Here is a 50,342-nt window from a genome sequence, read left to right on the forward strand (position 1 = left end):
GGATTGTTTTGAAGAAACCGGGAAGAGATCGCATTTGTTCGGCGGTAAGTTTCATTCTTGGTACTCCTGTCACATAGTGTTGGGGAAGGGAGAAAGCGGATAACAACGAACGGCTGTTGCGCTGGAGAAGCTGCACGAAGACAAGCTTTGATGTCTGTCGCGTATTACTGTAACCATTTCGAATTCGTTGGTATCCTTTGGTCTTGCCGATTAATTGCCAGTTTGCAGCGTGATAGATCGTGCCGATGAAGCGCGAAGGGTCGACAAAGGTTTCCATCATCAGGAGGGGAAAGCCGAATCGGTCTTGCCAGTCTTGTTGGATTCTTCGCCGACACAGGGAGAGAACCTTTGACGCAAGATTTTTGTAATGGCAGGTGGGCAGTATCAAAAATCGTGAATTATTTGCCACCAGATGCAGCCGATCATACTGCAGACGATGGCCCCAGCCGATCCAGCGATCACGGGCGCCGCACTTCAAAGCTGCCGCAGAAAAGCTCAGGAGGCCAAGCCATTCATTGTTGCAGGTGACGATATACCAGATTGTATTGCCGATTTTCGGCAAAGCGCCAAGATAATGATGCTGTTGCATCAATTCTTGGAATTTGGGTTCTTCTGAAGGTTCTACCGGACGGACGATAACCTGGGATAAGTTCAACATGGCCCTCTCTCATATGATACATATTTCGGGGATTGTAGCTGACTTGAGAAAGGTTGTCCAGATTTAATCGTAAGTAGTTTGAATTTTATTGAGAAGAGGATTGGATAAATTCACCCTGGGGTGGACCCATTACTTTTCAATCCTACTGTCTCTGACTGAAAATATTGCGCTAGATTTACAGCCATTGCCATATGCAAATACCAGATAACTGAACTTTGATCAAAGTAGATAACAGCTGTCAAGTTGACTACGTGGCAGCACACCGCACTCCCTGCCCCCCACAACATAGGTTCTAATTTTTTCTTTTCATCATAGTAATTGCGCAATTTAAATAGGCTGGATCCGACAAAACTGAAAATTGAAACTTGTAACGTAACTAAGAAAATTAATGAAATTAATCCGCCGGAAATTCCTATGGATATATAGTAGTTCGTAACATCTACATAACCAAACTTAGTTACTGTTGCCGCCCAATTTTTAGTATCTTCCATGGGCATACCCACAAGCCACCATTTACTAAAGTTCTCCACGAACTTATCAATAAGATTTGCCCGATGCCAACCGTCACCTCCAATATAGCCACTTATTCTATCAAAAAGAAACCACACCGGAGCTTTCATTACAAGATGCATTGCTATTAATGATAATGCCAGCCCCCTTCGAACCCACTTCATATTATCTCGAAACTTCCAACATGCCCAAGCAGCAATCGCAACGACAGTTGTCATAAGTGGCCCACTTGAATGTGAGGAAATAACAATAGCCAGACTTGCTACCGTTCCAATGAGAGCCCACCATCGACAAGAGCGCTGAAAAAGAAATCCAATAAAGATAGGGAGGAAAGTTGCCCCCATTGTACCCGCAGTGATAGCGTGCCGAAAACTACCCTGACATCTAAAAAAACCTTCTCGCCAGATCGGAGTTTCAGGAACACCTCCCATTACTGAAAACATGTTTGAGCCTGTGACACCCTCTATAGCCATGAAAACGGCAAACGGTACCATCACCAAAACAACTCTCTTCATGAAATATTGATAATCATCAGGAGTTGGAATCAGTACCCTAAATGAAAAGTAAACCAAGTATGCATCCACGGTTAAACCAAGTGTATACATGTCGAGGTAACTATTGCGTAACAAATAGATCAAAGGATTAGAAATAAAAAGCAAAATAAACCAATGGTCTGGAGAAGTCCAGGAAAAGGAAGACCATTCACTCCGAACTATTATACGAATTGCTGTGAAAACTTCGACAAAACGAATGGCAGTAAAGCTTATACCTGAAAACTGAAACTCTTGTCCTTGCGTAATAAAGAATACAGCAGAAACGATTGCCAGAGAAACAAACCGGCGAGGTAAAAATAAAACTAAACAGCAAAATATTAGTGTAAGCGAAGCACCGATAGTAGTCATATTATATATATATTACTTTAAACTTTGAAATCATTTTTTTTCAGCAATTCTTCAATATACTTACGTGAAGATGAAAAAAACAATATCATAACCCCACTGCATATTATTCCAAATAAAGGAGCTAAAAAAATTACAACTGCTGTATTTAGTTTGTAAAATCCAAACAATCCTGGTAGTCCTGAAAAAGTCAATAGTAAAACAGTTATTAATACAGGTCGCATGCTGTATCTCAATGGTACTGAATTTCTATAAGCCAATCGATAAAATGAAACAGAACATGCTGCAACTTCACTAATAACACCAGTTGCTGCAATCATCCATATAGGTTGGTGCAATATTGCCAACACCAGAGATATTGGCAAAGTTATACCTCTAACTAAATTGGAGTACATTTGAGTTATAGAGTCAGCCTTTGCTAATGCAGCAATCGTTGGAGCAAATCTAATGGATCTTATGGCATATGCGGCAGTTAACCAAGCTAGAATAGCTCCATTACCTTCGAACTTTACTCCAAACACTATTTTCATAATTGCTTCAGCACCAAGTATCGAACTCACTCCATAAAAAATGGTGAAGATGCATACGATCTCAAGTGTGACCTTATACTTTTGGCGGAATAAATTCAGATCATTTTGAACTTTCGCCATCACAGGAAGCATAATAGCAGGGAATATTCGACCAAAAATAAAAGTCGGTACGGTTGCTATACTAAATGTGGCTGCAAAAGAGGCTAAATCTTCCATTGAATAATAAGATGCTATTATAAATTGATCACCCTGAAAAACAAGAAAAAGCAGAAATCCATTAACCACTAATGGCCATGAAAACTGAATAATTCTTCTACAAAAAATATGATTTATTCCTAGTTTGTAGGGCCTTGTGGCAATCAAATGAGATATAACTGTCGAACCTATAGCTTTAGAAAATAAAATTATTAATACCACATTATAATTTGGTATCAAAATAGCAAGCGGCCAAGCGGCCAAAGAAGTAACAAGCTGTGGCCCAGCCGAAGCTATAGTAGATTGCATGTATCTAAATTTTCTTTCTAATCTAGATAAATCAAGGTGTTCTAACCCCTTAATTATTGGTAAAAATGCCAATAATTGGTAAGATAAAATACTGCCTTTAACATCAAATAGCGTAACGAGTGGGCCAGCCGCCAAGAAAACAATGATTGCGCTTAAAATACTAGCAATCAACTGAATTGCGTGCGCACTCGCCATGAAGTGTGGATTATCACCTTCAAGGTCCTGTACAATCAAGCGACTTATAGACATTTTGCTCGAGAATTCAAGAATTGTAAGCGCCATAGCGAAAGTAGCTGCAATTCCAAAATCTTCCTTTGTGAGTAAGCGGGCGAAGATCATGTTTTTCAAAAATGATGATCCATACACGACAGCTTCACCGATACTCAACACAAAGGTTCCCCGTAAAATATCTCTTTTTTGATTCATAATTACTTTTTCTGGAGCGAAAAGATGGGATACCATCGTGAGGTAAGATCTAAGATCTCGACCTGAAATTGATGGTTGGAAAAACACAATGCATTATATTGCTGTGTCTTTCTATTTTTGGATTGGCTTGATTTGGCTTGCAAGCCGTTGTGCCATTTGTTTAATTATAGATAAGTAATTAAAACATTTCGATAAGCAGCGACTAGCGATTGCCCTGCCGCCGCCCAAGATATGGATGGAATAGATGCCAGCCCAGCATCACGTAGCTGTGAAATTTTATCTCGTTGATTGCAAAGGGTGTTGATGTGTTCAGTGATTGCTTCAACATCTCCAACCTTATGTACCATTGCATTTTTCATTTGTTGACACAAATCAGTGCAAGCATCTGAGACAAGTGGTACGCAGCCGCTTGCCATCGCTTCTTTACAAACAAGCCCAAATCCTTCCTCGATACTGGGCTTAATAAACATGTCGCATTCTCGCATAAGTTGGGGAATATCATTACGGTGCCCTAGAACTTTAACACTTGGATTCGCCAACATAGGCTCTAGTTTCTTTTAGTATGTTGGTATAAAGCTGCCAGCTATTAAAACGTGCCATTTTTACTTGATTTTGAGTTGAACCATGCTTTTAAGCAAAATGGAGCCACTTACGGACCGCCAATACACCAGCGAAAAAAACCGTTTTATTCCGCCTGTAATGCTTCAGAATCCACTACCAGGAGCTTTTGAGAGAATATCTCGTCTAAATTAAGCATATTATCAGAATTTCAGAATTCATTTACAATACTACGGTATAACTTAACGAGTCTCTTCCCGGCGGCGGCCCATGTTATTTCATGCACTGTACGTAAAGATGCTGTGCGAAGTTCTTCCAATAACGAACGATCTTTATACAACATTGTAATATGTTGTGTAAGTTGTTGCAAATCTCCAACAGGATGAACTAAAGCATTTTCCATATGTTTGCATATTGCTCCAGAGCCCTCCGAAACCAATAGAACGCACCCACTCCCTCGAGCTTCCGAGGTAACGAGAGCGCTCCCCTCCTCAATCGAAGGTAAAATCAAAAGATCGCTTTTTCGCATCAGACTAGAAACATCTTTTCTATGTCCCAACACAAAGACACTGGGGTGCGCAAGAAAAGGAGCAAGTTTTTCTGCATATCCTGGGATAAACTCTCCTGCAATTAAAAAAGTTCCTTCATTACTAGCCGGTGAGTTTATCCATGCTTCAAGCGCATAGTGTAAACCTTTTCTCGGTGCACACCCCCCAACAAAGATCATAGTTAACCCTTGACTTATGTTCCTTGAATTTTCACTCGAGTAAAAAGTTTTATCATCAAAACCATATTGATGGCGAACAAGCTTTTCTTTTGAAACACCTTGGTCAAGAAAGGTGCTTGCTACAAAATCAGATGGGCATAGAAGGCGATCAGCCAATTCGTATTCAGATTCTTCTCTATCAAGGATTTCTTTATTAAAGGTGTGCTCATGACCTTTAGGCATTTCAATTCCTAACTTTTCACATTCTTTTTTAACAATCTCATATGCGAATCGAGTGTGCGCATTACATCGTTCCAATGCAACAGGTATGCCGAGGCTTTTGGCGACACGGATAGTTTGCAAGGAGCCTAATGGCCATGCATGAATGATATCAATCTTTCCTACAAGTTTTGGTAATTGTCTTGCCACTATCCAATCATGAAATTTGCAAGTCCTTAAAGTACCCAATAGGCGGTTCGGTATTCTGATTTTTCCGCGAGAAAGCGTGGTCTTAACATTTATTGGCCAAACAAAAGGTCGCACTAAATCCCCAGCAAAAACAATTATATTTGCCCCTGCTGCCGCAGCACTATCTATCTCATGCCACGCGGTTGTGCAGATTCTATCCTTCCCAAGACGATGAGGAAAACTATGCAACACACTCAGTGGCTTATTATTACTCTCATTCATTACCAATTCGTTCCAATTTCAAGTAAACACGATTTAACGAAAAGCCTCAGAAACAGTAGCAAGAAAAAACTCTCAAGAACATGTTTTCTAGAGCATTTTTTGGTGCCAAAGCTCTAGGGTCAGCAAACAAAATATTTCCTTGGACCAGTCTGCTCCTTGTTGATGTTCATCCAATAATTTATTCAATTGATTTGTAGAAAAATAGCGTTTTATTGCTGCATTATCACTCAAAACTGTATCGTAAACAAAATCTCGTAGTTCATTCCGAAGCCAACTGTTATAAGGCACTGGAAAGCCAGTTTTTTTTCTGTTAAGAATTTCACTCGGCACCGAATCCTTTAGCGCCGCCTTGAGAATTCGTTTCAAGGACCACCCTCTAACTTTATATTCCGTTGGTAGAGATGCGGCCATCTCCAGCACACGAAAATCCAGGAGCGGCACGCGAAGTTCTACAGATGTGGCCATGGTCATTTTATCAGCCTTTACCAGCAGATCGTCTGGAAGCCATGTCTTTGTATCCACATATAGCATACAATTCAGTAGATTGCAGTTTAATGTTTTTTTAAACAATTTTTGGGTTGGTTCTCTTGAATTATAATTATCTGCCAAAGCCGAATAGTTCTTGTTGTACAATGATTTTTTAATCTTATTAAACGATGAATATGGTGTACTTGTTCTACTGAAATAGTATTCAGCCAGTGAGGGTTTAATAAGATCAACATAACGCGCAAAACGTTCGTTACCAACCTTTCCTAATAATTTAAAGCCAGCACGTAAAAAGCCATTTGTTGTTCCAAAGATCGATTTCAACCTCTCTAGAAGCATCAGGTTTCTGTAATTCGGATATCCACCAAAAGCTTCATCTCCCCCTTCTCCAGACAGCAATACTTTGACCGAACACTCCCTGGCAAGTTTCGACACATAATACAAAGCAATCGCTGGTGGCTCACAAACAGGTTCCTCCATGTGCCATACATACTCCGGTAGAAAACTCATAAAATCATCGGCAGTCATGGATATTTCGTGATGTTCTGTACCATATAGCCTAGCAGCTGTCCTGGCATATGGCCTTTCATCTGCAAATTTTTCGTTTTCAAAACCGATAGTGAATGAGTGTATAGGCTTATCAGTCTGTTCAACCGCATAACGCAATATCCCTGTCGAATCTACCCCACCACTTAACAACACACCCACAGGTACATCACTAATCATGTGGTCCTTGACGGTCCGTCGAAGCAACTTACGCAAGGTTATTTTAGCGTCCTCAAAGGTTAAATTGGAAGGATTTGAGTCAAAATCTAAGTCCCAGTATTGTTCAGTTAGTATTCGGCCATCCTGTACAGTCAAATAGTGACCAGGGTCGAGCTTATATATCCCGGCCAAAAGTGTCTCATATCCCGGCAGATAATGGTAGGTTAAAAATCTATCAATTGCCTTAAGGTTTACTGATCGTACAACACTTTCATCGACCAGCATAGACTTGATCTCAGATGCAAATAAGAAGGATGTTGATGTGCAGGTGAAATACAGCGGCTTGATACCTACCCGATCCCGCGCAATAAAAAGAATCTGCTTTCGTTCGTCCCACAAAGCAAAAGCGAACATGCCCTGAAACTTGTTGACACATTTAACGCTTATCTCTTCATAAAGGTGCACAATCACTTCAGTATCTGTATTGGTTTTGAACTTGTGACCTAAAGCCTCCAGCTCCCTTCGTATTTCCCTATAGTTATATATCTCCCCATTATAGACGACCCACACAGTGTCATCTTCGTTGGACATCGGCTGGGCCCCAGTATTGAGGTCTATAATACTCAGTCTTCTATGTCCTAAACCGATTGGACCAGCACAATACTCACCACTTCCATCCGGCCCACGATGTATGATCTTGTCCATCATCTTGCGGATAAGATATGGATCCACCGAATTTTCTCGATCAAAGTTTAATTTTCCACAAATGCCGCACATAGAATCAACTGTTCCCGTATTAGTCCCTAGAGATTATTCACGAAGCCTACGCTTATTTTTGTTGCTTGAGAAAGTATTTAGTAAAAGAGTATACCGCGTTTATCTGGGATTAGTAAAATGTTGAATAGTCCATGTCATCTCAGATGAGTAGGCCTGTCGTTTTAAGGTAATACCATGCTTGTATGCTGTTGCTTGACACCAGACATGAGACTATTACGTCCAGATCGTTTTTATGCCCAGCATTTTTTTCAATTGTTCCTTTCGAAGATATTTAATCAGCTTTTTATCCGATACTTGAGGAGTTTTGCTAAAATAACCTCCCAAAAACCCGCTCAAAAGTGCTAACGACATAATAATATATGGCTTTTGAAAAATCCTTTTACTACATTTAGCGAACATGAAGAGGGGATGATAACCTGTAATATAATTTGCCATCCCATTCTTATACCAATTCTTCCATGTGCCATCTGCGGAGCCGGTTGGTTTATGCTGTGTTAACATTAAATCGTTAAATCGCCTGGTTTTGTAACCCAGCATATTTGCTTTAACTTCATCTAAGGTGTCCCAACCCGGCGCTTTGATTAAACCACCAATTTCATCCCAACATTTTTTCTTATAGATTTTTGTAGCACCTCTAACATGAAATAATGGGTCTTGTTCTGACACCAGCTCCCCATCAATCAGACTATACACCGCTCCTCCACCTACGCCTAGCTCATTATCTTTACCAAAGTAATTGAAACATTTTTCAAAATAGTCGTCATCGAACGACAAATCCCCATCTAACTTCACTATAAAATCATAATCTTTAATTATAATCCGATTGTAAGCATCATAAAAAGCCTCGATTACTCCTCCTCCAGACTTTCTAAAACCTCGGTCAACTCTATAAACCGCATTGATCCAATCACGACTATCTGCATATTTCTGAATTATTTCTTTTGTGCCATCACTAGAACCATCATCTACTATCCACCATTCAAGAGGTAGGATAGTCTGTGCTATCATGGAGCTTATAGTTTTTTCTAAATATTTGACCTCATCTCTAACTGGTGTCACAACAATGTATTTAATATTTTTATTATACATATGAAATTTCTAGATTAAATACTTGGTTTTTAATTAAATACCAAAGCAGTTCGATAACAATATGTTATTCTTTTGCAGCTATCGTGTCTCGATTCCAACTTAAAAGCCATTTCACACTGGATAAATGCCGTTTAATTTTTAAGCGAGCAGACTCTCTTTTCGACGGAGCAATTAAATAGGAGAAGATTCCCCCAACAGTTCTTATTGAATGATGAAAGCACATTATAAGCAAGAAAACTAATTGCTCAAAATTACTATGATGTTTTTTCCAATAGCATAAAATTGATCGCTGCATCTCCAAATAAAATCTTACTGGAGCATTATCGGAGCTTGCGCCCCCATAATGTATTGCTTGCACTAAGGGGAAGTAAATTCTCCTCCAGCCGGCATCAGCAAACCTCTTACACCAGTCAAAATCTTCTGCATAGATGAAAAACACTTCGTCAAGCAAACCGACATCATCCAATGCTTTTCTGTTAATAAACCAGAAACATCCACTAAGCACTTCAACATCATGGATGCTATCGTGAGGCCAGTAACCCATCATGTCCCCACCAAATAATTTTACTTTTGGAAAAACACTATCTAACGCAAGAGCACGACACAATAAATTCCATAAATTAGGAAATCCTCTACATGAACGTTGCAAGGTTTTATCAGAATTAAGTATCATTGGGCCAAGAATGCCAATGTCTTGGTGTTCTTCCATATAGCACAGCATTTGACTAAAACAGTCCGATAAAATTTCTACGTCTGAATTTATAAGGCTCAGATACTTCCCGCTACTCTGCTTAATCCCAATGTTATTTGCCTTTGCAAAACCAAGGTTGTCGTTGTTGCAAATCAATTGCACCTGTGGAAATCGAGTTCGAACCATATCCTGGGAACCATCGGTCGACGCATTATCAACTACTATAACTTCTATGTCGCATTTTTTGTTCTCTTTATAAATAGAATCTATACATTTTTGTAGATAGTCTTTTGCATTCCAACTGACAATAACTATGGATATATCAACCATAAACACTCTATTCCCAAATCAGCAATTCTTAAATTATCTCGCTACACCATGGGTTTTCATTATTGATGGAATCATTCTTAATGCTGTTCAATTCTCAAATTCTTTTTCATTTTTTTCAGGAAACATTGAGGCATGTGAAGCCAATTATATCCATCGTTAAGTTTCGCCTGAAAAAATTTTATATCATCACTCGAGTTCATAGGAATACGCTTCATAAAAAACCGTAAATCATTGATCGAGGTGGTACCCAATCGGGTGCTAACTCCGATTTCATATTGATTTTCGACGAGAACATCCCTTAGAAAATCCATGAAGCTTTTATCTTCCTCCGGGAATTTATAAGGGTACGAAAACATCTTAGCTGATGTGCCTATTTGCTCCTCAATTTCTTCTTTTGAGCGTATAATTTCCTCTTTCACACTTTTTTTGTCTAATGTATTGAGCTGGGGATGTGTGACAGTATGCGAGCCAAAACTTATCCCTTCATCGGCAAGAGTTTTCACTTCAGACCATTTTAAGAATTCTTTGCCCTTAAATTTATCACTCCCAACCCCTATGAACCCAGTAACGAGGAATACTGTTGCAGTAAACCTGAATTTTTTTAATATCGGAGCTGCATGCACATAAAAATCACGAAATCCGTCATCGAATGTTATTACAACATACTTGTTCACGTGATTTATTTTTTTGCTATTTTCTTCCTGAAACAGAAGCGCTAACGAATCAAGCCCAATAACGGAGTAATTGTTTGAATACAAATATTCCATATGTTTTTCAAAGATTTCAGGTGAGGTGTTCACTCGATAATATGGGTGGACACCTCTTTCATCACCGCTGGATATGCTGTGGTACATAAGTATTGGAATTCTTAGCCCCTGGCGTTTTTTAATAAATCTGTTGAAGGGGTGAAAAATATATAACGTCAACAGACGATCAATACGGGGTATTTTCATATAACTATGCATCCATCCATTCAACTACGCTCCTGGTTGCAGAAATAAAGAGGCAATTTTCACGAGACAACGAATTTATGCCCCGGTAAGAGATTTTACAATTGCCAAATACTCATCCTGTTTGACATTCCAGTTATTTTTTTCAATATGCTTTAGTCCGTTTCGGACGAGTTCATCTCGACGCTTTTCATTGTCAGCAAGAGTCACTATCTTCACACTTAACTCATCGACATCTTCCGGTGTGAAAAATTCCACCAAATCGTCATTAAAATAATACTGGTCAATCGAGGTTCTCGAGACGATCTGCGGAACACCAAGGGCCATAAATTCAAGAATTTTAGTACTGAACGCTTCACCGCCGAAGCTGCCATCCCGTTTAGGCACCAAGCCAAGGTCAGCATGTGCCATCCGTTCCGCCATCTCTTCGATGGGAAGCATGCCTTTAAATAAAACAACATCTGAAACCCCAAGGTTTGCAACAATTTGTTTCAGGTTTTCTTCTTCGGGGCCCTTGCCGTAGAGATGCAACTGAATTTCACGGAAATCATTTTTTTTTATACGGGCAATGGCTTGAATCGCAATATCCAAGCCTTGATGCCAGGCAAATGTCCCTGGATAGAGTATTACGAACACAGATTGATGGTTGTGTTGGACATTGTCTCTTTTGTGAAAGAGGAAAGGGACAGGGTAATTGAGAATGACCGTACATTTGTCCGGCCGAACTGATCTGTTTACCAGTTTTTTATACCAGATATCGTTAGAGATGATGACATGGTTCGAGAAAAAACATGAAAATCGTTCCATCCAGAGGAGGGCTGTTGATATAAACGTACTATTGCCGGCACTAAATTTTTCTGCATAAAATTCCGGAACAATATCATGAATATCCAGTATAAGTTTGCTACCAAAAAGCTTTGGTAAAAATGCCGCAAAAATTTCAAAATCAGGAACCGAATGAACATGAATGAGATCATAACGATTTTTAAAGCAGCTCAGCGATAAAAACAATGTTGATTTCAGCAAAAATTTTACAATACGAAAAAAATAGGAGAATTTCCCTTTTTCATTAATTTCACGATCTTGTATTCGATAGAGGGTAACTCCTTTTATGATCTCTTTCTTTTTCTGTTGTCCTCTATTAAGGGCTATAGCATCAACATGCCAACCCTTTTCTACCAGTGTCTCCGCATATCGTCTAACGCGATTATCCATCTCGTAAAACGAATAGGCGACCATACATACTCTCATGATGCTCCCTTTACAGGTGTGTGAAAACAGGCAATCAAATTGTCAATTTCAGTTGGCAAACAACCGTCTAATGATATTTTCTCGCATAAAACCAGAAATTTCCCGTGGTAGTGCGTGCCAGTACTGCCCTTCATATTTTGAGCGGATATATTCTAATAATTCGATATAATAATGCACAGGGTACTCTTCTTGCCCAAGTGCATCTTCACCAAAGTTCATATAATCAGGATGGGTCAGGACCAATGCCATGCCGCCCTGTTCAACAACCCAATCCAATTTCTGTTTCCAGATAGCGATACTTTTTTCCTGCATCAGGACAAAGAGGGTAAAATCCTGCGGCAGGGTATATGGCAACTCGACAAATCCATTGCCAAGCCCATTGGGCTCGACCCAAAAAGGAAATATCGTCCTTCGACTCTCCGGTTTTGGTTCAAAAGGGTCGGTGTCAAAGGTTGAAGCATCGTATTCGATATGTAATTGGTGTATCCAATCAAGATTGCAGTGCATAGCACCTGATCGAAACCCTTTGCTTGCCCATTCCTTGAGATATCTGTTGATCTGCTCGGCACCTTTAGTAAAGGTCGTTTCAGATTTAAAAAGTTTGCCATCATGCTTGAGGTCATGCACGCCTATTTCAAAACCGTTACTTTCAAACTGCTGCCTGAACTGCGGCGACGGGGAATAATCACGCTCGGGAACAAAGTTAAAAGCCGCCCGAAAGCCCATATCCTGGTCGACCTTCATAAGTGCCGTGGCGTTATCATAGCCTTTTTGGGTATCAACATCGTGCGTGAGCACCAGGGCGAATTTTTTATTATCCGGCCACCCGGCCCAATTGGCCGGGGGGGTTGCAGTTCCAACATCAATTGGCCATATGTCCGCAGAGGATGTAAGTATTTTGGACATCAACTTTCTTCTTAAGAAGAGTTGCATTTTTCTCGGAAGGAAAGGCTTTAACGTATAGAAAATATCTATAAAAGAAGTATTGATCAATGTGACTTAGCCTATATGCCGATAGCAGATTGTGCCAATAATTTTCAGTATTGGTGCAGGCATCTTGTTAAAAATACGTGTATACCAACCATCAACGGAAGGTGCGGCAGCGAGGAGTTTGTGTTGAAAAGAGTGTCGATGGTAAGTAACCGTCGTTTCTTTAGCACCCCAGCCTGTTTTAAATTGCCTCAATCCTTTATGGTCCTGCTCTGTTCTGCCAAGATTAAAACTACAACACCCTTGACGCGAATAGTGCTCCAGTGCTTTGTATATAACCAGATTATTTGCTCGCAAATGCTGGTATCGTTTATCCGATGCGGCGTACTTATAGATTGCTTTATCACCAAAATGAAAGCAAAGTGCCCCGGCAATTGCTTTCCCCTGGTGGCGGGCTATCAAGAGGAGCCCATGTTTTTGCTCAATGACGAATTGATGTATGTTTTTAAAAAAACAAAAAGGCTGCGGCGGCAGCCCATGCCTCTTTCTTGTTATAACATTCAAACGGTAAAAATCATGCATTGATTCCAAAGAATCACATACGGTTACTTCCACGCCGACTTTTTCGGCCTTTCTGATATTCCTCTTGTGACTGTCACAAAAATTGTTATAAACGTGTTGCACACATCGAGAGAGAAAGATGCTATGTTCATAACAGCAGGAAAACACCGGAATAGTTTGATTTAAACCATCTCCACCTCGAATTTCGATATATTTCCAGCCGGCTTTTTCCCCATACTCCCTGATGGTGTTCCAAATTTTATCAGCCCTCAGTATATCCCCGCTAATCGGTTGACTAAAATCGGTGAATGGAAGGGACACCCCCCTCTTGCCGGTCAGAAAACTATCAATTTCCATTACCGGCACCAGGGCTGAGAGCTTGTCATTATTTCTTACTGTAAAATAGAGCGGTGTATAGCCATAGGTAGTGTGTAAAACTCGTGCCCAATGCGAGGAATGAAAAAAAGTGCTCTCCGGTTGTGTCAGTAAAAGCTCATCCCATCCGGTAAATTGGAGTGGGTTGATGATTTCGACTGTGACGGTTTCACTCAAGAGACTTTTTTGATCTCCGTTTTGTTACCGCCATTTTTCAGGGAGGTAGAGGATGCCTCAAGGATTTGTACCACCCGCAGGCTTTCTTCCGCACCTGATAGAGGAGCGTCGCCGGTCTTGATGCAGTCGAGAAAGTGCTGACATTCTATTTTTAATGGTTCATCCTGTTTGATATAGGGCGAATACATGTCGCCATAGTGATAGGAGTGTTGGAATTCACCGAAGGTATCATAATGCGGTGGTGTCTCTACCCGCTTATCATAGATCTTAACCTTCTCGTTTGGCTCGATATCATTATAGACCAGCATTCTCTTGCTGCCGACAAAAGTCATTTCTCTTATCTTGTTGGGGTCAAGCCAACTGCTTTTAATGGTGGCAAAGCCATTGTCTTGAAAATTAATGGACATATTGGTTATATCCTCAATTCCCGCATTCACATTGGCCTTGCCCTGGCAGTTAACCGATACCGGCTCCGATTCCATAATACTGAGGATAATGGAAATGTCATGAGGCGCCAGATCCCACGCCACGTTGATATCTTTCTGGAATAATCCAAGATTCAAGCGACGGGCACTGATATAGAGGATCTTGCCCAGATCACCGCTTTTGACAATTTCTTTTATGCGCCGTACCGTTTGCGAGTAGAGAAAGGTATGACCCACCATCAGGGTAAGCTTGTTCTTCTCAGCCAGTTTTTTAAGCTGTACACATTCGTCAACCGACGAGGCCATGGGTTTTTCAATGAGGGTATGTTTGCCGGCTTCCATACTTTTTTTGGCCAGTTCGAAATGCAGACGCACCGGCGTTGCAATGGCAACGGCATGAATCTCCAGATCGTTGACAATTGCATTAACATCCGTGACTGTCTCGGCCCCAGGGTAGAGACTCTTCATACGTGCCAACCGGTTGTTATCTATGTCACAGATTGTCTTGACCCGGCACCCCTCAAGCGCGTTAAAATTACGAATGAGATTCGGCCCCCAGTAACCGCATCCGACAATACCGATGTTAAGCATTTCTTCTCCTTGCCTTCAGGAAGTTATTCACTGAATATTTTTTAATATCAGGACATTACCACGTATCAATTTAGCTACTGGTTATTATTATAACACAAAACCGGAGGACTCTATATATTATTGTTGTTGTTCTATTGTGGGTTCGGGTGTTGTGGGTTGATAGTAATAGTAGCCATAGCCTTTGGTGTAGGACGGCTCGAAAACACTCCCGGTATGATCATTAAACACAAAACCTACTATTCGTTCGGATCCGATTTTATCAATGAGTTTTTGGATCTCGGCTTTACGGGAAACTCCCTGACGGACGACAACAATGACGCCATCGACCTGGCCGGCCAGAACACTGGTCTCGGCGGCAACGAGCAACGGCGGGCTATCGAAGATGACGATACGGTCATCATATCGGCGTGACAACTCCTCAACCAGAGCACCCATCCGCGAGGAACTGAGCAGCTCGGCCGGATTAGCAGGGGGAATGCCACTGGCCAGAATCGATAACTTGTCCACCATCGTTTTACCGATGAGCTCCGCCAGGTCGACATGGTCCCGCAGATAATCGACCAGCCCTAGCTTTCCTTCCATGCCGAACAAACCGGCCAGGGAAGGTCGCCTCAGATCACAATCGACCAGGAGCGCGTGTTGATCCATCCCCTGCGCCAGAGATATACCCAGGTTGGCCGTGATAAAGCTTTTTCCTTCCCGGGGAACGGCGGAAGTGACCATAATTGTTCTTACCGGCTTTTCACTGTCGTCAAGAGGATGCAGGATGCGGGAACGCAGGATCTTGAACACCTCGGGCACGGACAAATCATCGTTCACCGCCTTGTGTAACCGCTTATCCCAGCTCCGAGCTCTGGGGAGGAGAGATTTTGCACTGGTGGTCGTTTTGGGGCTCGCGGGCGACTTTGGGTTGCGTTCCATTTTTGGCGACGGTGGCGTACTTTTTGGCGCATTGTTTGGCGGACTGGTTGTGGCATTGTCTGTCGCTGTCTTGTCAGTACCGATCTGGCGCCCCATCCTTTCAAGCGCGTGAGAGAATTTACCCATTTTTATTTCACTAGACCTGTTCTGGTTGCTCAATTATCTGAGGTGATCATATAACAATTTGACCCTGCTGATAGAAATAAACCAAGCCGACAACAATCGCCGATCCCCAGACAAAAAAGAACAGCGTCCCCACCAGAGCCCAAATACGCTTTCTGGAGACCTCGGCTTGTAAGGGCAAGTGTGGTACGGAACAGATAACTTCCAGGCCAAAAGTTTGTGCCAGCTTCGTTGGATCTCTGAAGGAACTATCCAGCATGTTTAGTCCTATCGCCGCCCCGCCTCCCAGGCCGCAACCGAGCATAAGGGCAATGGCCATCATTTTCAGAAAGTTCGGCTTCACCGGTTTTATTGGTGTCCGGGCGGAATCGACAATTTTAAATTGACTTCCCTTCTGTTTTCGTTCCAGGTTCAGCGCCGATCCTGCCTGCAGATTCTGGGATACGAGGAAATCATAATGCCGTTTTAGTTCACTGTATTCCCTTGTCAAGGCCGACCACTCGGCTTCCCGCACCGGAGTCGCCGCTATCCACTGCTCATACTGGCGTATAAGGGTTTGGATATTTTCTTTTTCTTTGTTGATCTTTTCGATGTTCAGCCCGATGCCTTTGATCTCCGTCTGCAGGTCAAACAGTGTAGTGTCAAATGTTTCGCCGGGTACAGCGTCCCCTGCTCCGGCTGAAGACCCTCCCTGGGCAATAGTCTGCTCGAGCTGGGCAATTGTCTTTTTCAGGCTTTTGATGCGTGGATGCAGTTCGGTGTACCTTCCTTGTAAACCTTGCAGCTCGTTCTGCAGCCGGGCGAGTTTCATCTGATCGGTTTCGATCGGCGCCTGCTTATTATCAAGCCGCGCGTCGGCAATACCCAGGTTTGCGCCTGCCAACAGCTGTTTGCGAACCGCCAGCTGATCCCGTATCAGCACACGGGTCCGCTCCAGATCCTGTATGGACTCCTGTCGCCCCTGATACTGGAGCTGCAGATCAGCCAATCTCGCCATATTGGCGGCCTGCTGCTCCGGCATCTCATTATAGTATTTTAACTTGTAGTCCCGCATGACGACTTCTTTTTTGTCAAGGATAGCCTTGGCCATTTCGAGCTCGCCCTGGGTGTAGGCAGAGGTTTCCGTCGCCTTCTCTTCACGATATTTCAGGTTTTCTTCGATAAAGCCGGCGGCTAAGGTGTTTGTCACTCGCCCAACCTTTTCAGGATTTGTCGCCTCAAAGGCAACAACAAAGGTATCACCAGTTTTCGACGGCGTGATACTGATGTTTTCCTGCATGACGGCAACGACATCCTCCATCGGCAGACGTTCTCTCTCTTCCTTATAGAGCCCTTCAGCGTTAATAATCTTTTCCAGGTTGGTCCTGCTCGTGACAATCTGCGCCAAGGTCGACACAATATCTTTTATGTCGGTTTGTTCGTCAGGGGACATCTGCGCGGGATTAATCTTGCTTTGCTGGTAAGTGAGCAAGGCGGTGCCTTGATACAATTTGGGTAGCAGCAGATATACAGCCAGCCCTATAGTCAGGGCGCTGAGGATACAGCTGACAATCAGGGCCTTTCTCCCGAGCACAACGTCAATAAGTCGTTTTATGTCTAATCCTTGGGGTTCTTCTGTTTCCATCTACGAATGTAACTCCATGTTTTCCGTCCCCCACCTGGTATCCGCTGAGAAAATCAACCAGCTGTGTTGATGGAATTGTTGATTTTTTCCAAGAAGTTGGCAGGACAGGTCTATCCGAAAAAATAAGCCGCCAACAAGACTGCCAGCTATTTGCGCCGAGAGCCCTGTTGACAGATCACACTAGTGGAAATCATGCCAGAAAGATTTCTGTTAGTCAACAGTGGCCGGTCAATTAGATGTGTAATCGATCGGTGACCTATCGTGCCCCTTCTCTCTTTTTTGAAAGATGACCTACCATGTGGATTACCGTATCGTAACTCATTCGCCATGGAATTGCCTCTCTACGCAGCTGCCAACAGCTGAAAGAAAAAACATAATACACTGTTATTAAACATATTTTCACTCAAGAACTGCCGGCAAAATCATACATGGCACAGATCGTGCTGTGCACATCACAGGTATTTCACCGACTGCAAGAGTGAAAAATTTGCTAACCGGAAGCGCATGTATTGCACACGAGAGACGACATGAACAAAAGAAAATTAACCAATGTCTTCCATCTCCCTGCAATGACCTGTGAATATTTGTCCCGGGTTGTGGCATGCACCTTGCTACTGCCCACCTGGTTTCAGCAAACTCTGCATCTACTGAATAAAAACATTTTGAACATCAGGTAAAGGCAACATTAACCCGCGAAGAGCAAATGATCTATCCATCCGGGGGGGAGGAAAAAATCATTTTCACAACGCGCAAAAGTATTCAAGCCAACAAATAAAAATGAAAAACAAACTGCTTTTCCTCCTCCTCGTGACCCTGCTTACCCCCTCCTTTTCAACTGCCGAAGTACTCCATAGACTGGAGGTCGAGTTGGCCTTCACCCCCCCGGCAGAGCTGGCCGATCAACATCTTGGCTACCGGCTTTTAAAAAATGGCGTGCAGGTGTGTGAAACAATCGATGCCAAGGCATCCCTGATAACCTGTGATTTTCTCACCGAATACGGCACCTTCGACTTCAGCCTGAAAGCGTATTTCGTGAATGACACAGAAAGTCAGGCGTCGGAGCCCTTCCCGTTTACCATCAGCGCGCCAGAAACCACAGTTGTTCTCGAGCCGCCCACTGCGGTGTTATCGTCGTCAACAGCAGTGGGCGAAGCGCCGCTGGTGGTTAACTTCGACGGTTCGTCCTCGACGACACCGAACCCGCCGATAGTAAATTACAGCTGGACCTTTGGCGACGGCGACCAGGCCACCGGGGAGACGACCTCGCATTCCTTCACCACGGCCGGGACATATGAAACCACGCTCACCGTGGAAGACTTCAAAGGGCTCACCAACAGTATCAAAACTCCCATTATCATCACCAGCACCGTCGCACCAAACGAAAAACCCACCGCCGTCATATCATCGAACCTGCCGGGGGGCGACGCACCGGTAACCATCACCTTTGACGGATCGAAATCCTCTGATACCGACGGCTCTATCACCCAGTACAGCTGGAACTTCGGCGACGACGCAACCGGTTTTGGGCCTAAGGTAGAGCATACCTATACCGCCGAGGGGACCTATACCGTAGTTCTTACAGTTACCGATGATAAAGGGGAGACGGCGACAGCCACCAGCCAAATTGCCTGTACCCCTTCGACTGTTAATTTCAATATCGAAGTCGGCGAAGTGCTCATCGGCCATACCTCGGTCCGGGTAGACTTTGAAAACAAAAATTTCATCCAGCCGATCATCGTTGCCGGCCCGCCTTCCTCCGGTGATACCAACCCTGTGCTGGTGCGCATCAGCAAGGTCGACAAGGAAGGTTTTGATATCCGCCTGCAGGAATGGGATTATCAGAAGGACGACGCCGGCCATGCCCCGGAAACCTTCAGCTATATCGTTATGGAAAAAGGCTTGTACACGCTGGCCAACGGTGCCAAAATTGAAGCCGGGAGTTTCACCGGTATAAGTAGATTCAACAAGGTCAGCCTGCAGCAGACCTATAACCTCACCCCGGTCATCCTCACCCAGGTAATGACGTACAATGACCAGGTTGCGGTTACCGGCAGAATCCGCAAGATCGGCCCAACCTCGTTTGATTATATGCTGCAGACCCAGGAAGCAAACAGGACAGCGCATGGTGATGAAACCGTCGGCTATATCGCCTGGGAACCCGGCACCGGGGAGATCGGCAACATGCTGTATGAAGCCGGTAACACCGCCGATAGTGTCACCCATGACTGGACAGATCTCACCTTCGATACGGAATTCCCGGCTCTGCCGCACTTTATCGCCGGCATGCAAACCTACGACAGTAGTGAAACTGCAGCAGTGCGCAGCAATAATATGTCGCAGGCCGCAACCCAGATAAAGATCGAAGAAGAACAGTCAAAAGACGCTGAAATTGAGCACACAACCGAGGTTGTCGGCTATCTGGTCATCGGCTCGAAAACTGCGGCTGCAGAGTAGGCTGCGGTTCCGACCTCAAGAAGCCCTGGTAAGGGCTACCTGCTGCGGCGTGATATTCCACGGCAGCATAGCTTCATAATCTTCGAGACAAGTTGCCGTCGGCAACTTGTCTCGAAGATATAACATATCTCTATCTGTCCTTGTTTTGCTCTTCATCACCTGACATCGCTCCTGACTGGAGAATACAAATGCGCTTGCGGTCCTACATCACTTTTGTGGATGTACTGCTTTAAACTTGATATCCGGAAAGAAGGGCTGTTGGTAAAACCGATGAATTCCGCCTATCCGGACTGCTTTCCGACATTCGGAAATATTTTCACCGACGATTTATTTAGCCGGAAATGACAACCGCCAACACACAAGAGATAATTTAGCAATAATCACAGAATCTTACCTGATACGCACCTTCTTTTGCAACTCAACAACATCCATCCCCATTAGTATCTCCTGATGCTGCACTATTTTTCTTATCTTAAGATATCGATCTGACAACATATCTAAGATATTCAATTTATTCGGTATTTTAATATGGATACATCATGGTGAAATTGCATTATTCCTCACAGTCCATCGTTGATTTGAAGAAAAAAACGTATCTCTGGCACGAAATGTGCTCAGGTATAAATATACTTATCTAGTTATGATAAACATATCTATTTGTTTTCAGAGCTTTTTTTTATGCAATTTAGAGCTAAAAAAGAGTAACCCATAAAGAGGAAAAGAAAAATGAGTAAAAAATTGATAAACGTTGTACTGATTGCAATTTCGGCAGCTGTGCTGCTAACAGGAGTTTTTATGACGGCACCAATGCCGGAACCAATGATCATGATGTTTTTCGGAACTGGTCTGATTGGGGTTGCTGGAGTTTTTAAAACGGTGACCAGTTGATGCTTTGCCTAAGGCGGGAATCTCTGGTTTTTGAGAATGGATTCCGGATCAAGCCCGGAATGACGTTCCGCGAAACCGGAATGACACGCTACAGCTGTAAGTGCATGTTTATCCACCGCAGTGATGCAGTTTTCAACGTTCGGAATGTTCGACCCGACCATCATCAGTCAGTCCTTAACTCCTGAGGTCCATCTGGACCTGATCCGAAACCCAGTAATACCACAAACAAGGTTCGTTCTTTAGATCTTTGAGTTCATGCCTCCGGTAAACGCTTACGGAGGACTGGCTGTCGAAGCCCATGCATCTTTTGTTAGGTTTAATCCTCTTGTACTTATTCCAACGATCCATTCAAACAGAATTTTCCAACCCATTTCTCCATCCCATTTGTCCATCCTCACAGTCCTTACTTTAATCACAACTCTGGACATTTATTACAAGCCACCAACTTTTATTTTGACTATTTCCTGATGGCAATATTGAAAATAAAAGATCACCTGCCAAAACCCTCTCCAATGGAATTCCTTATTGCCGCAGAATAGTTGCACAAGGCCGGCAAATACCCATGAAACCCAACCTACAATACCGTAATTCAGATAGGCGGATTACTATTTTGTGATTTACATGCTGTTTAAATTTGATGCAGTTTGGACCCAAAAAACGCCTATCGCCTAAAATTAACTATTTGTAATTACACTATTTATACTAAGAGCTAATAATATTTTCAATCAAACTCCAGATAGGTACGCTTTGTGCTTTACAGGAAATATTACAACAGCAACTACTTGTAGTAAATAGAGCCACAGCATTCGGGAAATATATTGTGACCAAACAAAAGACACTCCTTAAAAAAGTAATTTAATCTTTCTAATAAAGAGGCGTTATATGGTCAGGACAAAGTATCAATCTAAAAATTTTCTCCATCAATTAACAATAAATCGATAGGCGATAAAACAAAACCACTTTGAGTGTTGGGGTTTCAATCATTAATTTTCAACTACTGGTATAGCCAATCAATACAATGAAAAATAATTTACTGTTTTTTCTATTGCTCCTATTGATCTCTCCTACCATTTCATCCGCTTCTGAGATGACAACTCTTGAAATAGAGTTTGCATTTCCCTTACCGGATTATACTGAAAAACAACTCTCAGGTTACAAACTCTACAAAGAGGGCGCCGAGGTCTGTGCGACTTTTCAGCCGGATGTAACTAGAATAAACTGCGATATCCCCACAGAACAGGGCACCTTCAGCTTCACCCTTTCGGCCTGTTACTCTGATGGTACCGAAAGCCCACAATCACCGGTATTTCCATTTACCATCAGCTCATCCACCATCCCGCCAACGCCCCCAACTGCGGTTGTCTCCTCCTCAGCATCCGTCGGGGACCTTCCAATTACCGTAACCTTTGACGGCTCAGCCTCCACAACCGCCAATCCACCGATAATGAGTTACAGCTGGACATTCGGGGACGGATCTCACGCCACAGGCCAAACGGTAACCCATACCTTTACAGAGGTTGGAACGTATTATACTGCACTCACCGTCACAGACAAGGTGGGGCTAACCGATAAGGTAGAGACACCTGTTATCGTAGCTGAATCTACTGAATCAAATGAAACACCCACTGCCGATAATTCAACCATCCCACCCGAGGAGGATGGAACAGTAACCGTGTCTCCTGATGAGAACGTTCCTGCTGCAGATGGCATAAAACTCGAAGTGGGTGAAGTGAGCATCGATCATGAATGGGTCAAGGTGCTTTTCGATAACACATTCACCGACCCTGTGGTCATTGCCGGTCCGCCTACATTTAACGGAAATCATCCTTCTACAGTGAGGATCCGCAACATCAACACAGTTGGTTTTGAAATCCGCCTGCAGGAGTGGGATTACCTGGATGGCAACCATGTCCAGGAAACTATCAATTACATTGTCATCGATAAGGGTATCCATACCCTGGACAACGGAAGCAAAATAGAAGCCGGCAGCTTCACCGGCTCCACTACTTTCAAACAGGTTTCCCTGCAGCAGCCATTCAGCATCACTCCTGTCATCCTGACTCAGGTCATGACGGAAAATGAAGCCGATGCAGTGACCGGCAGAATCAGCACCGTCAGTCAAACCTCATTCGACTTCAGGCTACAGGAGCAGGAAGCAACACATGACACCCACACCACGGAAACTGTCGGCTACCTTGCCTGGGAACCTGGCAAAGGCGAAATCTCCGGTTTGCTTTACGAGGCCAGGAATACAACCAGAAGCGTTAATAGCAATTGGTATAACCTCACGTTCCAGACTGGATTTGCCGACCTGCCGCTGTTTATTGCCGGAATGCAAACCTACGCAGGTGGCGATACGGCAGCAGTTAGAATACAAAACATCTCTGGGACAGCGGTCCAGGTAATGATTGAGGAAGAACAATCACTGGATACCGAGGTTGGACACACCTCAGAAGTTGTAGGCTATCTGTCCATAAGTTCCCAAAAAGATGCGATAAACGTTCCTACTGCAGAGAGCATAAAACTCGAAGTGGGTGAAGTGAGCATCGATCATGAATGGGTCAAGGTGCTTTTCGATAACACATTCACTGACCCTGTCGTCATTGCCGGTCCGCCTACATTTAACGGAAATCATCCTTCTACAGTGAGGATCCGCAACATCAACACAGTTGGTTTTGAAATCCGCCTGCAGGAATGGGATTACCTGGATGGCAACCATGTCCAGGAAACTATCAATTACATTGTCATCGATAAGGGTATCCATACCCTGGACAACGGAAGCAAAATAGAAGCCGGCAGCTTCACCGGTTCCACTGCTTTCAACCAGGTTTCCCTGCAGCAGCCATTCAGCATCACTCCTGTCATCCTGACTCAGGTCATGACGGAAAATGAAGCCGATGCAGTGACCGGCAGAATCAGCACCGTCAGTCAAACTTCATTCGACTTCAGGCTACAGGAGCAGGAAGCAACACATGCCACCCACACCACGGAAACTGTCGGCTACCTTGCCTGGGAACCTGGCATAGGACAAATCTCCGGTTTGCTTTACGAGGCCAGGAATACAACCAGAAGCGTTAGCAGCAATTGGTATAACCTCACGTTCCAGACTGGATTTGCCGACCTGCCGCTGTTTATTGCCGGAATGCAAACCTACGCAGGTAGCGATACGGCAGCAGTTAGAATACAAAAGATGTCTGGGACAGCGGTCCAGGTAATGATTGAAGAAGAACAATCACTGGATACCGAGGTTGGACACACCTCAGAAGTTGTAGGCTATCTGTCCATAAGTACCGGAAACTAGGAGGAGGTATTGACTCGCCTTGCCACTTTCTCCTGGGAGTTTGACAGCAGCCGGGAAAATAGTATCAGCGGTTGCAGCGAATATAACAATGATAACAACGATAACAATGACCAGCTGGTATGTATAAAGAGAGTGAATAGTGGCACACCGGCACAGCCTCCTAGTGAATATTTTGCAACCCGGAGTGCATTTCTTGCGCACTCTTTAAACAAGATGAAAAATGTTAGAGTCCGGATTTTTTTAATGAACCAAAGTTCCGTTATTAAACCGTTTACTAATTTGTTGGCATGCTTCCTGCTTACGGGCGATGAGTGTATTCACATAAAACAGCCCATTATTACAAAGGAATTCTATGACAACACAATTAATGAAATCAAGGAATCACCGATGTGTAAAATGTCGAGACCAATTCGGCTTACAGAATTATACGCAACCTAATATGCTTTACCTTGAATGATTTTTCCTGCGTTCTTTTGGATAAAAAAGTACTTCGACCATCAAAGAGTGATGTTGAAGAATAACCAGAAAATGTTTGTAGCACCCACAGGTGGGAGATTTCACTCTCATTCACCCTAGTGGTGCACAATTACAGGAACAATCAATCAATACAATGAAAAATAATATACTGTCGCTTTTACTGATATTAATTGTCCTCCCTACTGTTTCACTCGGTGCCCAGATGCGTAATCTAGAAATCGAATTTGCCTTTAAGGCCCCGGACGATCCGGTGAAACAGGTTCTCGGTTACCGGCTTTACAAAGAAGGCAAACAGGTCTGTGAAACAAATGAGCCAAACGTTTTCAAGATGAACTGCGCTCTTCTCCTGGAAGAAGACACTCACGGTTTTACCCTCGCAGCCTATTATTCCAATGAGACTGAAAGTCCTCGATCGGCTCCGTTCGAATTTGCCATACCCCCAACCCAAAGCATTCATTTCAATTGGAATTATATAGACAGTGCCAAAAATGCAGGAGGTTTTCGTCTCTACGACAACGGAGTTCTTATTTATGAAACTTCGGACTTTTCTACCCGTCAGCTAGCCTATGAATCCGAAGTATCCAGCACTCAGCACAAATTTACCATTTCTGCTGTCGATGCAAAAGGGGGTGAGACGTCCCTTCTTCCAGACGCACTCACCTATACCGTGGTTACAGAACCGATCGCGATTCTGTCTTCCTCAACTGCCACAGGTACTGCACCCCTGACAGTGAACTTCGATGGTTCCTCTTCGCAAACACCCAATGCACCTTTTGTCAGTTATACCTGGACATTCGGTGACGGCTCCGTGGCTACGGGTAAAACTGCATCCCACGTCTTCACGAAAGCCGGGACGTATTATACCCAGCTCACTGTCAAAGACAGCAAGGGCTTAACCAATTCAATCAGCACCCCCATTGTTGTTTCTCCACCTAACGTAGAAAACGCCACTGACAGCAGCAGCCCCCTCCCTGATTTTGAATTGGGAGAAGTGAGCATCGATCACGAATGGACCAGAGTGCTTTTTGAAAACACTTTCAACGAACCAGTCGTCGTTGCCGGTCCTCCCACTTCTATCGGAAGCCATCCGGTTCTGGTACGTGTCCGCAACATCGATAGGATGGGTTTTGAAATCCGTCTGCAGGAATGGGACTATCTGGATGGCGCCCATACCCCTGAAATTTTCAGCTATATAGTGATGGAAAAAGGTACCTATAGTCTAAATGACGGTACCAAAATTGAGGCAGGAAATTTTACCGGTTCCAACCAATTCAAGAACATTTCCCTGCAACAATCGTATAATCTCACCCCGATCATCCTGACCCAGGTAATATCTAACAACGATATCAAAGCAGTTACCGGCAGAGTCGGGAATATCAACCAGCTTTCCTTCGAATACAAATTGCAGGAACAGGAAACGACTGCTTTTTCCCACGGCACTGAAACCATTGGCTATATCGCCTGGGAACCCGGCGAGGGAACACTCCCCGGCCTGCAATACGAAGCCGGCACCAAAAGCATTACTCAGACCTGGTCCACCCTCACCTTTAACACTACGTTCTCTGATATGCCGTTCTTTATCGCTGGAATGCAAACGTACAACGGTAGCGACCCTGCGGCAGTACGTACGCAAAACATGTCCCAGTCGGCAATTAAGGTAAAAATTGAGGAAGAACAATCAAAGGATGCCGAGATCTATCATAAAGTGGAAGAAGTAGGCTACCTTGTAATCGGTTCGGCTGAATAGTAACATAGTTTTAAGATTACTGGTTCAGTTATCACCATAAAACTAGGCCCCTGATTTGATTAGCAATCTCACTTGAGGCAAAATCCAGATATCTCACACATAAGGAGAGAAATTTTGGATTGATATACCAACACATATCAAATTTGTTTTTTGACGGTGTTGGGCAAAATGAATAGTATTTTCATCAACCGGAGTTTTATATGGAGTTTCTTATGAAATGGCACAACGTACAAAAGCTATTAGTTTCTATAATTGTAGTATCTCTATATCCTGCTATGGCAATGGCGGCGCCTTCAGTAGTTTCCAATCTGAAATTGTGACAAAGCATAGGATTTATCTCTGTAAAACATGGCAACATGCTAAAATGTCTTAACATCAGCAAAGAGAGTTGTGGGTTAACAGATACATTAAAAGGAAATGGTTTTGCTAACCTAAAATAATTGAACGCCAGTTTACATGAGACTTAGATAATGACTAGGCAGAGATGAGGAGGGTAGGGAGAGTAGAGTGAACTGATCGAATGTTGGGTGTTGGTCACTTTAGTATTTGAGTCCCAGGACCGTATTCAAACACAGTTCCGTTAGGCATCTGTAAGCGCAGGATTAAGGTTATAATTGGAGTAATAATGATGGCAAACCACCGAAAATTGCCTTTTTTGAAATAATCGACAATACACTCTAAAATTAAAGGGAAGATTAGACATGTACATAAATAGAAAACATGTAGCCACAATCATAGCTTTATCAATATACTCTTTCTCGGTAGGTGGGGTTTGTTTTGCTACTCCGCCTAGTATTAATAGTTCTTCTGTGTTGTCAATTTCACACAAACAAACTACGAGCATAGCCGGAGCCAATTTTGGAAAGAAAATTCCTGCGGCACCGTTGAGATACATTGATTTCGAAGGAGGCACACTAGGTACCCAAGTCCCAAACGCCGAAACTTCAGGGGGGTTGTATACAGCAGTTGGTGTCATATATGACAATACTTATCAGCGAACTCTTGGTGCGAAGAGTGCTTTACAACAGTTCACAAATGGCCGTTATAACCAGGTTATAGGTCTCAACCTACCTTCCACTATGAATTCTAATCGTCTTTACATGCACGGGTACTGGAGGTTCCAGCAAATCGGCCCACTAGCCAGAAATGTAAAGTTTCTAAATCTATATTACGACTATGGCGGAGATAGCTCGGAATGGGTTCACCGTATTGGCATGACAAATACTACTTGTTCAAATACCGGAAGTATGGCTGGAGCTATAGACTATGGTTGTCCGACAACTGGATCAAGAGAAACTTACTGGCCTGGTTATCCAGAAAAATTCTTAGGTCGTGATAATTTATGGCACCGCATTGATTCTTATATCGATACTGAGGCGGCCTTTCGTTGGTTGAATATTGATAACCAGGAAAGATTTCACACAATAACACGGGATCAAACGGTTGGGTGTCCGGTACGCTCTATTGGTCAAGTATATTTTGGTCATTATTATTCTAACGATGCGTGTGCAGTCGATGGAGTAAAAACAGAAGCAAAGCGGTGGTGGGATGAAATTTATATTGATACAACCCAGGCTCGCGTGGAAATATGCGATGCTGCCCTATGGTCAGAAAGAGCCCATTGTGAAATTCAAATTCCTTCCGCATGGTCTCCTTCCTCCATCACGTTGACCGTAAACCAAGGCTCTTTTATTAACAATGCGGAAGCATACATTTTTGTAATTAACGAAAGTGGAGAGGTAAGTGCAGGACAAAAAGTTGTTTTTACTCCCACTGATGCACTTGCTGCCAAACCATATATTTTAAGAATGTCCTATCAAAATTGAGGCACTTCATTTACCCGCTGAGATGTGGAATATGCTTAAATTGCAATAACTTTAGAAAAAGGATAGATGAAAAACGAGGCACTATTGGTCAGAGCAAAGACAAGGCAACAAGAAGTGGGACCACTTCTGATATCATGGATACCTGGTTATTATTTGTGGGTTGGAGCTCCTCGTATTTGGCGGAGGTAAAATCCACATAACTCGACAAAATCGGCTGCCCATTGACAAGCATGGCCCGTGTCTACTTTTCCAGGGCATCTGCTGTTACGTTGCAATACCCTAGGCTTTTACCGTTGCATATTCCGTGGCATGGCGAGTCTGGATACATTAGAAATACGACTGTTCCGTTCCGAGCGCACCCCTATAGCGAGAATAATTGGAACGGCTTTTTGTCATCTCAAATTAGTCAAAAATGGCTAGTTAGAAAAAAATATCATACCTTCGCTCAGGCAGTGAACCAGAAACCCGCCTTGCCAATCTAAATGCAACGAGGCATTTTGGTTGCAACAGAATCAGATATTCGTGTCAGCGCTTACAACGTAACATCTGCCGCCGATATGAAAAAGGATCTTTCGTCATTACCTCAAACAGAGCATACAAAAACTGGCCGGAAATTTTTAACTATGACGCGACACTTACGTCTGCTAGTCTTAAACAGGGTTCTTCATCGCGCCGACACCGTCGTTAGAGGCCAGGCAAAAGCTACCGCATGAAAGAGCAGGTTGAGGTATAAACTTCCTGAGAAAACTAAATGCCGCACCGAGAAAAAACATCCGGTGCGGCAGAATACACCACGCCATAAAACAGCATTTTGCAACCACTTTTTTTGCATTTTCACGCCGTCGGCAACAAGGAACATTCAAGCAAATGAATCGCAACGTAACACTATGATGGTCAAAATCTTGGTGAACGGTTTACCTTTTCCTATTACCAATTCTGCTAAAAGCATAATTATTTCTTTTTACTTCTGAAGCTGGAAACAACAACGCCTACTAAACCTGCACCGAATAGGAGCATTGTTGCGGGCTCTGGTACAGGCTGCGAGACCATAGGGATAGAGGAGTAGCTTACATTATCCATGGTCCCAATTATCGTCTCTCTACTAATGCCATTATATATTGGAACAACAAGAAGACGTCCTTCCGTTTTTCGGATAGTAACCCATATGTCTTCTACGCTAAAAGTGTTTTGTCCACCGCCGAAGAAAGCCGTGTCTCCGATGCCGATGAAAGTCATATTCCCACCCGAAGGTTCATAACCAAACGTCCAGTCAGCCGACCCCATTATTGAAAAATCATGAAAAAGGAAATAGTAGGAATTTTGTGGCTCATAAATCTCGGGCTCGCCCAAAACGTGTCCCAGCATTGGGTCGTATATGTACGATAATTGACCAACAAACGTATCTCCAATTTTTGGGAATATTGGGTCGTTTATATCAGATTCTTGGGTGATATATCCGGAAAACGAAAACGTTTTCCAGGACATTGCCTGAGATATTGTAATAGATAACAGGACGAATGCCAGGGTGAATTTACATCCACTTCTTAATAAAATTCAAACTACTTACGATTAAATCTGGACAACCTTTCTCAAGTCAGCTACAATCCCCGAAATTGTATCATATGAGAGAGGACCATGTTGAACTTATCCCAGGTTGTCGTCCGTCCGGTAGAACCTTCAGAAGAACCCAGATTCCAAGAATTGATGCGACAGCATCATTATCTTGGAGCTTTGCCGAAAATCGGCAATACGATCTGGTATATTGTCATCTGCAACAACAAATGGCTTGGCCTCCTAAGCTTTTCCGCGGCAGCTCTGAAGTGCGGTGCTCGTGATTGCTGGATCGGCTGGGGGCATCGTCTGCAGTATGATCGGCTGCAATCTGGGTAACCACCGAACTCAATACATCTCTGAAATTTCCCCATGTCGCCCAAGCCTTCAAGATTGAACGAGTAACTTACCGGATAAAAGGTAAAAATACACGGGTTGTCGCGTATGGAATCACCAGTAAAACTCCCCAGATGGCAACCGCCGAACAGATCCTCAGAGACAACCGTCAGCTATGGAGCATTGAAAACAGCTGTCACTACATCCTTGACTGGAACTTCGATGAGGATCGCTGTAGAATCTCGAAAGGTTACGGTCCGGAAAACATCACCCGACTAAGGAGATTTGCTATCGGCCTCCTCAAAAGCAAGGGCGTATCTAATGTAACTCAAAAAATGAGGCAACTCAGTTTTTCTCCTCGCTCGGTTTTAGATTATTTATTAATAGGCCAGTGACGTGGATACCCCCTTATTTGAAATTCCCCCATGTCGCCCAAGCATTCAAAATTGAACGAGTAACTTACCGGATAAAAGGTAAAAATACACGGGCTGTCGCGTACGGAATCACCAGTAAAACTCCCCAGATGGCAACCGCCGAACAGATCCTCAGAGACAACCGGCAGCACTGGAGCATTGAAAACAGCTGTCACTACATCCTTGACTGGAATTTCGATGAGGATCGCTGTAGAATCTCCAAAGGTTACGGTCCGGAAAACATCACCCGGCTACGGAGATTTGCTATCGGCCTCCTCAAAAGCAAGGGCGTATCCAACGTAACTCAAAAAATGAGGCAACTCAGTTTTTCTCCTCGCTCGGTTTTAGATTATTTGAAAATTACTGGCGATAATCACAGTTCCGCTGCGGTTCATGGGTAGCATAAATTTACCCTGCTGGCATACCATATCGCCACAGCATAATTAGTTTTGAATTTCCAATTCCACTTTCGGCGTTCTCCAAAATCGGAGGTTTCAGGAGGGAAACTCGCTAAGAGTATTTGGTAAAAAAACTATATTAGGCGAGTTGTTATATCTTTCTTCTCTGTAATCAAGTCGGAACAGTTGTTCTCGGATCGCATTTGTAACAGTCTCTACAATAAGTACTGGCCGATCTCGTTCCAAGAGCCCTAGCAATCCCCTGAAAACAGCAGGTTCGTGGCCTTCCGCATCTATCTTAATTAGACTAATATTATGGCTTAATTGCAAACTATCAATCGAAAATGTTAAAACAAAAGTATCGGTCTCATTTGCTTCTGATGTAATAGTTGACTGATAGTAATTTTTCAATCCTGATGCAAAGTTAGGTATTGACATACCAACAATTACTGTTTTATCAGAAACGGCTGCGTTAATAAGAGTAATATTCTTATGTTTACTATACAACGTATTTTCCGTTAGGTGTTTGAACGTGGTTGGAATTGGCTCAAAAGCAATAACACGACCTTTTGGTCCGACTAATTCAGATAATTTATTTGTATAATGTCCTATGTTTGCACCAATATCTATAACCCAATCATTTACATTAACTATCTTTTTAAGTTCATGGAATTCCGGTTCGAGTGTAATAAAGGTACCATTATTGATTTGTCTTCTGTAGTAAAGCCGTTTTAACTCGTTTTGCAGCTCAATCGGCATCATTGCTATACATCGCTTTATAATAGTCATTCATATATCCTTATCTAGTATACTCTATCCGACATCTTAATGACTGGGAAGCTCGTGCTAAAATCTCCGGTGTCAAAATGCTCCTGACATTTTCTGAAACGCTTGAAGTACATCGCGATGGAGTCCTTGCCTATTTCGATTTTCCTATATCAACCGGTCCACTTGAGGGCACGAATAACAAAATAAAGACTTTGCAAAAACAAGCATATGGATTTCGAGAAATGGATTTCTTCAAACTGAAAATCCTTGGGCTTCATGAGACAAAGTATGCTTTATTCGGATGAACCCTTTTTTATATTTACAAAAATTAACTACTCAAGTTTGTTCCTTCAAAATAAATTCATCAGTTATTTTCCTCGAAATTATCTCCATCTGCCAAATAGAGATCACAATGCCAAAAGCAAACCACCAATAAATTTCATAAAGATCCATTCCAAAAAGACCAAGTGAAAGGCGCACAATAATAAACAGATAGACAGCCCTACACACTGACTCCATTAAACGGATGTCTCTGAGATGCTGCTCAATTTTCTGAATTGAGCAGTCTGGAATTTTCTCTTTCTTAATATAGTCTAAAATTTTTTCCCTTTGACTGAAAAAACTTATCTGTAATTCTTTTAGTAATCTAAAAGTCTTAATAAGTAGAAGTGTAAACACCACAACCCCTTGAATACCAAGGTTAGTTGCGACTTCGAGGTATAAATTATGCGTGTCCTGGGATAGACCATAGACATCTTTCCGTATCGCAGGAAACGCACCAATACCGACTCCTAACGGATGGCCTAAAAATATCTCCCAAGCATCTTTTATTATCCTTTTTCGAGCTCCTGTTGAGTTCCCTTCTTTGTCTTGCCCAGTATATATTGAGGCAAAACGTTCCTGGTATCCTTTTGGTGCAAAAAAGATTAGTAAACCGACTACCATGATCATTACTAAAAAAGTTTTACTTTTACCACGGGAGTGAAATACGATAAAAAACAATAGAATTATGAATCCGACATAACCAGTTCTAGATCCAGTAAATATAATTATATTCATTGCAAAAAGAGCCAACACAAAAAGGAAAGCCTTTACTGCTTTTGACGCTATCGGCCATAATGTAATTACAAAAGGAATTGTGCCCAGTGCCATTCCAGCAAATGAATTAGGATGAAAATAAATGGGTGTTGACCCATGTAAGCGCATCACGCCTTGATTTTGCCACACCATACTACCTGAAAGATTACCAATCAAACCTTCTTGCCCCATCTTAAAACAGGCAAGTAAGAAAGCACCTAAAAAATACCTTAAATCACGAGGAGATTGAACAAAAGAGGTAATAAAAAAAGCCATGAATGAAAACTTCACCACTCTGTCAATAAAAGTATTCCAGGATGTCTCGAAATCATACGAAAAAGGTATCTGAATAATCAATATCAAAAAAAACAAACAGATATATGGAAGCAGTGGGCACGTTTCTTTTTTATTAATCCTTGACGTCACTAACGCTATAACAGAGAGAAATCCAGCGTAAAGAAACTCAAAACGAATTTTTCCTAATTCATGAAATCTGATTCCCCCTTGAAGATACCAATAAATAACGTATCCACAGAACAACAATAAAAATAGTTTATTGGTTGAGGGATATTCAGAGGGTTCATTCTGAATAGGAAATACGTTTTCGAGCATCGACACTTTCTCTGGTTCTGTATACATGTTTACTGTTTCGAAGGTATATGTGTGCCACTTCTCCAAAGTTATAATTGGCCAGGATCTAACAAAGTTTCAATTTGCCATTTAAACTTTGATGACGAAGAAGCTAAGTTGCAAAAAAATTGAAATTCGACTGGTCTCTTTACCGCTTTTGTTAACTGGCAAGAAAGATTGTATCCTCCCAATTATAAAACTACAATAGCATAGTTCCCACCCACATCATGTTAAAGCGCCTAATTCTACTTTGGGGCTCACGACACTTGATACAGCAGCCCGTCTTCTTGTTGTTTTCTATAAAGGGGGTATCCACTTCACTGGCCTAATGCTATAATGAGGTATGAATAATTTTGGTTCCCATCCAATTGCCGGAATTGACTATCCGAAAACCTTGCAGGAATTCGACGAGTGGTTCACAACAGAACAAGCTTGTCTTGAGTATTTGCAAAAACTTCGTTGGCCTCATGGCTTTGTTTGCCCAATCTGTAGTGGATGCAAGGCATGGCCTATGAAAACTGGGCTCTTCCGATGTTCTATCTGTAAGCATAAAACATCCGTTGTTGCTGGAACAATATTTCAAGGTACCAGGAAACATTTGAGATGACAAAAAGCCCTTCCAATTATTCTCGCTATAGGACTGCGATCGGAAAGGAACAATCGTATTCCTAATGTATCCAGACTCGCCATGCCACGGTATATGCAACGGTAAAAGCCTGGGGTATTGCAACGTAACACTTGTCGTCCCAAAGCCAAATAATTCTGTGCAAAATATCAACAAAGATCTTTCCCTTTGAGCCATCCCGAATGGCGATGCGCTTCCAGGCACCAGGGGCCTGCTTCCTGGCCCATCTATCAACCCGCATTGATACGGTCTCGGTAACTCTCTCTTCCATTAGTTCCATGTTCTTTTTATCCGCCTGGAACAGGCCCTTCAGGTATTGGAATGCCTTGTCTGATAAATTTACTGTATGTCTTTGAAAATACTTATGATACCTTCCGTATAAGGACAAAAACTGGCGGGCCAGGCCCGCCAGCAAGTGGTGGAGTCTGGCATGGGAATCTTCCTTGTGTGAATTTAATTTGTTTTGGCCGCTGTAATGGGTATTCGAACTGCCCTAGATTGAAAATCCTTTAGGCTTATCCATACAATATCCTGAAGAAAAATCAACATTTATTGATTCCCAAAGTAGAACTAATCTTATCTATTTCAAATTTCAAATAAGTAGCCTCTAACCACTTCTTGAGAAATATTTTAGCATTCCAATTTTATTGAGTACTAACTTCACCCCTGGTTTTAAAGGCCTGACGAGTGGTTTATAAAAGAAAGAAAATATGCGACTTTTTAATGGGATTCGCCATCCAAGCCCATCTTCAATAACCTGGATACACGGGTTGCATCTTCCACAGGGTTCTATATTGCGAGTTGGATTGTAGCAAAACCATGTCATCGCCATTATCTCTTTCCAACCTTGCTCATTTGCCATAACAGACATCTGTTTCTTCGTGAGCTTTAGAATCGGAAACGAAAAATAGCGAAATAGTTTGTATTCATTCATCATTTCAAATTTAGGGTCAACATGGAAAACAGATTGAGAGCCACAAGTTCTCTCAGATAGAATCGACTCGATATTGAAGTGCTCTTTGTCACGACTACGGGGATGAATGCACAGTTGCATGTCTGATATATGTTTCTCTTTACAAAATCGAGCAAGCCAATCATATTGACTACCTATATGTTTCTCCTTGAGAATAGATTGATAAGCTTCTGCTATCTCAAAATCAGATGCAACATCCGCCACTGCAAAATACTGCGTAGGCTTAAGAAGTTCACGCGCATATGGATATTCTTTTAAAATACGATCCTTAATACGTTTGATTGTCAGTATTTCAAGGGCAGTTGAACAACGGCCCACATCTATAAGATAGTATGGGACAACACAACTCTTAAAAATTACGAGCAATTGCAACAGCTGGAAGGTTGAATCCCAGCCTCCAGTCCATAACAGATTAATACTCTCTTTGTCTTCGGGTAATCCTTTCACAATAACTCCTTAAAAAAATGCTCTGCCACTTATTCGTGAAATCTCATTTACGAAGCGAAGAAAATCCTTTTCCCATTGCATATTCAATTCCTCTTTTAATTGGTTGACTTCCTCTTGCAACTTTTCAACAGTGTTTAGAGCTTGTCTAATAGCGGCAGTAATAGTAACAGGATTAGGATCACAGTATACTGCCCCTTTTGAGAAATAACCCCTGATAGTATTTGTGTTTGAAAGCACCATGGGTTTAGATAGTGCTATTGACTCATATGCCCCACAAGTAAGCGTATGTTCCTGCTTAGTTAAAACCAAAACTAAGTCGGCCGAAATCATAAGGCTTTGATAACTGCGTTCGTCAAGAAATCCCGAAAATTTTATATTACTAAAATTACATGATTTTTTTATATTCCTTCCTAGTAAGCTATTATAACTGCCCGTAATGTAAAGAAACACATCTTCCATTCTTCCAAAAGCGTCTATCACTTCTTCAACCGGTTCATCTTTACTGAATGAGCAAACATAAACTACATTTGTTTGACCATCTAATTGTATAGGATTGGCAAGCGACAATTCAGGTATTTTATCTGGCAATACAAAAGCTTTCCCACCCCATTTATTTACAATCTCTGCCAAATAATGGTTTGTAACTATTGTAATATCTGCAATTTTTACCGTAAATTTACTAAGAAAGTGAAAAAAATACATTAACAACCCTGCAGTGTTTTGTAACTTAAAATTTGAATGGCGGTCAACAATCAAAATATACTTAAAACAGCCTCTGAAAATGCAGGCAACAAAGGCAAGAATAATTGATGGGTTTTGTACAATTAAAACTCTCGGCCTTTTTTTAAAAAGATATCCTACAGTCCTTATTGATAATATTAAATATCGAATAAACCTTATTTTACATAAAAGTGACGACTCATTTATAATACACAAACGGGCGCCCAATTCTTTTGCAAGAACAGAAGTTCTTCGATGTGGTTCCCAAGTTATCCACACAATATTTTCGTTGTTATTCATCATGTTAAATTTTTACCGCAGATATAACGGTCCTGAATTTCCCATTTTTATCTTTTGGAATATTATCAACGATTTTTATTTTCAAATTCATATCTTTCCCAACTCGTTTTCGAAGTTGATAGATGAGTTCCTGCATGACGCTCTCTGTGAATAAAATATCTGTTACCATCTTTATTTCAAGGGAGTGTATGTCTTTTTGGATAATTTGAGATTCGTATACACCTGGCAAGTCTTTAAATGCAGGGGTAAGACGCCCCAGAGGACGACCATCAGGGGCGATCAAAATATCATCAAAACGGCCAACTATTTGCTGAATAACGGGAAATTGTCGCCTACAGTGACAATTTTTATCTGACATAACCACCAAATCCCCCAGATCATATCGTATTAATGGCATTGCCATATTCACAAAATTTGTACAGACAGCTCGACCCTCTTCACCTGGGACAACTTGCTCACCTTCCCTATTGAGTACTTCGAGAAATCCATGTTCCGGATGCAAATGATATTCACCATGTTCACACTGCGATACAAACAAAGCCATCTCCGCACACCCGTATTGATCAAACACCGGGCGCCCAAAAACGTCTTCGATTAATTCTCGCTGTTGCAAGAGAAGAGTTTCAGCAGTCGTTATAACTGCCTTTGGGTGAATATCTGTAAGTTTGTTTTTCATGCAATACTTTGCCAACAAATACAAACTGCTTGGGTAGCCTATCAATTCAGAAGGGTTAACCTCAACCAACTTATTATAATAATGAATTAAGTTGGAATCAGTCATATGATGTGAAGAGAATAAATAATTCTTTCCAAAAACATCATATCGCCAGAACGGTGGTTTTTCCCTTTCCGGACGCATAATTACTCTTCCAAAAAAAGTCGCCCTTACATGGGACTCATCCAAATCACACCACCGCCGAAATCGTGACCAGAAAGCATAATGGCGTTGTCTCGATTTTTTATCACAAAAAACACGTAAAGGTTTTCCTGAAGTACCACTTGTAGAGAGCCAAAAGCCACCTTTCCTTTTCAGATAACTCTCCGCACAAAACAGAGAAGGGTTCTCTCGTATCATATCTTTACTAATTATCGGTAAATCCTGGATATCATCAACACTCTTTATATCTTGTGCGACCAACCCTGTCTCTTTACTTAGTTGTTGGTAAAAAGGAACTTCAAGAAAAGCGTGACTGACCAAGCTCTTAAAAAGATTTTCCTGAATTTTCGATATTTCATTTAGCCCTAATCGCTCATTTGCAATTAAATCGTCCAGGAATTGAGAGGACACCTTTCCATATCTCTGGCGCTTCAAGTGCAATCCATACAATGACACACCACAGGACTGCAAAAATGCAGGACTGGAAAAATAAATGTATTCAAATATCTTGTTCATTTCGTTATGGATACAATAAATTGAGAGACAAAATGATCAGATCTACAATCATTATTCAACAGCAATTTCAACAAAGTGCCCAAAATGCGAAGCAGACAGCATAAAAGTGCAAGACCAATGTTGCTCTACCATTCTGTTAGTTAAGTTGCTATTGTGAATAATCTAAGTATACTAGTTTCCTGTAAATCACTATAGCCCCAGCCATCCTAAATATATGCTTATAAATATACGATCAATAGTTTCACTCTAAAATTTTAGCATATATCTGTCGATAAGATTTCGCCATAATCTCTGCACTGTATGTTTGCGAAAACACCAAATTCGCTTTTCCAGCCAACTTCTTCCGTTTGGAATGCGAATCAGCAAGATCCTTAATCGCTTCTGCCAATTCTTCGACATTTGCAGGCTCCACCAGTAAACCACTAACACCATCCTTTATTACATTTGGAATGCCACCAACTCTAGAGGCAATTACTGGCAATTTTGCCCGCATGGCTTCCAGCAGGGTAATAGGCAAACCTTCAGTCAATGAAGGCATGACCAGGAGATCAAAACAAGAGAAAGTTGCATCTACATTTCTCTTATATCCAGGTAGTTTAACTCTCCGGTGCAAACCTAACTGTGAAATCAGTTCTTCAAGCTTACGGCGCTCTCTCCCTTCACCAAATAGAACAAGAGAGACATCGTTTCCCAGCTCAACAACACGAGCCAAGGCTCTCAAAAGTACATCAAAACCTTTTTCTGGAGAAAGACGACCTACCGCAACAATATTCACACCTCCTTTTGGCTCTAACCTTAGTTCAGCGCATGGATGCGCATCAGGTTCCTCGACGCTGATTCCATTATTGACCACGTGAAATTTGACGTTCTTAGTTTCTGCCACTCTTGAGTGTGTCAGCATGCCTTTATTAACAAGAACCACGGCATCCATTTTGGATAAAGTCCACGAATCAATCGTTTCATAGAGACGCATACGTGACAAAGTAGTACCAGTTGATGTCCAACCATGGAGGGTGGTGATTAAAGGTAGGCCACGAATTTTTTTAGGAATACATCCAAAAAGAATATTCCCTTTATACCCATGGGAATGGAGTAAAGTACAGTCTATAGCTTTGGCGTAGTTGAGTATTTTAAAGGCCCCAGAAAAGTTTGGTCCGGGCCGCATTCGAAAGATTTCAATTGGGAAATCTCGTTTGCGGGCCTCGACCTCAAGAGGCTTTTCTCCTGGATGATGAGCACCAATACTGGCAATGACTGGCAACAAACCTTGCCGAATTTGTTCTTCTACAAGATTCAGTAGCATCACTTCAGCGCCGTACATACCGCCACTATCTATGATATGCAGGATACGCATAAAAATATATTTAACCTTCCTGTTACCTACCCAAAAGGGCTCTTACCGGCACTTTCAATAGACCGATATATGCTTTCTTTTTGAATGGAAACAAAGAAATTGCCTTCCAATAATTTTTCAAACAACAACGGAACCCATATTGTCGCAGAACATACCCACGCGAACAACAGGAATAGTAGTCCGCATCTTTCATAATTCTACTTGACAGAACACCAGGAAAATTTCTTGCAAACTTTGCAATGATCCTATCTGCACAGCGAACCCGCTCCAGTAGATTTTTGGACATCTGTCCGCTATGCCCTACACGGTAGAGCAGAAAAAAAGCATCACAAAAATCAAATTGATACTTTGTTGAAATACGAAGCCATAGATCCCAATCTATGCCCATAGCAAGTGATTCATCAAACATACCAAAAGCATCAAAACACTTTCTATGAACAATTGCAGAAGAAAAAGGGATGAAATTATCATAAATGAGATATTGTGTGACTTTGCCCCTGCGTGGCTCTAAATATTTTCCAAGGGGCGGCTGGGGCAATGACCTACCTTCTTTATTAATATGAGAAGCCCTGCTGTATACAACACCAGTTTCCTGACGTGCAAATAAGGGAATTTGTCTTTCAAGTTTCTCCGATGCCCATTGGTCATCAGCATCCAAGAAGGCAATCAACTCTGCCGTGGATTCCTTGATGCCCCTGTTTTTCGCATTGGCTTGTCCCCCATTTGTCTGGGTTATACAACGAAACCGATCATCCAGCAAAAAAGGCTGAATCTGTTCCACAGAATTATCTGTTGAACCATCATCTACAACTATAACTTCAAAGTCTGGAAAGGTTTGATTTTGAATAGAGGCAAGACACTTCGTTACAAACTGACCATAATTGTAACAGGTAACAACAATACTGACTTGGGGTTTCATATCAGTTCACATCGGGAATCCGGCAGATTGAAAAACGATACTTACCGGAGGGTTCCGGCAAAATTTTATCCACTTTGTTCAGAGTAACTGATGTATCCGGGAATATTACCATGAAATATTGGACCAGCGCTGCCTGAACAGAATCGTTGAAATCCCTGCCCGGCACGATATTCAAGATCATATCATCAAGAGAATTCTGGATAATCTGCATCTGGTCTATTCCGGCCATATCAGTCAACGTGTTTTCGATCAAAGAAATTCCCGCAACTCTCTCCCCTTTTTTATTGATAAGAAAATCAGCCACCCGGCCGGTTACTCTCCCCATTAACGGCAATCCACGACCACAGGAGCACATTGTATCCATCGGCACGCCAACATCTTCTATTTTATATCGAATAAACGGCATGGCAAAATTCATGAGATCCGTGACAACAATATTGCCATTTTCACCTGGTTGGGCAGTTGTCCCGTCATCCTTGATGAATTCTATCACAAGATGCTCGATGTTCATATGCATACCATTATGTTTTTCACACTCACAGCCAATTAAACTCACTTCTTCACAACCATAACGGTCAGTGACTCTGCATGAAAACACTTCTTCTATCAATTTTCTTTCGTGAGGGAGCAACATCATAGAGGTGGATAATATCCCTTTCGGTTTAATTTGACTGCAACCAATCTGCCGTACGTATTGGGCTAAAATAAAAATAGAATGGGCATGGCCATACAGCAGGGTGGGTTGCACCTTCTCCCAAGTGCGCGCGAACTTTTGTACCGAATCAGGAGAAACAGCCATCGTGTCCAGATAAATGTATGGCTGAAGAAAATTCTGAAATATTTTCTCTTTTAACGTCACAGGCAATTTGGGGTTTCCCCAAGCAGCACCAATAGGTTCTCCCGGTTCCCAGCCAGTCCAGCGATCCGAGCGACGGGCACAGGCGTTGCGTAATTCACTGCACTCTTCCGTGAGATAAATATCCAGAGCTTTACCGGTTGAACCACCGGTCTTAAAATGAAGAAGTGATTCCTTCTGATAGCCTGCGGAGATCATCGAGTCACAATTTTCTCGAATCTCTTTTTTGGTCAGAATTGGGATTTTTGCGATATCGGCTGGTGTGGTTAATGAACCGGGGCTCAACCCAGCATTCTGGAAACGAGAACGATAGAAGGTGTTTTTCTCCCAAAGAAAGGCGTAGAGCTTTTGTAACCGTTGCCATTGAATATCCTGCAATTCACGCAAGGATAAATATTGAGTTTTCTCCAGTTCTTTCCAGTAAGAAAGCCTGGGGCTCTTGTTTTTTCGATAATAGATAGGCTCAGAAACTGCTTTTCTAATGAAGTTACGAATCACCCTGCCCCCTTTTTTACTCTATTTCCAAAATGATCAGTTATCTTTGCAGGGAATTTCTTTGCGTAATTTCATTTACTCACTCCCACGTATATCTTGCCGTATGTCACGTGCTCTTTCATAAATCGCTTCATGTGCAGCTACACATTGATTCCATCCGAAACGGACAGCTACAGTTTCTCGAGCTGCAACTGCCAACTTTCGCCGCAAAGGAATATTCTCAACCAATTTTAGCAGACCACAAACCAACGCATCGACATTATCTGGAGGAACCAATAAACCTGTTTGCCCTTCTGTAACTGCCTCGATATTGCCACCCACACGCGTTGCTATGGTAGCACAGCCACAACTCATGTACTCCAGCAAAGCATTACTGAAACCTTCAGAATCCGAACAAAGAACGCCAACCTGCAGTTTACCGAGATAGTCAGTCACCTTTTCAATGTTTCCTGTAAAAATCACCCGGTCGGCAAGACCTTCATTTCGGGCAAGCTCTTCATATTCCGCACGATATTGACCATCACCCAGCACATGCCAGGTAATCTGTGGATATTTTTGACTTACCTGGCCGGCGGCGCGCAGAAACAAATCCGTGCGTTTAACCCGGCGGTTCAGGTTGCCTACGATGCCCACATGCAAAGTGGGGCCATCATGGTCAATCCAATGCAAGTTGTCCAGATCAATCCCGTTGTAAATTACCTGAATAGTATCTTTGTTCAAACCGTCGTGCAAGGCGAAATGATCACGTACAATTGCTGCATTGGCGAGAAAACCTGTCATCATCGAATAGACCCGACGCAGCAGTAATTCCTGTCCTCGAGTACGCCAAAACCCCAGGTCGCGAAAGCATGCCAGCCTCACTGGTGTGCCGGCAAGACGAGCCGCAACACCACCAAACAGCGTAGCGTCCTGAAAAAATGTTTGCACGACTGCAAAACCTTCGGATTGTAATAATCTGGAAAGGTTCCAGGCTGCGGTCACCCCATTGGGGCTCAGGAGTCGTGGTACTTTATAAACCAGGTGGGGGCAATCATCCGGCAGCAACTCAGGGTCGACATCGCGGAGGGTACAGAGGTACGGGGCAAAACGTCGACGATCCAGCCTGTCAATGAGTCCAGTCAGTTGTAATTCTGTTCCACCACGGGCCAGAGTGTCAATAACGTAGAGGACCTTCAATGATTCGGACAACATCAATTTTCCTGACAATTCATTTAAACTCTAGACATCGATTGCATCCGACTCACATGAAGGTATATAAGGTTTTACTGTGCAAAACAACTGTAAGTGATCAATTCTGTAAAGAATTAAGTTTCTTCTCTAATGCTTCCAGCTCAAATTTTATTTTCTGGAGTGTGGCATCCTTACTCCAGTTAGTACTGAAGAATATCTTCTTTCCAGAGGGTGATATATTTGCCTTTTCTATAAGCTGCGGAGAAAATTGCTCCCAGCTTGATATTTTTGTGCTTTCTGCAAGAATTTGGTTAAACAGCGGATCACTCATCATATTCCGTACCTTTTGCCATCCATAGAAAGGGATTCGCGTTAGCTTTCCTCTCACAAAAATGACCGGTTTCCCAAGATACCAAAAAGGTGTGCAGACAGAGCTCGAACTGCCCAATATACATCTGCTGGACGCTGTTACAGCCAATAATTCTTCTTGTGTTTCAACGTAGCGCAAATTACTTCGCTGCTCGATAATATCAAGACACTCTTTCTTCTGGTTTTCAGGTAAGGAGGGATGCATTGTTATATATGCCACAAGAGATGAAGGCATCCTTCGCATGATTTCCAGCATGTTACCGTATTCGCCCCAGGTCCCATAATAACTTACCGAAATAAGAATTTGATCCGGAATCACCTCGGCAATTGGCATTTCAAACAAGGTGGTATAACCAATTTCTTTAATTTTGGCGGGATCGACACCTTCCCTGATCATTCGGTCCCGCTGGCTTACCCCGGAAGAGAAAATCAGATCAAAATCACGGTTCAGTGACTCAACCCTCTCTGGATTCAAACTCGGTTTAAAGCTCAAACCATGCTCGATAAAAATCTGTTTTCCCTCAATATGTTTATGGATAAACGGAAACCAATTGCTGAAAAACCAGACAGTATCTTTGCCATCAAGCGCCAGAATATTCCTGTCAAATTCAGTTGATCGCAATTCGACAAAGGAATCACAGATGTGCCCGCCAAGAGTTCTATGATAGAACTTGTGATGAATGTGATGATGAGGATATCCTAAAAAATAAACATATTTCATAGTTCAACTTTTTTTATCGGTAAACAGACCTACCGATTTACTACGCAGACGGTTTGTGAAATACTGTGGGTGAAAAATTACTCCTATCAATATCCATTTCAAGGCATAAAAATAGTTATTCCAGTACAGATGACGCCTTGCAAATGCCTCCGACCAATACCCCAAAATGTCATTCTTGCTTCTGACAATCTCTCTATCATCAATCGATGATAAAAACTTTTTAGTCACCTTAAACTTGTTCTGAATTCGAGGCTCCAGCGCAGAGCCAGTTGTTATACTTTCGGAGTGTTTTCGTCTCAAGACGACAACGTCTTCAACAGAATAGAAGGGATATTTCCGAAATAACCTGAAGATAAGATCATCGTCTTCAACCGTCTTCAACGACTCATCAAATACACCGACATCGTCGAGCATCTCCCTGCTCATGATGAGACTACTCAGCCCGCATACCGCACATACGTACGGGATTTTCAATAAATAAGTAAGGGCTTCGGCTTTTGTGTCATACTCTTTAAAACGTGGATTTATCTCCATCATTTCAGGTTCATCATTTCTACATTCAAGTCCTTGAATTCTGCCGGAAACAAGGGTATTCGGTAGTCTTTTGAGATAAGCTACCTGTTTTTCAAGTTTTTCCGGTAACCAGAGATCATCCGCATCTAAAAAAGCAATCCACCTCCCTGTAGCCATCTTGATTCCGGTATTTCTCGCTGGGCCAGGCCCCATATTTTCTTGCCGCAGCAAACGGATATTTTTAAACTCATCGAGATATTTTTGCATCGGCCCTGCTATATCGTCTTTCGAACCATCATCGACTATGATAATTTCATAATTGGTGAAAGACTGCTGTAAAACCGATTCAACAGCCTCTCGTAAATAAAGGGCGTTGTTGTAAACAGGTATTATAACTGAGACGGACGGGTTACTCTTTGGAATCATTTTTCATTTTACCAAGGTTTATATTCCAAAAACAAACATTCCAAATAGGGCCAGTTATAGTGAAATATTAAGTAGATGCCCTAGTATTTCCATACTGGAGCACAATCATTTACAGGACAAACACCTCGATAAAACATATCATATCCCCAACATCTGTCGATATCAGGAAGATTCCTTTTACACTGGAAGATTGCGAATTGAAATATCCTCTGCCATTATTCGATGTATCATATAGCGAGTGGCCTCATTTTTTTCAAAACCATAAGTGATGGCGGGCGTCTCTTCTGATCCTATCTTTCATATGATAATCAGGACTCAAACCGGAAGCGCAATTCTTCGAATGTGTCGGCACAATATATCAGAAGTCCCCAAATGAAAACAACAAGGCCCGCCATTTCAAGACTTTCTTCAAGCGTTGAAATCGTGCTGTACGTCAAAGTTTGATTGCCACCCTGCAACACAAGGTAGCGACCTCCGATCATTTCGAAGCCGATGGCTCCACCAATGTACATGGTACCGGCTATCAAGAATCTGATTCTCGTTTTTGCAGGGAGATGCAACAAGAATCTAATGAAGATGATGCCCAATAAGCATACAATTGCCAGGCCCGGAATAACCCAGGAATAAAAAAAGAAGCCCCCTAGAGTATTGTTGCCCAACAACGCATGTACCGGATTGCCCAGTTTCTCATGCACCTGAAACGCTTCGTCGTACGCCATGAAGAAAAATCCGATTGAAAGAATAGCCCATTTCGACACATGAGGATTCCTCTGCTTCCAATTAAGTAAGGTGATGAACGTCAGAAGTAAAGATGCGAGCAGTAATAGCAACATGGAGAAAAAAGTTGGGATGTTTCGCTCCGAATTAAGATTAAAAAGAGGGACAAGTCCCTTAACGGTACTATGCCCAAACACGAATGTTGATACTTGTCCCATAATACTGGCGATAACCAAAAGACAAATCACCAATCCCAGCATACGAGCAATGGCAGACGGATTCAAGGATATTTGGTTCATTGCGATTCTCTCTATGATCTAATCTTTGTTGGAGTAGTACAATAAGTGCAACAGATTGAAGTTAGAAATCTGGACTTCTCTTTTTCTTACACATAGACGCAGCCGATCAACCGCTCTAATTCTTCTACCCAGTCATGTAAAACAGGCTCAACAGCGGCCCCTTCTTATCATAATTCCAAGTAAATGGCTCGCATAACACTGATATATCAATTCAATTCATCTCGAAATATTACATCATCCATTTTCCTGTTAAAATAATTCACAGAATAACATTCTTCAACTTTTATTCGTGATCTCTTCACCACCTCCAGATAAAAATCACGGTTCTGAAGTTTTCTATACTGCCTGATAAAGCTTTTGGAGTCGTGAAAAATTAAAATCTCCTTTCCGTTCGTGAAATCAAGTCCTTCCGCACCCTTTTCTGTTGACATAACCGGGCGATTCAGCAATGCTGATTCAAGGATTTTAATTCGCGTTCCGGACCCCTGAAGAAGAGGCACGATAACAACGGAACATTGTCTATAATATGGGACAACCTCAGGAACATCTGCATATATGTCAATATCTTTGTCCTGTGCAATTTCTTGGAGTAATTTTCCTGGCTTACGCCCAACAATCGATAATCTTGCCCCGGGAAATTGCGCTTTAAACTCAGGAAATATTTCTTTAACAAACCATAGAATACCCTCACAATTAGGTAGGTAATTGAGGGCTCCGACAAACAAGAGACTATGGGGGGCGACAAGTTCACTTAGTGCAAAATTTCCGTCACTGCCCACCCCACTTATAACATTAGGCACTACAAACCTGTTATCTCGTTTCTTTCCAGCCACCAGGTTTAAATCGCCCTCGGAACAAAACAATACTGTGCCAAATCGATCGCAACACTTTGCTTCATAGGCCACAAGGTTCTTGAAATCCAGTCGCTTTTTAAATTCATATCTTGTCGAAACAGCATACATTTCTTCATATATTGAACCTGACAAGACGTCATCAAAGTCTAAACAAATCTCGCTGCGTATGGCTAAAGGTAAGGAAATCAAATATTGTGCAAAAACACTGTATCTAACAAAAATAAGGTCATAGTTTTCCTTATATATGAGTCTCAACAAACGCTTCTTAAAACTAGCAGAATATTTTGAGAGTATACACCAAGGCAATCTCAATATAAAAAAATATAAATTACGGAGGAGTTCATTCATATTTTCCCCAAGCGGAACACAGATGCACTTGTGAAAAATATTGCTATCTGCAATCTCAGGTTCTTCAATCTGCGAATAAACCAAATCTACTTCTGCAAATTGCTTAAAATATCGAACAAAATGCATTGTACGTTGTCGAGAGCCATTCTTCTCTGGAAGAGGGTACGAAGAACTAATGACCAGTATCTTTTTCATTTATGAGAAATTAATGTAGTTGGTAGCTAGTTGTCTGTCCATAAATCATGAATTTTTGAGAGAGCAGCACGATCCTAATTCAGTAAGTTTGCCGAAACAATTGATGCCAAGACATAGCTCCTGAATCTATTCCCATGGTAGTAAATGACAGATCATGTTCGGCTTTCTGGATGGTCATCCCATTCAGTCCTAATTCTTGCAATATTCAGTTGTCCAATTAAAAGCAGGTCGAACAACTCCGGGTATGTCGCCGGCATAGTCCCCTCTAGCTGAATCACCGTCTAACGAATCAACCACTTGAAATGCAACTGCATCTTTTGCAACAAATTGCAGAATATCTGGTTCAAGCGTAATCAAATTTGCATTTACAAAAACAGTACACTCTGTGAAAAAATTTCCTGGAATTAAAACCTTACTTTTATATATCCCTTTCGGCCTTTTTTTCTTTCGCCATGTTCCATCTCGATCAACGGTGACAAAAAGGCGCACTCCAGCTTCATTAAAACAAGTGAAATGAGGTAACAAAATGTAACCAGGACTGGTCACTTCAAATTCCATTTCCAGAGTGACTGAATTTCTTATATCAGTAGCTTCCAAAACTTCGCCTCTTTCATCAAGGGCACGTACACTTAATAATCTGGCCACTTCTCCACTTGGTTGTTTTTCGCTTTCTTTGTAGACATGGCATCCCATGGTGATGTCACCAGCAGTCATATACGATCCTACTACCTTATGAGCCGCTGCATCCTGAACAATTTGTCCATCTTGAAGCAGAATCACTCGACTACACAGTCTCGTTATTGCGGCCATTTGGTGCGACACAAAAATTATCGTTCTGCCACGCTTACCAACATCATCCATCTTCTCAAGACACTTTTTTTGAAAACGAGAATCACCTACAGCCAACACCTCATCGATAAACAATATTTCCGGTTCTAGATGAGCTGCTACTGCAAAAGCTAACCGCACATACATACCGCTGGAATAGTGCTTTACAGGAGTGTCAATAAATTTCTCCACCCCGGAAAAATCTACAATTTCATCAAATTTCGACTTTATTTCAGTTTTAGACATCCCAAGAATTGCCCCGCTTAAGAACACATTGTCACGGCCTGTAAGTTCTGGATGAAATCCAGTACCTACTTCTAACAATGATCCGACGCGCCCATATATATCCGCGTATCCACGCGTCGGCTCGGTGATGCCAGTTAACACCTTAAGCAAAGTGCTCTTCCCCGACCCATTGTGTCCGATGAGGCCAACAACCTCTCCAGGTTTCACATCAAAGGATATCTCACGCAAGGCCCAGAAATCCTGATCAAGTCCTGCGGCGGCGGAGGCATGCCCGCTCATCAATTTACCTGCTTTAACAAAAGGTGCCTTAATCGTCCTCGCAAGATATTCACCGAAATTCTCATTTTTTGCAGCAATTGCACCGATTAAAAATTTTTTTGACAACTCATTTACACTTATTGATAAATTACTCATAGTAAGCTCACACCACATCTGCAAAAGTTTTTTCCATCCTACGAAAATAAAAGACACCACCTGTCAATAACACAGCGATTACGAGCAGAGAGAGACTAGCACTTGGCCCAGGACTTGAACCAACTCCGAGCAGAGCCCAGCGAAACCCATCAACAACTCCAACCATAGGATTCAATGAATACAAAAGCTGCCAGCGTTCAGCCAAGAGACTTGTCGGGTAAACAACAGGAGTCATAAACATCCAGAGTTGCACAATGAATGGTACCAAGAAACGAACGTCACGAAATTGCACATTCAGTGCTGAAAGTATGAGCCCAATACCAAAAGAGGCGCTGACAGCGGCAAGAATAAATAAAGGTAACCACAAAATATTCACGGTGGGTGTTAATCCGTAATAAAACATCATGCCTATAAGAATGATAAAGGCTAAAAAAAAGTCAACAAGACCAGACACAATTGTAGAAAGAGGAAGAAATATCCGTGGTAAATATACTTTCTTCAGTAACTGTGCGTTACCAACAAGACTATTGGCTGATTTAGTGACCCCGTTAGCAAACAAGAGCCAGGGCAACATCGCACTATAAACAAACAAAGGATATGGAATGCCATCAGAAGGCATTTTGGCTAGCTTGCCGAAAAATATTGAAAAAACAACCATAGTAAAAAAGGGTTGCATGACCGCCCAGGCCATTCCAAAAATGGTTTGCCTATAGCGAACTTTAATCTCCTTCCATGTCAGAAAATACAATATGTCTTTAAATAAAAAAATTTCTCTAAAATCAATAGACACCCATCCTTTTCTTGCTTGGAGCCGACGTTTGAGCATCTTACCTGCAGTTAGAGAGCCAAGGTTTTCGACATTGTTTTTTCCTGTTATATTCATCTAATTTTCTTTCATTCAGTTGTTCTTTTAACTACTTATTACGCAACCCATCGAGTTCATCTTCCCACAGGAATGCGTTGCCAACCTGGATAGATACACTTTGTCTAAAGAGAAAGTGGGGGACTCCATTGTATCCTTTATTTACTCCATTGTTGAACGAATTTGATAAGAAGCTTTCAAGATAAACACTTTAATTTTTTTGATAAAACTCAGTTTTTGAAAATGTTTTTGATGAATTCTCTTTGATCGTATTTGCGCTTCACCTTTTTGCTGGTCAAGTACTGTTTTGGTACCCTCCAGTAATCGATAATTACCAAAAATTTCATCAACATATTTGGTGTTTGCTGCAACTGAAGCCTTTAGAATAAAGTCCAGATCCATTGCAAAATGATTATTTATATCATACAAGCCTATTATATCATGCAATGATTTGTGGTAGAAATATGCAGAAGGATTTACCGGGTGCGGATTAATTTTCCAACCAAGCAATAACTCCGTAATATCCAGCTTGGATGGTTTATTAATATACTTTAAGTCACCTTGCGCGTCCCATACGTTACAGTTACCTACAAGCCAGGCAGGCGAAGTCAAATTCTTGAATAGAATATTTACCCGATTAAACACATCAGGTTCATAGTAATCATCAACATTCAGTATAGCTAACACCTCACCATTTGCCATAGCAATACCTTTGTTCATAGCATCTGACTGGCCTTTATCTGGCTCAGAGAGCCATTTTATGTGTGAATAAATACCTGCATATTGCTTAACGATACTCACTGTTGAGTCCTGTGAATTACCATCAACTATGATATGTTCTACATTTTCATAATGTTGATCAATAACAGTTTTCAAACAGTTTTCTATATGAACTCCACCATTGTACACTGGAGTAATTACACTGATCATGTTTTTCTTCATAGT

General features: G+C 42.1%; 43 protein-coding genes. 11 read left to right on the forward strand and 32 right to left on the reverse strand.

Annotated features, from left to right (window positions below; translation table 11 throughout):
• The 15 genes from ACYQ8U_RS19180 to ACYQ8U_RS19250 form a co-directional block, all read right to left on the reverse strand.
• Positions 1-658 (reverse strand): Druantia anti-phage system protein DruA (locus ACYQ8U_RS19180; protein ID WP_459947177.1); only part of this gene is annotated, 658 nt, incomplete at its 3' end.
• Between the two features lie 110 nt (positions 659-768).
• Positions 769-2,070, reverse strand: coding sequence for a hypothetical protein (locus ACYQ8U_RS19185; RefSeq protein ID WP_459947178.1), 1,302 nt, complete (start codon positions 2,068-2,070; stop codon positions 769-771).
• Between the two features lie 17 nt (positions 2,071-2,087).
• Positions 2,088-3,527 carry an oligosaccharide flippase family protein gene (locus ACYQ8U_RS19190; RefSeq protein WP_459947179.1) on the reverse strand — a complete coding sequence of 480 codons (1,440 nt, stop codon included), beginning with the start codon at positions 3,525-3,527 and terminating at the stop codon, positions 2,088-2,090.
• A gap of 164 nt (positions 3,528-3,691) precedes the next feature.
• On the reverse strand, positions 3,692-4,069 hold the full coding sequence (locus tag ACYQ8U_RS19195; protein ID WP_459947180.1) for a glycosyltransferase: 378 nt from the start codon (positions 4,067-4,069) through the stop codon (positions 3,692-3,694).
• Positions 4,070-4,296: 227 nt separating this feature from the next.
• Positions 4,297-5,481, reverse strand: coding sequence for a glycosyltransferase family 4 protein (locus ACYQ8U_RS19200; RefSeq protein WP_459947181.1), 1,185 nt, complete (start codon positions 5,479-5,481; stop codon positions 4,297-4,299).
• A gap of 87 nt (positions 5,482-5,568) precedes the next feature.
• On the reverse strand, positions 5,569-7,449 hold the full coding sequence (asnB, locus tag ACYQ8U_RS19205; protein WP_459947182.1) for an asparagine synthase (glutamine-hydrolyzing): 1,881 nt from the start codon (positions 7,447-7,449) through the stop codon (positions 5,569-5,571).
• Positions 7,450-7,662: 213 nt separating this feature from the next.
• Positions 7,663-8,538, reverse strand: a complete 876-nt coding sequence (locus tag ACYQ8U_RS19210; RefSeq protein ID WP_459947183.1) for a glycosyltransferase family A protein — start codon at positions 8,536-8,538, stop codon at positions 7,663-7,665.
• A gap of 64 nt (positions 8,539-8,602) precedes the next feature.
• Positions 8,603-9,559 (reverse strand): glycosyltransferase family 2 protein, encoded by a 957-nt coding sequence (locus ACYQ8U_RS19215; protein ID WP_459947184.1) that lies wholly within the window; start codon positions 9,557-9,559, stop codon positions 8,603-8,605.
• 77 nt (positions 9,560-9,636) lie between these two features.
• Positions 9,637-10,512, reverse strand: coding sequence for a polysaccharide deacetylase family protein (locus ACYQ8U_RS19220; protein WP_459947185.1), 876 nt, complete (start codon positions 10,510-10,512; stop codon positions 9,637-9,639).
• 75 nt (positions 10,513-10,587) lie between these two features.
• Positions 10,588-11,748: a glycosyltransferase family 4 protein gene (locus tag ACYQ8U_RS19225; RefSeq protein WP_459947186.1), complete on the reverse strand. Its 1,161-nt coding sequence runs from the start codon at positions 11,746-11,748 to the stop codon at positions 10,588-10,590.
• A gap of 60 nt (positions 11,749-11,808) precedes the next feature.
• The gene (locus ACYQ8U_RS19230; RefSeq protein WP_459947187.1) at positions 11,809-12,753 is read right to left on the reverse strand and encodes a polysaccharide deacetylase family protein; all 945 of its coding nucleotides are present in this window, start codon (positions 12,751-12,753) and stop codon (positions 11,809-11,811) included.
• A 6-nt stretch (positions 12,754-12,759) separates the two neighbouring features.
• Positions 12,760-13,803 carry a lipid II:glycine glycyltransferase FemX gene (locus ACYQ8U_RS19235; protein WP_459947188.1) on the reverse strand — a complete coding sequence of 348 codons (1,044 nt, stop codon included), beginning with the start codon at positions 13,801-13,803 and terminating at the stop codon, positions 12,760-12,762.
• Positions 13,800-14,819 carry a Gfo/Idh/MocA family protein gene (locus tag ACYQ8U_RS19240; protein WP_459947189.1) on the reverse strand — a complete coding sequence of 340 codons (1,020 nt, stop codon included), beginning with the start codon at positions 14,817-14,819 and terminating at the stop codon, positions 13,800-13,802. The genes ACYQ8U_RS19235 and ACYQ8U_RS19240 overlap by 4 nt, the downstream gene beginning before the upstream one ends.
• A 117-nt stretch (positions 14,820-14,936) precedes the next feature.
• Positions 14,937-15,866, reverse strand: a complete 930-nt coding sequence (locus tag ACYQ8U_RS19245; protein WP_459947190.1) for a polysaccharide biosynthesis tyrosine autokinase — start codon at positions 15,864-15,866, stop codon at positions 14,937-14,939.
• Between the two features lie 46 nt (positions 15,867-15,912).
• A complete protein-coding gene (locus tag ACYQ8U_RS19250) occupies positions 15,913-17,487 on the reverse strand; it encodes a GumC family protein (RefSeq protein ID WP_459947191.1) in 1,575 nt (524 codons plus the stop codon).
• A 777-nt stretch (positions 17,488-18,264) separates the two neighbouring features.
• Here ACYQ8U_RS19250 and ACYQ8U_RS19255 point away from each other — a divergent pair.
• The 7 genes from ACYQ8U_RS19255 to ACYQ8U_RS19285 all read left to right on the forward strand — a co-directional run bounded on the left by ACYQ8U_RS19255 (position 18,265) and on the right by ACYQ8U_RS19285 (position 28,868).
• Positions 18,265-19,941: a PKD domain-containing protein gene (locus ACYQ8U_RS19255; RefSeq protein ID WP_459947192.1), complete on the forward strand. Its 1,677-nt coding sequence runs from the start codon at positions 18,265-18,267 to the stop codon at positions 19,939-19,941.
• 726 nt (positions 19,942-20,667) lie between these two features.
• Positions 20,668-20,829 (forward strand): hypothetical protein, encoded by a 162-nt coding sequence (locus tag ACYQ8U_RS19260; RefSeq protein ID WP_459947193.1) that lies wholly within the window; start codon positions 20,668-20,670, stop codon positions 20,827-20,829.
• A 1,018-nt stretch (positions 20,830-21,847) separates the two neighbouring features.
• Positions 21,848-24,130 carry a PKD domain-containing protein gene (locus tag ACYQ8U_RS19265; protein WP_459947194.1) on the forward strand — a complete coding sequence of 761 codons (2,283 nt, stop codon included), beginning with the start codon at positions 21,848-21,850 and terminating at the stop codon, positions 24,128-24,130.
• 9 nt (positions 24,131-24,139) lie between these two features.
• Positions 24,140-24,568, forward strand: a complete 429-nt coding sequence (locus tag ACYQ8U_RS19270; RefSeq protein WP_459947195.1) for a hypothetical protein — start codon at positions 24,140-24,142, stop codon at positions 24,566-24,568.
• Positions 24,569-24,740: 172 nt separating this feature from the next.
• Positions 24,741-26,354, forward strand: a complete 1,614-nt coding sequence (locus tag ACYQ8U_RS19275) for a PKD domain-containing protein (RefSeq protein WP_459947196.1) — start codon at positions 24,741-24,743, stop codon at positions 26,352-26,354.
• Positions 26,355-27,055: 701 nt separating this feature from the next.
• Positions 27,056-28,180 (forward strand): hypothetical protein, encoded by a 1,125-nt coding sequence (locus ACYQ8U_RS19280; RefSeq protein ID WP_459947197.1) that lies wholly within the window; start codon positions 27,056-27,058, stop codon positions 28,178-28,180.
• Positions 28,181-28,724: 544 nt separating this feature from the next.
• The gene (locus ACYQ8U_RS19285) at positions 28,725-28,868 is read left to right on the forward strand and encodes an ATP-binding protein (RefSeq protein WP_459947218.1); all 144 of its coding nucleotides are present in this window, start codon (positions 28,725-28,727) and stop codon (positions 28,866-28,868) included.
• 263 nt (positions 28,869-29,131) lie between these two features.
• Here the strand turns inward: ACYQ8U_RS19285 and ACYQ8U_RS19290 are convergent, their stop codons facing one another.
• Positions 29,132-29,665: a PEP-CTERM sorting domain-containing protein gene (locus ACYQ8U_RS19290; RefSeq protein WP_459947198.1), complete on the reverse strand. Its 534-nt coding sequence runs from the start codon at positions 29,663-29,665 to the stop codon at positions 29,132-29,134.
• Positions 29,666-29,815: 150 nt separating this feature from the next.
• Between ACYQ8U_RS19290 and ACYQ8U_RS19295 the strand changes: the two genes are divergently transcribed.
• Positions 29,816-30,070, forward strand: a complete 255-nt coding sequence (locus tag ACYQ8U_RS19295) for a Druantia anti-phage system protein DruA (protein WP_459947199.1) — start codon at positions 29,816-29,818, stop codon at positions 30,068-30,070.
• A gap of 388 nt (positions 30,071-30,458) precedes the next feature.
• Complete coding sequence (locus ACYQ8U_RS19300; protein WP_459947200.1) at positions 30,459-30,881, forward strand: ISAs1 family transposase; 423 nt, start codon at positions 30,459-30,461, stop codon at positions 30,879-30,881.
• Positions 30,882-30,974: 93 nt separating this feature from the next.
• Here the strand turns inward: ACYQ8U_RS19300 and ACYQ8U_RS19305 are convergent, their stop codons facing one another.
• On the reverse strand, positions 30,975-31,667 hold the full coding sequence (locus tag ACYQ8U_RS19305) for an FkbM family methyltransferase (protein ID WP_459947201.1): 693 nt from the start codon (positions 31,665-31,667) through the stop codon (positions 30,975-30,977).
• Between the two features lie 26 nt (positions 31,668-31,693).
• Here ACYQ8U_RS19305 and ACYQ8U_RS19310 point away from each other — a divergent pair, with 26 nt between their 5' ends.
• Positions 31,694-31,951 carry a transposase gene (locus ACYQ8U_RS19310; RefSeq protein WP_459947219.1) on the forward strand — a complete coding sequence of 86 codons (258 nt, stop codon included), beginning with the start codon at positions 31,694-31,696 and terminating at the stop codon, positions 31,949-31,951.
• 31 nt (positions 31,952-31,982) lie between these two features.
• Here the strand turns inward: ACYQ8U_RS19310 and ACYQ8U_RS19315 are convergent, their stop codons facing one another.
• Entirely contained in the window at positions 31,983-33,335 is a 1,353-nt protein-coding gene (locus ACYQ8U_RS19315) for an O-antigen ligase family protein (RefSeq protein ID WP_459947202.1), read from the reverse strand.
• Between the two features lie 361 nt (positions 33,336-33,696).
• Between ACYQ8U_RS19315 and ACYQ8U_RS19320 the strand changes: the two genes are divergently transcribed.
• Complete coding sequence (locus ACYQ8U_RS19320) at positions 33,697-33,960, forward strand: transposase (RefSeq protein WP_459947203.1); 264 nt, start codon at positions 33,697-33,699, stop codon at positions 33,958-33,960.
• A gap of 625 nt (positions 33,961-34,585) precedes the next feature.
• On the opposite strand, the gene ACYQ8U_RS19325 is transcribed toward ACYQ8U_RS19320, so the two are convergent.
• The 14 genes from ACYQ8U_RS19325 to ACYQ8U_RS19390 form a co-directional block, all read right to left on the reverse strand.
• Entirely contained in the window at positions 34,586-35,398 is an 813-nt protein-coding gene (locus ACYQ8U_RS19325) for a 7-cyano-7-deazaguanine synthase (protein ID WP_459947204.1), read from the reverse strand.
• Between the two features lie 9 nt (positions 35,399-35,407).
• A complete protein-coding gene (locus ACYQ8U_RS19330) occupies positions 35,408-36,421 on the reverse strand; it encodes a glycosyltransferase (RefSeq protein WP_459947205.1) in 1,014 nt (337 codons plus the stop codon).
• A 1-nt stretch (position 36,422) separates the two neighbouring features.
• Positions 36,423-37,811, reverse strand: coding sequence for a phenylacetate--CoA ligase family protein (locus ACYQ8U_RS19335; protein WP_459947206.1), 1,389 nt, complete (start codon positions 37,809-37,811; stop codon positions 36,423-36,425).
• A gap of 241 nt (positions 37,812-38,052) precedes the next feature.
• On the reverse strand, positions 38,053-39,165 hold the full coding sequence (locus ACYQ8U_RS19340; protein WP_459947207.1) for a glycosyltransferase: 1,113 nt from the start codon (positions 39,163-39,165) through the stop codon (positions 38,053-38,055).
• A gap of 22 nt (positions 39,166-39,187) precedes the next feature.
• Complete coding sequence (locus tag ACYQ8U_RS19345; protein ID WP_459947208.1) at positions 39,188-40,084, reverse strand: glycosyltransferase family 2 protein; 897 nt, start codon at positions 40,082-40,084, stop codon at positions 39,188-39,190.
• A 1-nt stretch (position 40,085) separates the two neighbouring features.
• Positions 40,086-41,438, reverse strand: a complete 1,353-nt coding sequence (locus tag ACYQ8U_RS19350; RefSeq protein WP_459947209.1) for a phenylacetate--CoA ligase family protein — start codon at positions 41,436-41,438, stop codon at positions 40,086-40,088.
• Between the two features lie 72 nt (positions 41,439-41,510).
• Entirely contained in the window at positions 41,511-42,626 is a 1,116-nt protein-coding gene (locus tag ACYQ8U_RS19355) for a glycosyltransferase (protein WP_459947210.1), read from the reverse strand.
• Positions 42,627-42,723: 97 nt separating this feature from the next.
• Positions 42,724-43,695 carry a hypothetical protein gene (locus ACYQ8U_RS19360; RefSeq protein WP_459947211.1) on the reverse strand — a complete coding sequence of 324 codons (972 nt, stop codon included), beginning with the start codon at positions 43,693-43,695 and terminating at the stop codon, positions 42,724-42,726.
• A 3-nt stretch (positions 43,696-43,698) separates the two neighbouring features.
• Positions 43,699-44,634 (reverse strand): glycosyltransferase family 2 protein, encoded by a 936-nt coding sequence (locus ACYQ8U_RS19365; RefSeq protein WP_459947212.1) that lies wholly within the window; start codon positions 44,632-44,634, stop codon positions 43,699-43,701.
• Between the two features lie 308 nt (positions 44,635-44,942).
• Positions 44,943-45,650, reverse strand: a complete 708-nt coding sequence (locus tag ACYQ8U_RS19370; RefSeq protein ID WP_459947213.1) for a multidrug transporter — start codon at positions 45,648-45,650, stop codon at positions 44,943-44,945.
• Between the two features lie 206 nt (positions 45,651-45,856).
• A complete protein-coding gene (locus ACYQ8U_RS19375) occupies positions 45,857-46,978 on the reverse strand; it encodes a glycosyltransferase (RefSeq protein WP_459947214.1) in 1,122 nt (373 codons plus the stop codon).
• Positions 46,979-47,236: 258 nt separating this feature from the next.
• Positions 47,237-48,535: an ABC transporter ATP-binding protein gene (locus ACYQ8U_RS19380; RefSeq protein WP_459947215.1), complete on the reverse strand. Its 1,299-nt coding sequence runs from the start codon at positions 48,533-48,535 to the stop codon at positions 47,237-47,239.
• 7 nt (positions 48,536-48,542) lie between these two features.
• On the reverse strand, positions 48,543-49,418 hold the full coding sequence (locus ACYQ8U_RS19385) for an ABC transporter permease (protein ID WP_459947216.1): 876 nt from the start codon (positions 49,416-49,418) through the stop codon (positions 48,543-48,545).
• A gap of 141 nt (positions 49,419-49,559) precedes the next feature.
• The coding region (locus ACYQ8U_RS19390) for a glycosyltransferase family 2 protein (RefSeq protein ID WP_459947217.1) at positions 49,560-50,342 on the reverse strand (783 nt) is incomplete at its 5' end.

Source organism: Desulfocastanea catecholica (genome assembly GCF_054657295.1).

What these genes read in the sequence shown, in the direction of transcription:
- ACYQ8U_RS19185 (WP_459947178.1), bottom strand. Translation starts at nt 2,070, where the DNA reads ATGACTACTATCGGTGCTTCGCTTACACTAATATTTTGCTGTTTAGTT.
- ACYQ8U_RS19190 (WP_459947179.1), bottom strand. Translation starts at nt 3,527, where the DNA reads ATGAATCAAAAAAGAGATATTTTACGGGGAACCTTTGTGTTGAGTATC.
- ACYQ8U_RS19195 (WP_459947180.1), bottom strand. Translation starts at nt 4,069, where the DNA reads ATGTTGGCGAATCCAAGTGTTAAAGTTCTAGGGCACCGTAATGATATT.
- ACYQ8U_RS19200 (WP_459947181.1), bottom strand. Translation starts at nt 5,481, where the DNA reads ATGAATGAGAGTAATAATAAGCCACTGAGTGTGTTGCATAGTTTTCCT.
- asnB (WP_459947182.1), bottom strand. Translation starts at nt 7,449, where the DNA reads ATGTGCGGCATTTGTGGAAAATTAAACTTTGATCGAGAAAATTCGGTG.
- ACYQ8U_RS19210 (WP_459947183.1), bottom strand. Translation starts at nt 8,538, where the DNA reads ATGTATAATAAAAATATTAAATACATTGTTGTGACACCAGTTAGAGAT.
- ACYQ8U_RS19215 (WP_459947184.1), bottom strand. Translation starts at nt 9,559, where the DNA reads ATGGTTGATATATCCATAGTTATTGTCAGTTGGAATGCAAAAGACTAT.
- ACYQ8U_RS19220 (WP_459947185.1), bottom strand. Translation starts at nt 10,512, where the DNA reads ATGAAAATACCCCGTATTGATCGTCTGTTGACGTTATATATTTTTCAC.
- ACYQ8U_RS19225 (WP_459947186.1), bottom strand. Translation starts at nt 11,748, where the DNA reads ATGGTCGCCTATTCGTTTTACGAGATGGATAATCGCGTTAGACGATAT.
- ACYQ8U_RS19240 (WP_459947189.1), bottom strand. Translation starts at nt 14,819, where the DNA reads ATGCTTAACATCGGTATTGTCGGATGCGGTTACTGGGGGCCGAATCTC.
- ACYQ8U_RS19245 (WP_459947190.1), bottom strand. Translation starts at nt 15,866, where the DNA reads ATGGGTAAATTCTCTCACGCGCTTGAAAGGATGGGGCGCCAGATCGGT.
- ACYQ8U_RS19250 (WP_459947191.1), bottom strand. Translation starts at nt 17,487, where the DNA reads ATGGAAACAGAAGAACCCCAAGGATTAGACATAAAACGACTTATTGAC.
- ACYQ8U_RS19255 (WP_459947192.1), top strand. Translation starts at nt 18,265, where the DNA reads ATGAAAAACAAACTGCTTTTCCTCCTCCTCGTGACCCTGCTTACCCCC.
- ACYQ8U_RS19260 (WP_459947193.1), top strand. Translation starts at nt 20,668, where the DNA reads ATGAGTAAAAAATTGATAAACGTTGTACTGATTGCAATTTCGGCAGCT.
- ACYQ8U_RS19265 (WP_459947194.1), top strand. Translation starts at nt 21,848, where the DNA reads ATGAAAAATAATTTACTGTTTTTTCTATTGCTCCTATTGATCTCTCCT.
- ACYQ8U_RS19275 (WP_459947196.1), top strand. Translation starts at nt 24,741, where the DNA reads ATGAAAAATAATATACTGTCGCTTTTACTGATATTAATTGTCCTCCCT.
- ACYQ8U_RS19280 (WP_459947197.1), top strand. Translation starts at nt 27,056, where the DNA reads ATGTACATAAATAGAAAACATGTAGCCACAATCATAGCTTTATCAATA.
- ACYQ8U_RS19290 (WP_459947198.1), bottom strand. Translation starts at nt 29,665, where the DNA reads ATGTCCTGGAAAACGTTTTCGTTTTCCGGATATATCACCCAAGAATCT.
- ACYQ8U_RS19295 (WP_459947199.1), top strand. Translation starts at nt 29,816, where the DNA reads ATGTTGAACTTATCCCAGGTTGTCGTCCGTCCGGTAGAACCTTCAGAA.
- ACYQ8U_RS19305 (WP_459947201.1), bottom strand. Translation starts at nt 31,667, where the DNA reads ATGACTATTATAAAGCGATGTATAGCAATGATGCCGATTGAGCTGCAA.
- ACYQ8U_RS19315 (WP_459947202.1), bottom strand. Translation starts at nt 33,335, where the DNA reads ATGCTCGAAAACGTATTTCCTATTCAGAATGAACCCTCTGAATATCCC.
- ACYQ8U_RS19320 (WP_459947203.1), top strand. Translation starts at nt 33,697, where the DNA reads ATGAATAATTTTGGTTCCCATCCAATTGCCGGAATTGACTATCCGAAA.
- ACYQ8U_RS19330 (WP_459947205.1), bottom strand. Translation starts at nt 36,421, where the DNA reads ATGATGAATAACAACGAAAATATTGTGTGGATAACTTGGGAACCACAT.
- ACYQ8U_RS19335 (WP_459947206.1), bottom strand. Translation starts at nt 37,811, where the DNA reads ATGAACAAGATATTTGAATACATTTATTTTTCCAGTCCTGCATTTTTG.
- ACYQ8U_RS19340 (WP_459947207.1), bottom strand. Translation starts at nt 39,165, where the DNA reads ATGCGTATCCTGCATATCATAGATAGTGGCGGTATGTACGGCGCTGAA.
- ACYQ8U_RS19345 (WP_459947208.1), bottom strand. Translation starts at nt 40,084, where the DNA reads ATGAAACCCCAAGTCAGTATTGTTGTTACCTGTTACAATTATGGTCAG.
- ACYQ8U_RS19355 (WP_459947210.1), bottom strand. Translation starts at nt 42,626, where the DNA reads ATGTTGTCCGAATCATTGAAGGTCCTCTACGTTATTGACACTCTGGCC.
- ACYQ8U_RS19360 (WP_459947211.1), bottom strand. Translation starts at nt 43,695, where the DNA reads ATGAAATATGTTTATTTTTTAGGATATCCTCATCATCACATTCATCAC.
- ACYQ8U_RS19365 (WP_459947212.1), bottom strand. Translation starts at nt 44,634, where the DNA reads ATGATTCCAAAGAGTAACCCGTCCGTCTCAGTTATAATACCTGTTTAC.
- ACYQ8U_RS19370 (WP_459947213.1), bottom strand. Translation starts at nt 45,650, where the DNA reads ATGAACCAAATATCCTTGAATCCGTCTGCCATTGCTCGTATGCTGGGA.
- ACYQ8U_RS19375 (WP_459947214.1), bottom strand. Translation starts at nt 46,978, where the DNA reads ATGCATTTTGTTCGATATTTTAAGCAATTTGCAGAAGTAGATTTGGTT.
- ACYQ8U_RS19380 (WP_459947215.1), bottom strand. Translation starts at nt 48,535, where the DNA reads ATGAGTAATTTATCAATAAGTGTAAATGAGTTGTCAAAAAAATTTTTA.
- ACYQ8U_RS19385 (WP_459947216.1), bottom strand. Translation starts at nt 49,418, where the DNA reads ATGAATATAACAGGAAAAAACAATGTCGAAAACCTTGGCTCTCTAACT.